The sequence below is a fragment of the Alistipes sp. ZOR0009 genome, assembly GCF_000798815.1.
Classification (GTDB): domain Bacteria; phylum Bacteroidota; class Bacteroidia; order Bacteroidales; family ZOR0009; genus Acetobacteroides.
Genome location: NZ_JTLD01000046.1, coordinates 1 through 57,671 on the forward strand (window position 1 = coordinate 1; position 57,671 = coordinate 57,671).

49 protein-coding genes and 1 riboswitch are annotated in these 57,671 nt (G+C 43.6%); of the genes, 15 read left to right on the forward strand and 34 right to left on the reverse strand.

Annotated features, from left to right (window positions below; translation table 11 throughout):
• Nucleotides 1-97: 97 nt before the first annotated feature.
• A complete protein-coding gene (locus tag L990_RS12955) occupies nt 98-1,039 on the forward strand; it encodes a carboxypeptidase-like regulatory domain-containing protein (protein ID WP_047450079.1) in 942 nt (313 codons plus the stop codon).
• A 184-nt stretch (nt 1,040-1,223) separates the two neighbouring features.
• On the opposite strand, the gene L990_RS12960 is transcribed toward L990_RS12955, so the two are convergent.
• From L990_RS12960 to L990_RS12970, 3 genes are all read right to left on the reverse strand, one after another.
• The gene (locus L990_RS12960; protein ID WP_047450210.1) at nt 1,224-1,517 is read right to left on the reverse strand and encodes a putative quinol monooxygenase; all 294 of its coding nucleotides are present in this window, start codon (nt 1,515-1,517) and stop codon (nt 1,224-1,226) included.
• Nucleotides 1,518-1,653: 136 nt separating this feature from the next.
• Nucleotides 1,654-2,307: a nitroreductase family protein gene (locus L990_RS12965; protein WP_052180999.1), complete on the reverse strand. Its 654-nt coding sequence runs from the start codon at nt 2,305-2,307 to the stop codon at nt 1,654-1,656.
• Between the two features lie 5 nt (nt 2,308-2,312).
• A complete protein-coding gene (locus tag L990_RS12970) occupies nt 2,313-3,494 on the reverse strand; it encodes a 4Fe-4S binding protein (protein ID WP_081981709.1) in 1,182 nt (393 codons plus the stop codon).
• Nucleotides 3,495-3,918: 424 nt separating this feature from the next.
• Here L990_RS12970 and L990_RS12975 point away from each other — a divergent pair, with 424 nt between their 5' ends.
• Nucleotides 3,919-4,167 carry a hypothetical protein gene (locus L990_RS12975; RefSeq protein WP_047450086.1) on the forward strand — a complete coding sequence of 83 codons (249 nt, stop codon included), beginning with the start codon at nt 3,919-3,921 and terminating at the stop codon, nt 4,165-4,167.
• A 231-nt stretch (nt 4,168-4,398) separates the two neighbouring features.
• Here L990_RS12975 and L990_RS12980 read toward each other — a convergent pair whose 3' ends face one another.
• The 7 genes from L990_RS12980 to L990_RS13010 all read right to left on the reverse strand — a co-directional run bounded on the left by L990_RS12980 (nt 4,399) and on the right by L990_RS13010 (nt 14,909).
• Nucleotides 4,399-5,793 (reverse strand): DUF4302 domain-containing protein, encoded by a 1,395-nt coding sequence (locus L990_RS12980; RefSeq protein WP_197057289.1) that lies wholly within the window; start codon nt 5,791-5,793, stop codon nt 4,399-4,401.
• A gap of 122 nt (nt 5,794-5,915) precedes the next feature.
• Nucleotides 5,916-6,959, reverse strand: a complete 1,044-nt coding sequence (locus L990_RS19345; protein WP_052181000.1) for a substrate import-associated zinc metallohydrolase lipoprotein — start codon at nt 6,957-6,959, stop codon at nt 5,916-5,918.
• Between the two features lie 29 nt (nt 6,960-6,988).
• Nucleotides 6,989-8,503 carry a RagB/SusD family nutrient uptake outer membrane protein gene (locus L990_RS12990; RefSeq protein ID WP_047450090.1) on the reverse strand — a complete coding sequence of 505 codons (1,515 nt, stop codon included), beginning with the start codon at nt 8,501-8,503 and terminating at the stop codon, nt 6,989-6,991.
• Between the two features lie 11 nt (nt 8,504-8,514).
• A complete protein-coding gene (locus L990_RS12995) occupies nt 8,515-12,165 on the reverse strand; it encodes a SusC/RagA family TonB-linked outer membrane protein (protein ID WP_231562280.1) in 3,651 nt (1,216 codons plus the stop codon).
• A 93-nt stretch (nt 12,166-12,258) separates the two neighbouring features.
• The gene (locus L990_RS13000) at nt 12,259-13,437 is read right to left on the reverse strand and encodes a FecR family protein (RefSeq protein WP_047450096.1); all 1,179 of its coding nucleotides are present in this window, start codon (nt 13,435-13,437) and stop codon (nt 12,259-12,261) included.
• Nucleotides 13,438-13,718: 281 nt separating this feature from the next.
• On the reverse strand, nt 13,719-14,297 hold the full coding sequence (locus L990_RS13005; RefSeq protein ID WP_047450098.1) for an RNA polymerase sigma factor: 579 nt from the start codon (nt 14,295-14,297) through the stop codon (nt 13,719-13,721).
• A 363-nt stretch (nt 14,298-14,660) separates the two neighbouring features.
• On the reverse strand, nt 14,661-14,909 hold the full coding sequence (locus tag L990_RS13010) for a DNA-binding protein (protein ID WP_047450100.1): 249 nt from the start codon (nt 14,907-14,909) through the stop codon (nt 14,661-14,663).
• A 187-nt stretch (nt 14,910-15,096) separates the two neighbouring features.
• Here L990_RS13010 and L990_RS13015 point away from each other — a divergent pair, with 187 nt between their 5' ends.
• The gene (locus tag L990_RS13015) at nt 15,097-15,981 is read left to right on the forward strand and encodes a pyridoxamine kinase (RefSeq protein WP_047450216.1); all 885 of its coding nucleotides are present in this window, start codon (nt 15,097-15,099) and stop codon (nt 15,979-15,981) included.
• On the opposite strand, the gene L990_RS13020 is transcribed toward L990_RS13015, so the two are convergent.
• The 3 genes from L990_RS13020 to nfo all read right to left on the reverse strand — a co-directional run bounded on the left by L990_RS13020 (nt 15,978) and on the right by nfo (nt 18,827).
• On the reverse strand, nt 15,978-16,820 hold the full coding sequence (locus L990_RS13020; RefSeq protein WP_197057290.1) for a cation diffusion facilitator family transporter: 843 nt from the start codon (nt 16,818-16,820) through the stop codon (nt 15,978-15,980). The genes L990_RS13015 and L990_RS13020 overlap by 4 nt on opposite strands.
• Before the next feature lie 198 nt (nt 16,821-17,018).
• Nucleotides 17,019-17,984 carry a ferrochelatase gene (gene hemH / locus L990_RS13025; RefSeq protein ID WP_047450107.1) on the reverse strand — a complete coding sequence of 322 codons (966 nt, stop codon included), beginning with the start codon at nt 17,982-17,984 and terminating at the stop codon, nt 17,019-17,021.
• A gap of 3 nt (nt 17,985-17,987) precedes the next feature.
• Nucleotides 17,988-18,827 (reverse strand): deoxyribonuclease IV, encoded by an 840-nt coding sequence (nfo, locus tag L990_RS13030; protein ID WP_047450110.1) that lies wholly within the window; start codon nt 18,825-18,827, stop codon nt 17,988-17,990.
• A 111-nt stretch (nt 18,828-18,938) separates the two neighbouring features.
• On the opposite strand from nfo, the gene L990_RS13035 reads away from it, so the two are divergent.
• Complete coding sequence (locus tag L990_RS13035; RefSeq protein WP_047450113.1) at nt 18,939-19,736, forward strand: DUF3298 and DUF4163 domain-containing protein; 798 nt, start codon at nt 18,939-18,941, stop codon at nt 19,734-19,736.
• A gap of 113 nt (nt 19,737-19,849) precedes the next feature.
• Here L990_RS13035 and L990_RS13040 read toward each other — a convergent pair whose 3' ends face one another.
• Both L990_RS13040 and L990_RS13045 read right to left on the reverse strand, forming a co-directional pair.
• The gene (locus tag L990_RS13040; protein ID WP_047450115.1) at nt 19,850-20,629 is read right to left on the reverse strand and encodes a Rossmann-like and DUF2520 domain-containing protein; all 780 of its coding nucleotides are present in this window, start codon (nt 20,627-20,629) and stop codon (nt 19,850-19,852) included.
• Nucleotides 20,630-20,791: 162 nt separating this feature from the next.
• Nucleotides 20,792-22,711 (reverse strand): DUF4914 family protein, encoded by a 1,920-nt coding sequence (locus tag L990_RS13045; protein ID WP_052181001.1) that lies wholly within the window; start codon nt 22,709-22,711, stop codon nt 20,792-20,794.
• Between the two features lie 630 nt (nt 22,712-23,341).
• Here L990_RS13045 and L990_RS13050 point away from each other — a divergent pair.
• Together L990_RS13050 and L990_RS13055 are read left to right on the forward strand one after the other, a co-directional pair.
• On the forward strand, nt 23,342-24,625 hold the full coding sequence (locus L990_RS13050) for a porin (RefSeq protein ID WP_047450118.1): 1,284 nt from the start codon (nt 23,342-23,344) through the stop codon (nt 24,623-24,625).
• A gap of 29 nt (nt 24,626-24,654) precedes the next feature.
• Nucleotides 24,655-25,476 carry a PstS family phosphate ABC transporter substrate-binding protein gene (locus tag L990_RS13055; RefSeq protein ID WP_047450121.1) on the forward strand — a complete coding sequence of 274 codons (822 nt, stop codon included), beginning with the start codon at nt 24,655-24,657 and terminating at the stop codon, nt 25,474-25,476.
• Nucleotides 25,477-25,627: 151 nt separating this feature from the next.
• Here the strand turns inward: L990_RS13055 and L990_RS13060 are convergent, their stop codons facing one another.
• The 6 genes from L990_RS13060 to L990_RS20055 form a co-directional block, all read right to left on the reverse strand.
• Nucleotides 25,628-26,104: a hypothetical protein gene (locus L990_RS13060; protein WP_047450124.1), complete on the reverse strand. Its 477-nt coding sequence runs from the start codon at nt 26,102-26,104 to the stop codon at nt 25,628-25,630.
• A gap of 98 nt (nt 26,105-26,202) precedes the next feature.
• Nucleotides 26,203-26,709, reverse strand: coding sequence for a hypothetical protein (locus L990_RS13065; protein ID WP_047450127.1), 507 nt, complete (start codon nt 26,707-26,709; stop codon nt 26,203-26,205).
• 1,113 nt (nt 26,710-27,822) lie between these two features.
• Entirely contained in the window at nt 27,823-29,931 is a 2,109-nt protein-coding gene (locus tag L990_RS13070) for a hypothetical protein (RefSeq protein ID WP_047450129.1), read from the reverse strand.
• A 1,123-nt stretch (nt 29,932-31,054) separates the two neighbouring features.
• Nucleotides 31,055-31,354 (reverse strand): hypothetical protein, encoded by a 300-nt coding sequence (locus tag L990_RS20045; protein ID WP_156121560.1) that lies wholly within the window; start codon nt 31,352-31,354, stop codon nt 31,055-31,057.
• Nucleotides 31,355-31,383: 29 nt separating this feature from the next.
• Nucleotides 31,384-31,593, reverse strand: coding sequence for a hypothetical protein (locus L990_RS20050; protein ID WP_156121562.1), 210 nt, complete (start codon nt 31,591-31,593; stop codon nt 31,384-31,386).
• Nucleotides 31,580-31,852 (reverse strand): hypothetical protein, encoded by a 273-nt coding sequence (locus L990_RS20055; protein ID WP_156121564.1) that lies wholly within the window; start codon nt 31,850-31,852, stop codon nt 31,580-31,582. The genes L990_RS20050 and L990_RS20055 overlap by 14 nt, the downstream gene beginning before the upstream one ends.
• Nucleotides 31,853-32,021: 169 nt before the next feature.
• Between L990_RS20055 and L990_RS13075 the strand changes: the two genes are divergently transcribed.
• Nucleotides 32,022-32,498, forward strand: a complete 477-nt coding sequence (locus L990_RS13075; protein WP_047450132.1) for a hypothetical protein — start codon at nt 32,022-32,024, stop codon at nt 32,496-32,498.
• Between the two features lie 440 nt (nt 32,499-32,938).
• On the forward strand, nt 32,939-33,382 hold the full coding sequence (locus L990_RS13080) for an Hsp20/alpha crystallin family protein (RefSeq protein ID WP_052181002.1): 444 nt from the start codon (nt 32,939-32,941) through the stop codon (nt 33,380-33,382).
• An 86-nt stretch (nt 33,383-33,468) separates the two neighbouring features.
• Here the strand turns inward: L990_RS13080 and L990_RS13085 are convergent, their stop codons facing one another.
• The 5 genes from L990_RS13085 to L990_RS13105 form a co-directional block, all read right to left on the reverse strand.
• On the reverse strand, nt 33,469-34,140 hold the full coding sequence (locus tag L990_RS13085) for a GNA1162 family protein (protein ID WP_047450135.1): 672 nt from the start codon (nt 34,138-34,140) through the stop codon (nt 33,469-33,471).
• Complete coding sequence (locus L990_RS13090; protein ID WP_047450138.1) at nt 34,137-34,475, reverse strand: DUF4810 domain-containing protein; 339 nt, start codon at nt 34,473-34,475, stop codon at nt 34,137-34,139. Before L990_RS13090 ends, L990_RS13085 begins: the two co-directional genes overlap by 4 nt.
• Nucleotides 34,475-34,807: a hypothetical protein gene (locus tag L990_RS13095; protein ID WP_047450141.1), complete on the reverse strand. Its 333-nt coding sequence runs from the start codon at nt 34,805-34,807 to the stop codon at nt 34,475-34,477. Before L990_RS13095 ends, L990_RS13090 begins: the two co-directional genes overlap by 1 nt.
• 5 nt (nt 34,808-34,812) lie before the next feature.
• Nucleotides 34,813-35,697, reverse strand: coding sequence for a CsgG/HfaB family protein (locus tag L990_RS13100; RefSeq protein ID WP_047450224.1), 885 nt, complete (start codon nt 35,695-35,697; stop codon nt 34,813-34,815).
• Nucleotides 35,698-35,952: 255 nt separating this feature from the next.
• Nucleotides 35,953-37,740: an aminopeptidase P family protein gene (locus tag L990_RS13105; RefSeq protein ID WP_047450144.1), complete on the reverse strand. Its 1,788-nt coding sequence runs from the start codon at nt 37,738-37,740 to the stop codon at nt 35,953-35,955.
• Nucleotides 37,741-38,029: 289 nt separating this feature from the next.
• Here L990_RS13105 and L990_RS13110 point away from each other — a divergent pair, with 289 nt between their 5' ends.
• From L990_RS13110 to L990_RS13120, 3 genes are all read left to right on the forward strand, one after another.
• A complete protein-coding gene (locus tag L990_RS13110; protein ID WP_047450148.1) occupies nt 38,030-39,181 on the forward strand; it encodes an iron-containing alcohol dehydrogenase in 1,152 nt (383 codons plus the stop codon).
• Nucleotides 39,182-39,236: 55 nt separating this feature from the next.
• Nucleotides 39,237-39,662: a bacteriohemerythrin gene (locus L990_RS13115; protein ID WP_047450150.1), complete on the forward strand. Its 426-nt coding sequence runs from the start codon at nt 39,237-39,239 to the stop codon at nt 39,660-39,662.
• 105 nt (nt 39,663-39,767) lie between these two features.
• Nucleotides 39,768-40,193: a bacteriohemerythrin gene (locus L990_RS13120; protein WP_047450153.1), complete on the forward strand. Its 426-nt coding sequence runs from the start codon at nt 39,768-39,770 to the stop codon at nt 40,191-40,193.
• A 66-nt stretch (nt 40,194-40,259) separates the two neighbouring features.
• On the opposite strand, the gene L990_RS13125 is transcribed toward L990_RS13120, so the two are convergent.
• Together L990_RS13125 and L990_RS13130 are read right to left on the reverse strand one after the other, a co-directional pair.
• Nucleotides 40,260-41,288 (reverse strand): 1,9-bis(guanidino)-5-aza-nonane synthase, encoded by a 1,029-nt coding sequence (locus L990_RS13125; RefSeq protein WP_047450155.1) that lies wholly within the window; start codon nt 41,286-41,288, stop codon nt 40,260-40,262.
• Nucleotides 41,289-41,388: 100 nt separating this feature from the next.
• Complete coding sequence (locus L990_RS13130; RefSeq protein WP_052181003.1) at nt 41,389-41,952, reverse strand: pyruvoyl-dependent arginine decarboxylase; 564 nt, start codon at nt 41,950-41,952, stop codon at nt 41,389-41,391.
• Nucleotides 41,953-42,987: 1,035 nt separating this feature from the next.
• Here L990_RS13130 and L990_RS20060 point away from each other — a divergent pair.
• Nucleotides 42,988-43,155, forward strand: coding sequence for an entericidin (locus L990_RS20060; RefSeq protein WP_156121566.1), 168 nt, complete (start codon nt 42,988-42,990; stop codon nt 43,153-43,155).
• Nucleotides 43,156-43,262: 107 nt separating this feature from the next.
• On the opposite strand, the gene L990_RS13135 is transcribed toward L990_RS20060, so the two are convergent.
• Genes L990_RS13135 through L990_RS13145 form a run of 3 tightly spaced genes read right to left on the reverse strand, consistent with a single transcriptional unit; the run spans nt 43,263 to nt 44,734 of the window.
• Nucleotides 43,263-43,712: a Spy/CpxP family protein refolding chaperone gene (locus L990_RS13135; RefSeq protein WP_047450157.1), complete on the reverse strand. Its 450-nt coding sequence runs from the start codon at nt 43,710-43,712 to the stop codon at nt 43,263-43,265.
• A gap of 5 nt (nt 43,713-43,717) precedes the next feature.
• Nucleotides 43,718-44,107, reverse strand: a complete 390-nt coding sequence (locus L990_RS13140) for a hypothetical protein (protein ID WP_047450159.1) — start codon at nt 44,105-44,107, stop codon at nt 43,718-43,720.
• 51 nt (nt 44,108-44,158) lie between these two features.
• The gene (locus tag L990_RS13145; RefSeq protein ID WP_047450162.1) at nt 44,159-44,734 is read right to left on the reverse strand and encodes an RNA polymerase sigma factor; all 576 of its coding nucleotides are present in this window, start codon (nt 44,732-44,734) and stop codon (nt 44,159-44,161) included.
• Nucleotides 44,735-44,867: 133 nt separating this feature from the next.
• Here L990_RS13145 and L990_RS13150 point away from each other — a divergent pair, with 133 nt between their 5' ends.
• From L990_RS13150 to L990_RS13160, 3 genes are read left to right on the forward strand one after another with little or no spacing between them, the layout of a single operon-like run.
• Complete coding sequence (locus L990_RS13150) at nt 44,868-45,629, forward strand: MCP four helix bundle domain-containing protein (protein WP_047450164.1); 762 nt, start codon at nt 44,868-44,870, stop codon at nt 45,627-45,629.
• Nucleotides 45,629-47,071: a TrkH family potassium uptake protein gene (locus L990_RS13155; protein ID WP_052181004.1), complete on the forward strand. Its 1,443-nt coding sequence runs from the start codon at nt 45,629-45,631 to the stop codon at nt 47,069-47,071. The genes L990_RS13150 and L990_RS13155 overlap by 1 nt, the downstream gene beginning before the upstream one ends.
• A gap of 12 nt (nt 47,072-47,083) precedes the next feature.
• Entirely contained in the window at nt 47,084-47,689 is a 606-nt protein-coding gene (locus L990_RS13160; RefSeq protein ID WP_156121568.1) for a hypothetical protein, read from the forward strand.
• A gap of 122 nt (nt 47,690-47,811) precedes the next feature.
• On the opposite strand, the gene L990_RS13165 is transcribed toward L990_RS13160, so the two are convergent.
• The 3 genes from L990_RS13165 to L990_RS13175 form a co-directional block, all read right to left on the reverse strand.
• Nucleotides 47,812-48,408 (reverse strand): MarC family protein, encoded by a 597-nt coding sequence (locus L990_RS13165; protein ID WP_047450235.1) that lies wholly within the window; start codon nt 48,406-48,408, stop codon nt 47,812-47,814.
• Nucleotides 48,409-48,749: 341 nt separating this feature from the next.
• Nucleotides 48,750-49,577 (reverse strand): hypothetical protein, encoded by an 828-nt coding sequence (locus tag L990_RS13170; protein ID WP_156121570.1) that lies wholly within the window; start codon nt 49,575-49,577, stop codon nt 48,750-48,752.
• Between the two features lie 64 nt (nt 49,578-49,641).
• Nucleotides 49,642-57,162, reverse strand: coding sequence for a DUF4465 domain-containing protein (locus L990_RS13175; RefSeq protein ID WP_052181005.1), 7,521 nt, complete (start codon nt 57,160-57,162; stop codon nt 49,642-49,644).
• Between the two features lie 114 nt (nt 57,163-57,276).
• Nucleotides 57,277-57,487: riboswitch (cobalamin riboswitch) on the reverse strand.
• Nucleotides 57,488-57,671 lie beyond the last annotated feature (184 nt).

The following is a 57,671-nucleotide window of genomic DNA, read 5'->3' on the forward strand; positions in this document are numbered from 1 at the left end:
AAAAAAAATAGATGGAGACATAAAAAAAAATAGCTTCCAAATTAAACCTTTTCAAACTGCTTGTTGTTTTTTCTATAACAAATAAAATCTTACCGTTATGACAACAAAGCAGATTCGAAAATTTGTGATGTACATCGGAATGGCCAAATTCTTAAATCGGAATAACGAAATTACCGATCCGCTACCCAATTTTAAGATTTACTTTCCCAAACTTCTAAATAATAACGGGAAGATACAAAGCATATACGGCGAGCAGCAGCACGAAGTTGCCAAGGGAGGTGTTAGTAGGAAGTCGCTGCGTAATCAGCTGGTAACTGCTGGCTACGACATTGCCAATAAGCTCTATTCCTACGCTACTCTTACCGGCGATAGCGTACTTACTCGCGAAATTCACATGGGAATCACGACGATAAACCGTCAGAGTGGCCCTAAGCTAATTAACACCTCGCGCTTTATTCACAAAAAGGCTACCGAACATATCGCTAACCTCGATGCTTACAACATAAGCACAGCCGATCTGGACTCCCTAAAGGAGCTAACCGATCAGTTTATGGAGATCATCCCATCTTATCGCGAAAAGCAAATCACCTCTAAGGCAATTACCAGCCAGCTTGCCACCTTATTTGCCGAAAACGACAGCATCCTCGAAATGATCGACCGAATGGTCGAAATAGTTAGGCTAACAAAGCCCGAATTCTACAATTCGTACCACGATAACCGTAAGGTGATATATAGCTACAGCACCTTATCGCTTACTGGTCGCATTACCTGCGCAGCTAGTGGCGAAGCCCTAAAAGGTGCAAAAATTACCTTCGTTCCATGTGGCGAAGATGGTAATCCTCTAGCAAAGGCATCAAAACCGCTGGTAAAAAAGAGCGCAACGAAGGGAATCTTTAAGGTAAAGCACATGCCCGAAGGTACCTACATCGTCATAATCGAAAAACCCGGGTATGTAACCATTAAGCAAACAATTGTAATTACCAACGGCGAAACAACCGTTTTTGAGGTAGCTCTTACTCAAAGTCAAACTCTTGCCTAGAAAATGCTTCTTTAAATACTCGACTTGTTTAAGTTACCTGTACGTCTTTACATTGTCAGCATGAGGTAAAGACGTACTTTTTTTGCGCAAACACCGTTGTAAGGAACTCCATCACCACAGGGTAGCTTGGGGACAACCATCGTGCTGTTGCCCCCGAGAAAGATGTTCTTCAAAAATATTCGCGCTATACGATTACTTTTTTCATTTTCTCCACGCTCAGCTGCGTTAACAGCTCGGCAGCGCTTGCTTCAAATGCCTTAAAATGGAGGCTTTTTGTATGGAGTTCCAGCGTCGATTCATCAGCCCACTCCTCGCTCATCGTAAAGCACTCGCAGTTATCTATACTCTGTAGTAGCTCATATTGTAGGCATCCTGCCTCTTGGCGTGTTTCTCGTACAAGCTCTTTAAGTAGCATTATCAGCTCTTCCGATTTTCCCTCTTTGGCGGTAATTTGTGCAATAACAGCAATTCTTTTCATTGTCATCTTGTTTTTAGTCTGCATGGGCTCTTCTAGAATCTATGCCCACTGGTTATATTTTTGTGATATATGTTTTCCTTTTTTGATCCTCATTGTGGGTATCTCTACCACGACGCTGAGAAAATATGGCTTCAAGTTAGCTCTCTTTTTTGCTACTTTCCCATTTTTCCCAGTGAAGTTGGGCCGGATTGTACTTATTCTTTGCTTTTTCTACCCCTGTTGGATATCCAATGGGGATAACGCAAAGCGGCATAACGTGTGCTGGCAAACCAAGTACCTCACGGGCATGCTGCATTCTATCCTCTCCGGGGTAAAGGGTGCTCCATACGCCACCAAGTCCCATTGCCTCAATGGCTAAAAGTATGTTCTCAGTGGCTGCCGATGCATCTGTAATCCAAAATTCCTTGTTAATCGGCTTAACCATCGACATATCACCACAAACCACAATTGCTGCCGTCGATCCATCCAAGCCTCTTGCCCACTCAAGCTTCGATCGCAGCCTCTTCATGGTCTCCTTATTTTTGATAATGATGAACTGCCACGGGCGCGCATCATGCCCCGATGGTGCGGCCATTCCTGCCTTTACGAGCGTAACCAGATCGCTGTCAGAAACGGCCTGTGATGTAAACTTACGGACGCTCTTCCGCGAGTGAAGATTCTCCAGCACCGCCGCTCGTTTATCTACGGAGGCTGGTTGCTGCTTCGACGTGTGCTGCAGCTTAACCAGCTCGAAGGTGGTTACTGCTAGGGCTGCAGCCAGTAGTAGAATAGCATAAAATGATCCTTTCATAACCTTTATTTTGATGATGAGGGTTTAACAATAAGCAGCCTTCTAATAAATTCCAAGAGTTGTCCGGTCGGACAAAAGAATCTGCACCAGGCTCTTGGTATAAATATCGAAAGCATCACAAATAGGATGGCCAGCGTCAGTATCGGCCATCCGGCACTCTTATAGGCAAACGCCGAAAATGGCTCTACGTACGTAATATCAAGCGATACGCCCAGCAGCAGTAAAAACAGCAGCACCCCAAATAGCCATTCGCGCAGGTGCATCAAGTACTGCATCACGCGTGGCGTTATCCTGATCTTTCGTTTGCTCAGCTTTCCGGCCAGCTCTTGGGCTGCTCCGTATGGACATAGGTAGGTGCAGTAGAAGGCTTTGTTGGTAAGCAGTGGAATAGCAATGGCTGCCAGCACAGCTGCTACCAAGAATAGCTTTTGGGAAAGCGTTACTCCATAAATTAGCCAGCTGTAAAGCAGCTGCATCGAAAGGCTATCGCCAATCCAAAAGCCAACAACGGCTATCGTGGCAATCTGCAGCGGAATTCGGAATCGTTTTAGCTTCGCAGGATAAATAAGCTGCGCAATCGAGGCTGCAAGCAGCGTAAAAGCAGCGGCTAGGCGTAGTAGCTGGGCAAGCGTTAGCCCTTGTTCGGCATCTAATTCCTTGCTGCTTTGCCTCGAAAGGCTAAATCGGATTGTGCTGATAAGCGCTTGCGAGGTTACTGTTGCTCCGGAAACGCCATCTGTTTTTAGAGCAGCTCCATCATGCACGCTTTTACCTGTCCAACTCTCTAAAAATCTGCTTCGATAAATTTTGGCAACAAAATCAGCCGACTCGTAGTTCTTCAGTAAACGAACTCCCACTATCTTATTGGACATATTTACCCCAATCAGCACCGGAACCGACGAGGCATAACCAGCTATCGAGTCGGCCAGCGGGCTGCTGCTAATGATAGTCCCCAGCTCTATCTGCCCATTAAACACCTTTATCTCATCTGTATCCGTACGCTTATACGTACTGGCCGATGGGAATAGCGCTTTTACATCGGTAAGGGCGAACTCTGCTGCCTTTTTCGTTGAATCTCCATCATCGAAAATGGGAATACCACCAACTTGTCCGCTCCTAAGGCCTATCGTTGCCAGCAGAAGTATTACCAGCAGCATACGCGATACCCGTAAAAAGGAATAAGCCATAAATTCTACTATTATTTAAGTTTTGTAATTTTTCCACACGCCAACATTCAAAAAATATAAGCTGATGAGCTGGGCACATAGCCTCGCCCTTTGGGCATAGCATGGCAAGCCACATCTCTTCAGCACGGGCAAACATTGCCAGCACATGGCCTTTTTGCCGTTTTCAAAGCTACTTTATGATAGGGGGAGAGAAATGTATTTTTTGAGGATCTTATTGTAAAAAGGCAGCAACTCAAATTTAAGCTGCATGGGTGGTGCTATCCGTTGGCAGCTTACGGCATAAACTTCAGATAAATGCGCGCGACGATTTTTAGCATGCGGCAAATTATGCTATACTTGCATGGTATAACGATATAAAAGCTTACCATATATAGCTTTCCCGTTAAAATTAACGTATAACTTAGAGCAAAGACGCAAGTTAAGCATGAAGAACGAAGAGTCTAGCATACAATTCGAAGAGGCCCTGCAGCGCTACCAAAAGAGGGTGGAGGAGAAGCGCCTTTCCAGTTCGCCAGTACAGATGACCTTTAAGTGCTTTGGTCTGATAGACGATCAGCGCATTGAGTTGGGCGTTATACTTGCCAGCAGCAGAAGCGAAGCCATCCAAAAGTCCGAGCAGCTGCTTATCCAGCAGGGCACAAGGGAGGCTTTTACCTCCATCTCTTGCGACTAATTCTTTAAGTATCCTGTTTGCAGGTGAGGCTTAAGGGTATACTTAATCTTCATTTGTTGTTCTAGTTGCACTATTTCAGTTAGCAATTCTGTTGGCCTTTGCTGCGATCTGCTTCGTACAGTATTTCTTTGTAAAAAGCTTGTCATAATCTGATTAAATAAAATATATAAGCCCCCCTGCTCACACAGGGGGGCGTCAAATTCAAACTACTAAACTGACCTAATGAAACGACTAGTACGAAAAGTACTTTCTCATTTTGACCGAGGGATCTTCAATATTGTAGAAGGAGAGAGCGGCAGAGTTACTGCTATATGATATCATATGTATGCTCCATCCTTTTGTCGTAAAGAGCGCATTCAAAAACTTTAGCGCATAAGGATTGGTGGTAAGAATCTCGTTTATATTTGGAATATTGGAAATAACATCTCCATTTCGAACAAATTTCATTTCACTGATCCCCTGCTTTTCTAATTTTGTAGGTATAAAACAGTAACGGGTAGGAGATCCATCTGAGGGGGAATCACCTATAATTGCAAACCCACAACCAACGTCTTCACCCTTAATCTTTGTATGCATATTTAGCTGGCAGTACTTTAGATCTTTTACATTATTTCCAAGTTCGTCTAGGTAGCTACCTATTTTACCGCTTTCGTCATCTCCCGTGTAAAAAGTCCATCCATACCAACGGCCCTCCATTGCTTTTACAAAGAATTCAAAAGCACCAGGTGATGGGAATAGAGGAAGATTAGAACCAATAATATATCCATCAATGCCTTGATTTGCCGCTTCCCATCGGTTACGATCTTTGTTATATACAAATCGGTTTAAAGTATCAGTTCCAACAACTACAGGGTCAGACAAAAGAATCTCGTTATGTGTAAAAACAAAGGACGACTGTTTACTTTGAAAGCCTTTGCCATTCTTGTCGTAGGATAGCCTGTAGAACTGTCCCTTTTTCTCCGGAAGCACGCTCAAGTCTCCAGTGATATAGACCGTTTCAAACTTGGCAAAGAATGGCTTTTCGCTGGTTGCGCCTAGCCCTTTTGTTACCCATATACCAGAGAAATTCATCTCCATGGTGGCCTTTAGGTTTACAAAGTTATTTTTTATGTCGGCCATGTCCCAATCTTTAGCGCTAGCCTTTTCCAAAACCATCTCAGAACCATTAACCTTACCTTTAAAGTAAAGTTTTCCGTTCTCCTCCTTCATAAAAATATACTCAACGTTTGCACCAAACCCAGTGCCGAGCCCTTGAAATTCATATGGTTTTGATAGCCAGTGAAACACTTCGTTGTACGAGGTAAAGTTTAGTACAACTCCTGTTGCATGGTATACGCTAAATTCTGATGTTTTGCTGTTAAATCCATTGGCAATGGTTACATGTCCTGTCGAGGTTCCCTCGGCTGGGGCAAATTTCATCACAAAAAAGTCACCAGCACCAGCTACTTGATCATTATATATAAGGGTTGTCTTCCATCCATTCTCCGAGCTTGCCAAAAGTTTGGTCAAATTCGAGATGGCTTCAGATTTTCGCTCTGTAGGTGTGCTCCCAAAGCTATCTTCAAAGTCGTTCTTACACGAGGTAATGGCAACCATCAGCATAAGAGCATATAGTAATTTTTTCATCTCTTTTGTTTTTATTTGATTATCCAATGAAATGCCCGTAATGCAAGGTTTATGCATCTTTAGCAATTGCAACCTAGCAGCTGGCTAGGCCTTTACTTTATTACGGGCATTCCTAAGTCAACTTATTTTACAAAGCTAGTTATTGCTTTGTCTATACGCTTTTGTAAGCTGTATAAATCAACACCCCACTTTTCCTTGTAGTACGAGGTTACAATGTCAACCTTGTGGAGAAATTTGTGGTAGCCAACTGTAGCCTCTGGAGCTCTGAAGTAAACCATGTTCCATTTTTCATCGAACTTGTAGTCTAGCATATACGAGTAAAGGAAATGCTCCCATTCTGAGCCAGTGATGTTCCCCATTTTGTTGGTAAACTCTCCTTTAGCATCTTTCAGAGGCCATTCTGTAGTGTATGGCACATTGCTATATCTCGATCGATCTATCATTCCTGCAACAATCTCCACAAAATCCTCATTTTCGTTCGATAGGGAGTATGGGGTGATACATCCCTTGGTTTGAGCTTCTGCATCATTTAAATCCATCCAACGTGCAGTGTAGTCTACTTTGCTAATTTCTTTAAACTCGTCGGGGTAAAACTTGGTTTGATGCATAATATGGGCAAACTCGTGGTGTAACACATGGAATGCTCTATACAGTACATTCCTCTTTTTTTGTAAAACTTTATCTGGCGTATCGGTAGGTTTAATATCAGCAAAACCAAAATTGTCAATATCAAAGATGGTTACTTTACGTCCCCCTTCGGCAAGTCCCATGGTCGCAGTTCCATCCTCATTATAGGCTGGTGTTCCTACCAAAACAATTAGCTTAGGCATATACTTGTAAAGGAAGTCGGGGTTGCCGCCAGCCTTCGATTCCTCCTCGTAAGGTTTGATCCATAGATTCAGATATGCCTCCAAAAATTCCTTTGTTTTTTCCATGGAAGGAGGTGTCACCCGAAATTTGTTGGTGATCTCGTTGGCATCCCACTTATACTTAATTTCAACGTTGTATGGCTTGGTCAGATTCTCGTAAATCCACTTGTCCAAATCATTTTGGTAGACCTTCTGAATGGTTACTACCGACTCATCGCGTAGCTTATCCTCTTTTTCGCAAGAGTAAAGGCTGGTAAGTACCGCCGCGATGAGTATTAAAAAATATATTCTTTTCATTTGCTTTTCAATTTATTGGATTGCAAAAATTAGCGTGCATTTGGCGTTAGCCCATTCTGTTGTGCTGCAACAGGTATTTGCAATGTCTTTCTGGCATCATTCTCCAAAAGGGTAACAGGTGCTCCGTCCTTTACATTATGAATAACCTTAAGGTTGAAGCGACGGATGTCAAACCAGCGTAACCCTTCGTAGTAAAACTCACGTCTACGAGTATCGATGATACAGTTTAGGTAGGTGCGCTTTTTAGCTTCTACATCGTACCAAGGTTTTAGTGGCGAGTCCGATTTAGAGTTGTTTTCGTAGGCTGCAGTGATTTTACTTTCCGAAACCTTATTGGCATCGGTATAGTTGGTCATTCGTTTGCTGAAGAACATATCTAGGTCAGACTCAACCGCAGGATAGTTACCAAGCATAGCATTTGCTTCCATGCGGTTAAAGAGCGCCTCTTCGGCTTCAATAACCGGTGTCATTGTGCAGAAGTAGCCGTTATCGGAGTTGGCATCAAACCTCTTAAAGAAGTATCCCCACTTAAAAACGAACTTGTCGATTTCGCTGAAGCTGGCTGTGTTTTGGCACCAAGTGTTGCCCCCTTGCTTGACAAAAATGTTGTTTAAAATTTTATTCTCAATAACCGGAGTGTAGGCATACCTAACCTTTGCTTGAAAGTAGTAGAACCAGTAGCTAACATTGCTGGTTAATAAAAAGTTGGCAGGATCAGTTGCTTTGCTATATTCGGCAAGCTGCTCATTCAATCCTAAGCTTCTGTATCTACCCGAAAGATCACGAAGCTTTACTGCAGGGTTAGTACCTAGTGCCATGGTCGAATAGTCTACTACCTTTTGCCAATCATTACCCTTGTAGAGGTAGTATCTGGAGGCAAATGTGTAAGCTGCAGCCCTATTAAAGTGGTATTTTGCCACGTCGTATGCTCCATCTTGGATGTACTTTAGCCCTTCTACTAAATCTTTTTCGATTTGTTCGTAGTTCTTGGCCACAGTTTCGCGCTTGTACTTTTTAAATACATCCTTTTCAACTTCGGTAACGTAGGGTATTCCCAAATCAGCTCCCGATGTTGTTGGGTTGTAGTGCTTGCCCCAAATGTTTACCAGCATAAAATGGCAGTAAGCTCGAATAACCAATGCTTCGCCATAGTAGGGTTGATATTTCTCAGGAACAACACCTCCAACTTTTTGCTTCTCCATAAACTCAAGCGCAGTGTTGGCGTGCGATATAGCCTTGTAGCAGGCATCCCAGTAAAATGCAGGAGAGTCTTGCCCCACGTCGGTGAAATCTTTCCAGAAGTAGCCTTGCTCGTTGCTAATAAGGCTGTTTTCACTAAACCCTTTGTCATCAGCATCGTCAGACATTGCGTAGGTGAATAGGCCATAAGCACCTTCGGGGTATGCGCTTGTTAGAAGTTCTTTTACTTTAACTTCAGAGTCTAGTACGGTTCTGTTATCGGGTGTGGTATCTAGATAATCGTCGCACGACACAAATCCGAGTGTGGCAACAATCGATAAGATATATAGTATTTTCTTATTCATCTTAGTCTGTTTTAGAAGCCTAGTTTTAGCGAGAACGTGTATTGTTTGGGTACTGGTAAAGCAACTCCTCCTGTTCCGAAGAATTCAGGATCTTGACCATTGAGCTTTTTATCGGAGTATAGAAGGAACATATTTGTACCCTGCGCTTTAATCGATGCGTTGGCAATACCTAACTTCGAAAGCAGACTCTTAGGTAGCTTATATTCAATTGATACCTCCTTTAATCTAATGAAATCACCTTTAGCAACTCGTTGGTCGGAGTAGTTGTAAGCGTTATACACAGATTCTAGCTGATATCCGTATTGCTCTCGGGTTGCTTTGCTGGCAATAACAGGGATGTTTGTTTTTTTCTCATCTCCAGGAACCATCCAGCGATTTAGCATATCCTTCGATACGGCATCCATGTCGCTGTAGGTAGAGTGGAAGGTAGGGTACAGGCGTATTACATTGCCAAACTGGTAGCTGCAGAATATGTTCGCAGTCCAACTTCCGTAGCTAATTGCATTGGACCATCCTCCTGTTATTTTAGGATCGATAGTTCCTTCATACTTCAAATGGCTTATAGCGTCGTCTTGAAAGTATACATCTTTGGTGATCTTGCCATTCTTGTCATAGAATTGAGGTAAACCGAGTTCGTCTAACCCAGCAAACGGAATAGAGTATAGCCCGCGAACAGCACCTCCCTCTTTTGCTCCTCCTTCTGCTTTTACTAAATCGAATATCATTGGGCTATTCTTTAAGTTGGTTAGCTCATTGGTGTTGTACGAGAAGGTAAGGTTGCTATTCCAGTTGAGATCTTTAGTAGATATAGCCTTAACACCTAAGCTAAACTCGATACCTTTCGATTTCATGTCTGCGTAGTTCGCCAGTTTCCATCCTTCGCCACCAATTCCAGAGGTTCTTACGTAGGCTATCAGGTCGAAACCTTTTCGACTGTAGGCATCCACGCTTAAGGAAACTCGGTTGTATAGGCCAAGGTCAAAACCAAAGTTGGCTTCATACTGCTTTTCCCATGTAAGCTTCGAGTTTTCTAATGCCTCAATATACATGGCATTCTGTCTTTCCGATTCGTATGGAGTGGTGGTAAGCGTATTGCGGAAAATGACAGAGGAGTTTTTTGCTGGTCCCATCGATGCTGTTAATCCGTAGGTTCCTCTAAACGATAGGTTCGAAAGCCAATCGATATTGCTCAAGAAATTCTCTTCTTTTGCATTCCATTTACCTGAAAGGTTCCATGTTGGAAGGTAACGTGCGCTACGCGACTGTCCAAGTTGGTTTGATCCATCAACACGAGCTGTTCCATTGAATGTGTACTTGCTTTTATATGAGTAGGCTCCGTTGATAAAAGCCGCTACGAAACGATCGCGATACTCTTGCATCCCAAAGTAGGCATTACCCGACTCATTATTTTGCTTAATAATGTTAGGATTGGTAAATGCGACACCTCCTTTGCTATACATGAATCCATATCCGTTAGAGAAATCGGCGGTTCTATCTACATATTTCAGTTCTTGTCCGAGCATTACACTAACAGAGTGTATTTCTTTGAATACCTTGTTAAAGTTTAGCATATTTCGGAAGTAGAAGTTTACCATCGAGTTGGTTTCCTTGTTGTAAAACCCTCCGTTAGGAAGTACCGAAACTTTTCTTGAGTTGGGGTCGGTTACATCTCTCCATAAATACTTGTTTGCCTCAGAAATCACAGGATCGTCAATACCTGCATTGTAAGCACCCACAACATTCGAGCCTTCCTTTATAAAGTGCGCATTGTCAGACTTAACAGCTCTCATCGATCCTGTAAAGTTGTACACAAGGCTTTTGCTAAACTTGTACTCCAAGTCACTCTGGATGTTAAGGTCAAGCACCTCTAGGTTGATATAGTTATTCTTATACTCGTTTAGTATGTTAAAGGGGGCGTAGTTCATACGAACATACTCGAGATTGCCATTCTCGTCGTAGGGCGATATGGTTCTACTAGTATTCAGAGCATACGAGAAAGGGTTGATATCGAACTCTCGCGAGTAGTTGCCATTTACTACGTCGTTAGAGCGGTTAAAGGTGCCTGGTGTTGTCTGCTGACGGAACGATCCTTTAGTTTGCAGTCCTATCGAAAGTTTTTTTGTTACATCAAAGTCACCACGCATATTAATGGTATAGCGGTCTACCTTATCGGCAATAGTCCACCCTTGATCGTTCAACCACGATGATGATACATAGAATTTGGAGGCTTCAGATCCACCCGAAAAAGATACGGAGTGGTTTTGCTGTAGCGAATTCCTGAACAGTATATCAAACCAGTTGGTGTTCACCCGTTCGTATCGGCGCAGAAAGTTGGCTCTCGCTTCAGGTGTATTTTCTAACCCAAATTTACCGTTTGCGTACGAGTCTATTAATGAGTACATTTTGAAGAATACGCCGCCATCTTTAGAGCGCATCATATCTGCATGGTTTAGCCAGCCTTTATCCTGCATTTCCAAGAACATTTCCATCTGCTCCTGCGAGTTCATGATGTCATAGTTTGCATAGGATGGCTTCCTTTTTACCGTGAATTCGGAGGTTATGTTGATGTAATTTTTACCAACACGTCCTTTTTTAGTAGTAACTACGATAACACCATTCATCGCTCTTGCTCCATACAATGCTGTGGCCGATGCGTCTTTTAGAATCTGGAAGTTATCGATGTCGTCTGCATTTAAGCCCGCAACCGACGAGGATATAAGGGTTGCCGCATCTCCCGAAGAAAGTTGGTCTGGGGTAACATCTACAACATCCTCAAGTACTACACCATCAACAACCCATAGTGGTTTTGTATCTCCGTAAATTGACGAAGATCCACGGACGCGAATTTTTGGTGCAGCACCAAATGTGCTCGATACGTTTTGAACCGATACACCCGCAACTTTCCCTTCCAGCATGCGGCTAACATCAGACTCCCCTGCAGTTTTAGCATCCTCGCTTTTTAGTAAAGTTGCCGATCCTGTAAATAGCTTACGGCTTACCTTTTGGTAGCCAGTAACTACTACCTCGTCAATTTGCGCGGCTGCGCTAGTCATGACAACATTCAGGTTTTGCTGGTCAGTAACGACTACCTCTTGGTTGTTCATCCCTATGAAAGAAAAAACTAAGGTGACTTTCCCGTTTGCCGGAATTCTCATCGAAAACTTTCCATCCATATTGGTTGAAGTTCCATTGGTAGACATTCCTTTCTGGATGATGGTTACTCCCGGTAAGGTTTTTTTTCCTTCATCGAACACGGTTCCTGTAATGGTTCGCTTTTCTTGTTGTGTTGAGGTTGGCTTGTGCGATGCCTTAATAAGGATAGTTTTGTTCTCAATTTCAAATTCTAATCCCGTATTGTCTAAGGCTTTACTCAGAATGTTTTCTACCGTTTCATTTTTGGCGTTAATTGTAATCGGTTTCACATTCTTCAGTTCAGAAGCGTTAAATAGAAATCCTAAATCGGTTTGCGATTCAATGGCTTTAATTAACTCCTCAATACGTGCGTTTTTTAACGTTACGTTAATTCTACTCTGCAGCAAGGATGCGGCTGAAGCTTGTAATCCAGCCAGTATCAGCATGAGAGTTACAATTCCAACAGAACACATTTTCCTCATCCACCTAATATAAAAGATGAATGTGTTCTGAAAAAAGATTTTTTTCATACATTTGTTTTAGTAATTAGACTTCGAATACCAGTTGGTATTCATTTCAAACTCTAATCGGGAAATGTTGGCGCATTTTCCGATTTTTTTTGATCACCCTTTTTCTTTTATGGTGATGGTATTATTTCTTTTTACAATTTCAACCCCTGATATCTTTTCTAGCAAGTTGGTAATTACCGAAAAATTCTCAAAGCGGTAGAGCTTTCCTGTTAGTCGTCGATTTTTTAAATCAGGCTCTTGGTAGTAAACTTCAACGCCATACCACCGAGATATGGTTCGCATCATGTCTTCCATTCGTTGATCTTCAAATCTAAAATACCCGTTGATCCAGCTTGTGTACAGCTCTGTGTCAACTTCTTTTTTATCAAGAATTCCGTTACTTTTTGCCAAACTGGCTTGCTGCCCAGGCGATAGTAAAAGTTCCTTTGTGAATGAATTTCCATCCTTAACTTTTACCTTAACCTTACCACTTACAAGGGTCGTTTTTATTGCGGATTCATCACCATATGCCATTACGTTAAAGCGAGTTCCCATAACTTCTACAGCCATCTTGTCTACGTCAACAATAAATGGTTGTCCATTTTTTCTTACGTCAAAGTAGGCTTCTCCTTTAAGCTGTACTTTTCTGTCTCCAGCTCCAAATGCAACAGGGTACCTTAACTCAGAGTTACAGTTTAGATACACAATGGTTCCGTCCGCAAGTTCAACTTGAAAGTCTCCGCTCTTAGCCGTTTTCAACGTATTGTACACTGGTGTTTTATTGTTGGATGTTGGTTGTTTTTCGTACTTTAATCCCGACTTTAGGTATTTTTGTATTTTAACCCCACGTTCTTCTTCAATTGGGAGTTCTGTTCCCGATTCAAGTTCGTAAGCTTTACCCGATGAGGTTATCAAAACGACCTTATCACCATCTAACTTTTTGTCTGTTTTTTTAGAAGTTTTCGTAATTGATATATCTGTTTTTGGCTTGAAAATGAATAAACTCCCAATAACTAAAGGAATGAATATGAGGGCTGCGTATTGCAAAGTTTTGTGTAGTCGAATTGTCTTGTTTCTTCTATCCAACTTTTCCATAAGCTCTACACTTGGATTTACACTCCTCTCAATGGATAGGTCTGCAGCCTCTCTTTTTTTGTAGTATCTAATTGCTTTGTCATAAAATTCTTTATGGCGCGAAGAAGCATCCAGCCATTGCCGAAAATCCTCTTCTTCTGAAGCAGAAAGGCCTCCATGAATTTTTCTATAAATGATTTCCCAGTCGATACTTTTCATAAAAATGTTCCTGTGTCGTTCCTTTTGTTGGAATTTTCCTTAAGACGATGAATAATTAAGTTGGTTAACAGAATTTGTTGGAAATTTTCAAAAAAAAATAATGATTGACGGATGTTTGCCTGTTGTTGGTGTTTGTTTAGAAGCAACTTGTAGTGGTTAGTGTGTTGGAAGTGGTTGTTAAAATTATTAATAAGTGCAGTTATGGGGGGGACTTATCAATGTTCTGGACGCAAAGAATGGTGTGTTGTTCCGTAGAAAATTGTTGCTTGATATTTAGTGAGCTAGCAAAAAAGTAAAAAGAAGAGAATGATAAGGGAAATGAGATAGCTGCGAAGATGAAAAAGTTCAACCTGCAAGTACTTTTTGGCTCTAAAGATTTGAACTTTGACAGAACTTTCTGAAATCCCTAACTCTTCTGCTATTTCATGATTTCTTAAGCCTTCAAAAACAGATAGTTTATACACTTGGCGACATTGATCTGGCAATTCCTCAATCGCGGTCTTTATTAAAGAAATCGCTTGTTCATCAAGCTCAATATCTACGGAGTCAGAGATCAGCTGAGCTTCCATCAGCTTCATCCGCTTTTTATCTTCTACTTTTACGGACCTTAGATAGTCGACGCAGCGGTTTTTTACCATGAAAAACAGGTAGGCTCGTAAAGATTTGGTAATATTACCAATAGGGTTTTCCCATAATTTTATAAATACTTCTTGAATAATGTCTTCAGCAAGCCCTGGGCAGCATACGTAGGATTCCGCAAAAGAGAATAAGGAGTCATAGTACTCCTTGTAAAGACTCTCAAACGATTTGCGGTCTTTGTTGACTATTCCTAACAGCAGTATTTCTTCTTGTATTTCCATAGTAGAAGCGTGATATCTTCCAGACTAGGGGGCGAATATAAAAACAAAATGTAATAATCGAAACGAGAACTGGTTTTTGTTTACATTTTTTCTTGAGATGCAGCCTAATTGTCAGTGATGTAGTAGTGTCCCTCTTTTCATCCTGACATTGTATCCCATTCAGTGTTATGGTGTGTTTTCGATATGATGGTAAAATAAGCTGCAATGATAGAATGGTAACCCTTTTGAAATATCGTTTTTTAGATATACTGAGAAACTTTAATATTAAAAGAGGTGTTGTTGAATTGAAATGATCTAACCATATAAAAAAGAGGCTGCCTTCTAAGACAGCCTCTTTTCTATAATGAGAACTTTTTCTTTTTACTACGATTTTTCGTTAATAATATTCAGCGCCATGTCGAGAATTGTTTCATCGTCTAGCTCAACGACACCGCCGCTAGGCCCTTTTTCAAGATGAATACCAACAGTTTGTCCGAAGTTGTAGTTAGCACCGCCAAAGTAATTACGAACAGTTTCGTCTGAAACATTCAAAGACTCGGCGATGCGATGTATGCTTCCCTCAGGAAGGCTGTCTTTGATCATTCTGAGTTCGTTAAAAGTCATCGTTCTCATAACCCTTATTGTTTAGTTTGGGAATTGGGGTTCTTAACAGCAGTCAATTTATAAATTTTTTTTCATGAAAAGAAATCTTTAAGAGGATATTAAATTAATTTTAATAGGAATTAATCATCTAGTTTTTATTCAACTAGTTATAATGGTAGAAACAGTTGATTATATTTGGAGAAAATTTCAAAAAATTATGTTTTCAAATCCGGTTAAGCGAGTTGCTGCGGTTCACGACATGTCTGGCTTCGGGCGGGTGTCGTTAACAGTTATAATACCAATACTTTCCTCGATGGGGGTACAGGTTTGTCCCCTGCCTACAGCCATATTGTCTACCCATAGCCAGTACGAAGGCTTCGAGTTTGTCGATCTCACGGCAAATATGCAGCCAATTATCGACCACTGGAAGCGCCTTAAGCTCCGCTTCGATGCCATTTATAGCGGCTTTCTAGGTTCCGCGGCACAAATAGACATTGTGGCAAGGTTTATTGATGATTTTAGGGACGAGAATATGCTCGTGGTGGTCGATCCGGTGATGGGGGATAATGGGAAGCGCTATACCTCTATTAGCCCCGAAATGGTTTCGGAAATGCAGATGCTTGTTCGCAAGGCCGACATCATTACTCCAAACCTTACGGAAGTTTTTTTGCTGTTAAATGAGCCCTACCGTACCAACGTATCGGACGAGGAGATTCGCCAATACCTGCTTCGTTTGGTCGACATGGGACCTAAAATTGTTGCAATAACCAGTATTCCCACCTCCGATAATCTTAACACCTCTGTAATTGCCTACAATAGCGAGGATGGACGCTTCTGGAAGGTCTCTTGTAGCTATCTTCCCGCAGCTTTTCCAGGTACGGGAGATACGTTTGCAAGCGTTATTGTGGGTTCAATACTCCAAGGCGATAGCTTACCTATAGCGTTAGATAGGGCTGTAAACTTTGCTTCGTTGGGAGTCCGAGCAACTTTCGGATATCCTGGAAAACCGCTCGAAGGTATTATGCTCGAACGGATACTGCCCTCGCTAAGCCAAGCTGTGCAGCCAACAAGCTACGAGATCTTGAATTGGGAAAATCACTAGTCACATTTTTCGCAGGTCTCGTTCTCGAACTCAATCTCGGTAGTCAGGTGGTTAACTTCTAGCGCCTCCGTAATCTCTACGATTTGGCGCTTTAGGATCACCTGCTGTGCCGCTGTAAACTGATGCGAAACCACAACATGTATGGTTGCAATGTGGTAGTTTCCATCCATCGACCATACGTGAATGTCATGCACATCCTTCACGTGCTCTAGCTCCATGATCCGTGCTTTTATCTCGTCAGCGTCAACGTCATCAGGAGCCGTTTGCATGAATATTTTAAAAATGGAAGATAGATTTCTGAAAACATTGTAAAGGATGTATATCGTTATTCCCAGCGACATTATAGGATCGATGATAGTCCAGCCTGTTAGCTTTATCAGTACGCTTCCAACCAGCACGGCAGCCCATCCTAGCAAATCCTCCATAAGGTGAAGCATGATAGCGCGCTTTGATAGCGTCGACGATTCGGATTTTAGGCGAAATACGGCAACCCCGTTAAAGAGGATTCCAAGAACCGCAAGCAGAAGCATTCCGTTGGTGTTTAGCGGTTCTGGAGCAAGCAGCCGGGGGATGGCTTGGTAAAGCACCACCGTCGATCCGGTAAGAAGTATTATGGTGTTGATTAAGGCAGCAAGCGGGGAGTAGCGTTTGTACCCGTACGAATATTTTTTATCGCGCCCCTTTTTGGCAACCTTTTCAAGGTAGATGGAGGCACCAATCGCTGCGGCATCCCCCATATCATGTATGGCATCCGAAAGAATAGCCGTTGAGTTGGTGTAAATTCCACCAATAAACTCTATGATGGCAAATCCCCCGTTAAGAAAAAACGCTGTTTTCATTCCTTTTCCAGAATGACTATGGTCGTGGTGCCCATGGTTGTGGGCATGTGTATGTTCGTGCATGTGCTTTTTCTTGGGAAGTTACAAAAATGTGGAATGCTACAGCTACGGATGATCCATTTATAGGCTATTTCCGATCTTACTCCTCAATGGGTTGACTGAAAAAAGGTAAGCCCGAGATGGAAGTTTAGAAAACGCTTATAATTCGCGACACATTTCGGCTAGCGCTGCCGCCCAGTCGTCGCGATCGTTCAGGCAGGGGGTGTACTTAAAGGTTTCTCCACCCGATTTCATGAAGATATCACGCGCCTCAACGTCTATATCCTTTATTGTTTCAAGATTGTCGGCAACAAAAGCAGGGCTAATAATAAGCAGCTTCTTGATTCCTTCCGAAGGAAGCTTCTTAAGGATGTCGTCGGTTGATGGTCCTAACCAACTTTTACCAATAGCCGATTGGTAGGAGACTCCATATTGAGTAGCCATTCCGATCTTCTCTGCTACTAGTCGTGCGGTTTCCTTTGTTTGAAACTCGTAGTCAACATCCAGCCGCCTTTCATTTGTCACTTTCCCAATTGATTTGCGAAGATGCCTAAGCGGGATGCTGTGGTACGAGAACTGAACCCAATCGTACTGGCTTAAATCAATTCTCTCGAAAAGGTTGGTAAGCGCGTTGATGTATCGATCCTCCTTAAAGAAGGGTGGTAGCGTTCTGTATTTTAGCTGTTTTGCTTCAAGTATCTTCTGGGCATGTACCATTGCACTTTCGTACGACGACATCGCGTAGTGTGGGAAAAGCGGTACAAGCAATATCTCTGAGAGGTTCCCCTGTTTGGTTGTCAGCCTATCAATGGCCGCCTCAACGGTTAGGGAACCATACCGCATAGCAACTTCGCAGGGCATATTTAAATGCTGTTCTACCTTGCAGGCTAGCTTATGCGAGTATACGATTAGCGGCGATCCCTCGTTGGTCCAAATTGTTTGGTAGGCTTTGGACGATTTATACTTTCTGAATGGGATAATTATTCCTTTTACGAGAAGCGTTCGCTGGATTATTGGTAGGTCTATAATCCTTTCGTCCATTAGAAACTGGGAAAGGTAGTGCCCCACATCGTTTGGCGAAAACGAATCAGGGCTACCTGTATTAATAAGTATGACTCCTTTCATTGGTTAGATGAAGCTGTAAAGAAGTTTTATCTCTTCGGCCCAACGCTCTTCGTTAGGTGTTTCGAGAATTAGAGGGATGTTGTCGAAGCGTGCATCCTGCGCAATAAACTTGAAGGTATTTTTACCAAGAAAACCATCCCCAATGCTTTCGTGCCTATCCACCTTGCTTGCGAGCGGTTTTTTTGTGTCGTTGAGGTGCATTCCTTTTAAGTAGCCGAAGCCCACAACGGCGTCAAACTCCGCAAATGTTTTAGTAAAAGCCTCCTCTGTTGCTAAGTCGTAGCCAGCACTAAAGGCGTGGCAGGTATCTATGCATACTCCAACTCTCGATTTATCCTCTACCAAATCAATGATATATCGAAGTTGCTCAAACTTAAAGCCTAGGTTGCTTCCTTGACCAGCCGTATTTTCAATAACAGCAGTAACTCCAGCTGTCTTTGCTAGTGCTAGGTTTATCGATTCGGCAATGGTGCGGAGGCATGTCTCCTCATCAACTTTGCCCAAATGGCTTCCTGGGTGAAAGTTGAGGCGATCTAAGCCCAGCTGTTCGCAGCGCATCATCTCGTCCAAAAAAGCTTCACGCGATTTCGCTAGCGCCTCCTCCTCTGGATGCCCTAGGTTGATGAGGTAGCTATCGTGAGGGAGTATTTGAGCCGCAGTGTAGCCAAACTTGCTGCAATTCTCCTTAAATGCGTCTATCGATTTCTGCGAAAGAGGTGCCGATTTCCACTGCCTTTGGTTCTTGGTAAATAAGGCGAATGCTTTTGCGCCAATGCTATGCGCGTTAACTGGTGCATTCTCAACACCTCCCGATGCGCTGACGTGAGCCCCAAAATACTTCATGCTGTTTTTATTTCGAAATTACTACTTAAAGCGTTAGAAAACTATAAAATGGGAAAAATAGCGATCTCCCAATAGCCCTTTATGCTATATTTGATTAACTAAAACCCCTATATGAGACTAATTGTTTTGGCTTCGGCCCTGTATACATCAATTTTAACGCTGTTTTCTTGCAGTAATGTAAGCGGCGGAGATGGCGAATCAGCGAAGGATACGTTAAGTTACTCCTACAAAACAGCCTCTTTTGTGCAGGCTGATAGTAAGATTACGGACTCCTCGTTGCTTTTCCGTTCAAAAATTATTTACCCCGAGTTTGACTTTAAGTCGAATGTGGCGCTTAAAGATAGCGTTGGTCACTTTATCTCCTTTTCGGTGTTTAGAGGATTTGCTTCGGCGTCCGAGGCTACCAAGGCTTTTGTTGACGAGAGCATCGAGCAAACGAAGGGTATGGAAGGTATGTCTATGATGGGGTGGGAGAGCAACGATAGCGTTTCGGTGGTTACTAATTCCTCCAAGCTGCTTTGCTTAAAGGTTTCTCACTACTCTTTTACGGGAGGTGCACATGGAAATCCGTCAGAAACGTATGCCAACTTTAGCACAAGCACCGGTAAGCGGCTGACCTTTCAGAGTATTGTGGAAGATGGGAAAATCTCCGCGCTCAAGGATGTTAATGTTGCATATCTTAAGAAGTTAAGAAACGTAAGTGCCGATAGCACTCTCGAGGATGCCGGGCTATTTGTGAAGGGAGACGACCTGACAATTCCTTCATCCTTTGCGCTTACCCAAAAGGGACTTCTGATATCGTATAACTACTACGAGATAGCACCATATGTGGATGGGGTAATTGCCTATACCATCCCTTTCGATTTATTAAAGGGGATTCTGAAGGCCGACTATATTCTAGAAAAGTAGATAAGCTATTGTCATAACGAAAGGGCTGTTCAAATTTTTGGACAGCCCTTTCTTATTTTTTAGCCATTGTTTAAGACGGCTTTATTCTAATTATTCAGGGTAGACTTTGTTGGCTACTCGAATTTTCTCATGATCTTCTGGGAAATAGAGGCGTACAGATCCTTTAAGTCGGGACGGTTTTTAAGATACTGCTCATGAAGGAATATGGTGCGATTATCGCTTCGGCGAGCAGGTCCTGTTTGTACGCTTATGGGGTTGTCCGACTCTATGGCTTTGGTTACGGTTTCCTCTATTAGCGGCTTTAGCTCGGCAATGTTTAGCCCCTCGTGCTCGAGAATCTCGTTGGCGCAGGCTAGCATAAAGTTGGTAAAGTTGCAGGCAAACACGGCTGCAACGTGTATTGCCTTTCTCTTTTCAGAGTCGAGCCAGTCCCAGTTGGCTTCCAACTCTTCCACCAGCTTAATAAGCGTGCGTTTTAGGTGCTCATCTTCGGCTTCGAGGTAGAATGGAATTTCGCGGAGATCGATTATGCGGTTACGCGAAAAGGTTTGTAGTGGATACAGAACACCCACCATGCGCGCATTTTCGCCAAAAACATCCACCGAAGTGGAGCCCGATGTGTGTACGATAGGAGCTTCGGGCGAGATTCTCTTTAAAAGCTCCTTGTAAACCTCCTCGATTGCCTTATCGGTTACGGCAATAATATATAGGTCTGCATTTTTATCGCACTTATTGATGGCGACAACCTTCACCTTTAGCTCTAATCCATCCGCAATATCTTTTGCCTTTTGAGGATTACGAGCTGCAATTTCCACCTGGTACCTTGTGGTGGTAGTTATTCCGTAAGCAAGATTGGTGGCTACAGCTCCAGAGCCAACTATGACGATTTTCATAACGGTTTTAAATGATTATCAGAAAAAGCAAAGATAGAAAAGTATGCGAGAACTCACCTTTTATGGTTGATGTTTTGACCTCGATCGACCACAATTGATCGCTTTTAGTTTTGAAAAAAAAAGGCTGCCCTCTCGGACAGCCATCACCTATTAGAAGTTGCTCTACTTCTGTGGCACCGGGCTGTGATTTGCCATCGGTAGGATTGAATTGTACTCTTCAACTGTTGCATCGTTTAGGCATGCCTCAATAATCTTACGTCCTAGCGGTGATAGTCCCGGACGTAGGTACTTCTTAACCTCCTTCTTAAAGAATTCGTTAAGGATGGCATGACCTTTATCGTAACCTTCAAAGCCAATTTCAGGTTGCTTGTACACCTTCAAGAAGCGAGAAGGAATCTTTGAACCTTCGATGGTTAGGTAGTTTAGCTCGTAGCCAAGCAGCGACGAGCGTGCGGGTTGATACTGGTCGCTACGTAAGCTTACATTTCCGCGGCGGGTTAGGTATTCGCGCATGAATAGCTGTGGCTTAAAGCCAACCTTCCACGCCCCAATATGCTGGTTAGGCGCTAGCGTATACTCTACCTTTGGTGTGCTAACAATTTGATCTAGGAGCATGTTGGCATGCTGAACCATTTCGCCTGTTGCGAAAGGCCAGTACGAGCCAACACCTTCAGACTCCATGGCCGCATTCGACGAGCTCGAAATGCTCGGGTTGGCATATCCTCTTGGTGCCACCAAGCGCCATAGCCACGCTAATGCTGGTGGAAGGATATGGAATATTCCGATAATTCCGTACGAAGGATCTTCGGCAGTACATGGAGGAGTGCGCACGCCAAAGCTACGTACGTCGATGCTTACTGCTTGGTCTATGGTATTTGGAACGATAGTACGTGGAACAACAACGCGAGGGTTTGGACATCGCTTGCCGGGCTCATCTTCGATGTGATCCCAAACTAGCGCAGTGCATCCTGGCTTCGATTCCACATTCAGGAATAGCAGCGGTGTCGATGGCTTGATGGTTAGCTTCTCGAGGAATGGATCGTCGCCATACTCCTTAATGCTATCCACACGAATAAACCAAGAGTTCTCTGCGTCAACCAGCGTTAGCTTGCCGTTACCTTTATTTAATGAGGGGTGGCAAAGCGCCATATCGTCGGTTACTGGGCGGAACTGGCAGAACATAGGAATCGTAATCATACGTTTTTCCTTGGTTAGCAGGTTCTCTCCAATTAGGATTTGTCCGTCTGGCTCGCGTAGTATGTGCTGGTGCATTTCGCTCTTACCTCCACCGCTTGCACCTTCGTGCATAAAGGTGGTTACGTTGTCGTAGGGGCTAATGGCCAGTACGGTGGAGCAGTGGGTGGTAATCCAGTTTTCCTTTTCACCTTTATCTAGCAGAACACTGTAAAGCCCCTTCTTGGCGCTTGGCCCTGGGTAAAGGTTGAATGAGAATATTTCGTGAAGGTTATCGACCCTATTGTGAACCACCACCTGCTTGCCCTCGAAGTGGGTGTGGCGGAAGGGTGGTGCAACGTAGATTACCGAATCGAGGCTAAATGAGGCGTCAACCTTATCGACTGGAACAATTTGCTGAAGCATGGCCAACCCCATTGCAAAGAAGGCTGCGTTGGTTGGGCATATGGCAATGCCGCCTGCTCCAATGTTTTCGTAGCCTGCAAAGTAAAAGAATACGGCTAGCTCTTGGTCTTTCAGCCACTCCTCGGTTTCCGCTCTAAGTACAGAGAAATCGTATCCGTACTTATCCTTAAATCTAACTTTATCGGTAGGCTTGTCGTCAGCAATTGCCATGGTGTTAGGGTCGCGGCGGCGCATGTACGCCTCGGTGTAGTTGGCCGAAATACCGTTGGTAACCCGGTTTACTACCGCTTCTGTATATAAACCCTTTCCCGGAACCTCATACTTTACTTCAAAAGTATCGTTTTCGATTCCTCCTGTTGATGCCGCAGCTAACTCCTCTACAGTATTAAAAACTTTAATACCCTTGCAGTTGCTTATGACATCGATTAGGCTCGCTGAGAGTCGTACGCCTTTACTCTCCAAAGTTTCTAACAGATTTGTCATCCTATTTTGATTTAATTCAACCAAGCTAACGAGCAATGTGGCTTACAATATATCCTTTTACATCCTTGTCGAATACATAAATTTCTCTAAAACGTCTTAAACAAAATTGCCAATTGCCTCTTCAAAAAATATCGAGTAGTACAAACTACCCCAAGTTAGTTTCGACGAAAGTATCAAAAAAAGGTATTCACAACAAGTTAATAAGCTTCCATTATGCATACTATTGTTAAAAGATTAACAAGGCGCTATGCCATATACCTTTAGGATGCATAAAATCTGTAGTTGCCGATAAATCTCTGATATTCTTGCCGTATGTTAATACAAACGGCCTACCTGTAGGCTCCAAAAGGAAGGTTTGGTGGTCGACTTGTTGTGTTGGGCGAGGGGAGTTGCGGCCCGATATGGCTATGAATGAAAAGGAAGCAGGTGCGATGCCTTTTTATGCAAATCCGCCTGGCCGTATTGGTGGAGTAGGGGGCTTTTTTCAAAGCTAAGTAAATATTACCACCTCTTAATGCACAATACACAAAACTCGGTTGTTGTTTAATGTAAACTTAATTGGCATGTTAGAGCAAGTTAACACGCTACCCCGAAATTTGCCAATGAAGATAACTCGCAATAACTCATATTATGAAGACATTGAAACCTGCTATAGCTGTAGCTTTAGGTTTACTGGGTAACGCCGCTTTAGCGCAGGATCATCAGATCTCCCAAAAGCTTGATTCCCTCTCGAAGGAGGTCTCCCTGCTAAAGAAGCAGACCTCCATCCTCTCCAACCTAAAGGTGAGCGGATACATCCAAGCCCAATACCAAAAGGCCGATACCTTAGGCGCTCAATCCTTCAACGGCGGGAATTTTGGCAAAACGTTAGACAACCGCTTTGCTGTTCGTAGGGCACGAATCAAATTTGCTTACGATCTAGGGTTTGGCTCGGCCACCCTGCAGCTCGATGCCACAGAAAAGGGTGTTGGGGTTAAGAATGCCTACATCACGCTTGTGGCTCCATTCGATAAGGCGCTATCGCTAACAGGTGGTATCTTCGATAGGCCCTTTGGCTATGCCATCGAGTACTCTTCGAGCGCCATGGAGGTGGTGGAACGTCCCATTGTTTACCAAATGCTATTTCCTGGCGAGCAAGATTTAGGCGCCATGCTCGCATACGCCCCCTCTTCCGACTCGCCCCTTAAAGGGCTGGTGCTAAAGGCGGGTCTTTTTAATGGTAACGGTATAAATACCGATGTCGACAAGTATAAGGATCTTATTGCCAAGATATCGTACAGCGGCTTTAACCTCGGCAAGTCCGTAAACCTGAATGTGGGTGCTTCGGCCTACCTGGGGAACGTCTACAACCCCACCGCATCGTTCTACGAAATGGTAGAGGAAAGCGGTGTGAAAGGGTTTAAGAAGGAAACAAAGGAGGTAGGGGCAAAGAATACCCGTAGGTACCTAGGCTTTGATGCCCAGCTATCGGTAAAAACGCCAATAGGAAAGACCCAGCTTGTATCGGAATACCTCTTTGGCAAGCAGCCCGGGAGCGCAACCTCCTCAAAAAGCCCCGACTACTCGGTGCTACCTGCTGCCGACGGCTACCTCCGCGAGTTCTCCGGATTCTACGCCACCCTTATCCAGCAGATATATAAGGTATCGGTATTTGGCCGATACGAGGTGTACGACCCCAACACAAAAATAGAGGGCAACCAAATTGGGATGTCTGGCTCTGGACTAAAGGAGGCCAATGCGGCCGACCTTAAGCTGCATACCACCAGCTTGGGCTCCTTCTACGAGCCTACCCGAAACATCCGCATAACCGCCCAGTACGACTTTAACAGGGCCGAGAAGACCGATAACGGCAAGTTCTCGGTGGCTGGGTTGAGGTGCAACGTTTTTACGCTGCGACTTCAGTATAAATTTTAAGAGACTAAAAACTTTATAAAAACACAACAATGAAAAAATCACTTTTTGTACTTGCAGGAGTTTTGTTGATTTCTCAGGTAAGCTTCGGACAAAAGATTTCGGCAAAGGGTAGCGATACGGTTCTTCCGTTAGCACAGAAGGAGGCCGAGCTGTACATGAACACTACAAAAGGAACAAACGTATCGGTAACCGGTGGCGGTTCTGGTGTTGGAATTGCCGCGCTAATGGACGGATCAACCGACATCGCCATGTCTTCTCGTGCGCTTAAGATGGACGAAAAGATGAAGTTTAAATCGGCTGGAAAGGATTACACCGAAACGCTGATTGGTTGGGATGCGCTGGCCGTAATCGTTAACCCCTCGAATAAGGTTGCAAAGCTAACCCGCCAGCAGCTCGAAGATATCTTTACCGGAAAAATCACCAACTGGAAAGATGTGGGCGGTGCCAACCTTAAGATTGTGGTTTACTCGCGCGAGTCGAGTTCTGGAACCTACGAGTTTTTTAAGGAGCATGTTATGAGCAAGAAGAACTTTGCCAACAACGTGCTTAGCATGCCTGCAACTGGCGCAATCATCCAGTCGGTTAGCCAAACAAAGGGAGCCATTGGCTACGTTGGGTTGGCCTACCTAGAGCGTAAGGTAAAGGCCGTTGCGGTGGCTTTCGACGACAACAAGTTTGTAACCCCCAGCTTTGCCAATGCCCACAACGGAACCTACCCCATTGTACGCCCGCTGTACTTCTTTAACCTAAAGCAGGCCGATGCCAAGGTGGCCCCATTTATTAAGTTCATTAAATCGGGCAAGGGCCAAGCCGTAGTAAAGGAGGTTGGCTATATTCCAATTAAAAAGTAGCACCTACCATAGCAAAGGCCATCGCAGGGTGGCCTTTTTATTTTGTTGGCTATTGGTTGCTAAGCCTAAACGGTATCTTCTAAGTTGGGCGTTCTCCCCGTCAGTGCGTACTGGCTGGGCTACCTACTCGATTGGAGGTATATTGCTTTTATTAATCACTAATTTCAAATATTCTATAAAAGTCTTTTAGTAGCTTGTTTCTCTTTCTAATCGTAAATAAAATTGGAGTAAACATAAACAATAAGAATGTATTGACGAGAAAATAGACTTCTGGCTCAATATTTTTGCCATTATCAATCAGTATTAGATTGATAAAAATCAATCCAAGAGCAGGCATAATTCTGATCCATAAGTATCCAAACCAAATAGGTTTAATATTTAATGAAACCTCAGTAGTTGTTTTTTCTTTCGATTTCAGGGTTCCTTCAAATATGTATGGAATAGGAAGTAGAATTGCATTTTTAGTCAATCGAAAAGCGGAGTTGGTATACTCTCCGTAAAACTTCTTTCTTGTCTTTCCGAACATTGTAAATACGGCAATAGGAGTTCCTTTTATTTTAGGGTCACCAACTTTAGTGTTTTGTTCTAATCGTTTTATGAAATCTGATTTGTTTAGTTTTGAAATCATTTCTGTTGTTTACTATTTATTTTTTAAGTTGGTTATGCTGTCCGTTAGGGGTTGCTGGCGGGGCAGCCTACTCGATTGGTGGCAGTAATTTCTCGTCGTCATTTCGTCAAAATTTCTTTTGTTATTAAAATAGAAAAAACAACCGACAAGAGTATCCAAAATATTATGGCATATTTACTAAACAGTCTCATCACATACCTAGCAGATTTTTTGTTTACTTTTTTTGCGTACTCATCAGAGTCAGCTCGAAGAAATGAACAAAGTTCAAAGTCAAATTTCAATTGCTTTTCTATCTTTTTAATTGCATTTTCATAATATTGAATTCTCAACAAAGTACTATTTTGGATGTGATTCCAAACCCAAGAAATTGAAATTCCAATTATAGAAATAAGGAGTCCAACATAAATTGTTCGTTCCTTGTCTGCCGAAATAATACTAACAAACAAAACTGAATTTGTAGTCCAAAATGCACCAGTTATACTCCATAGAACTTGATCTTGTCCTGTCCGTAAATTTGAAAAGTTCTGCAATAGTGTTATTAATTCCGTCCTGTCAAATTTTGATTCTTTAACTTTGTTAGTTGCTAGATTAGAATTATCTGTCATATAGCTTTTGTTTATGTAAAAGTCAAATTTGTAATTCTCGATTAGTTATTTTGCTGTCCCGATATTATTGCCGCCAACATCTCAGTAATCGCACCTACCTGCAATTATCCCGCATACCTGCAACTCCTACTAAGTAGGATGCCGCTCCCAATGTAGCCAAAATCTCGCAACGTTATGCCGTACCGTTCCCTTTTTGCGTAGGAATTGCGCGCTTATTGGTTGGTTTACTACTGTGCTGCGCTAAGCTACCTAAGCGTTGGGGGTGTGTAGCCTCCGCTCGCTGTAACCCGCCCAACGAAGCAGGGTAGGGGTAAGCCTATACCCCCCCAGCTTTGCCAATGCCCACAACGGAACCTACCCCATTGTACGCCCGCTGTACTTCTTTAACCTAAAGCAGGCCGATGCCAAGGTAGCCCCATTTATTAAGTTCATTAAATCGGGCAAGGGCCAAGCCGTTGTAAAGGAGGTTGGCTATATTCCAATTAAAAAGTAGCACCTACCATAGCAAAGGCCACCGCAGGGTGGCCTTTTTATTTTGTTGGCTATTGGTTGCATCTGAACGTGCTAGCATCATATCCGTAATCGCTCTTATTCTACGCAAAATATGCGTAGAATACGGTTGGTAATCACCGCACGACTCTCTTTAAATGCCGTACCGCTCCCTTTTTGCGTAGGAATTGCGCGCTTATTGGTTGGTTTACCACTGTGGTGCGCTAAGCTACCTAAGCGTTGGGGTGTGCAACCACCGCTCGCCGCAACCATCCCAGCTAAGCAGGGTAGGGCTTAGCCTATAACCCCCAGCTTTGCCAATGCCCACAACGGAACCTAGCCCATTATACGCCTGCTGTACTTCTTTAACCTAAAGCAGGCGGATGCCAAGGTGGCCCCATTTATTAGGCTCATTAAATCGGGCAAGGGCCAAGCCGTTGTAAAGGAGGTTGGCTATATTCCAATTAAAAAGTAACACCTACCATAGCAAAGGCCACCGTAGGGTGGCCTTTTTATTTTGTTGGCTATAGGTTGCTATGGCTAAACGGCATCTGGTAAGCAGGGTGCGCTGCCCGTTAGTGCTTACAAGTGGGATGGCTTGCTGGATTAGTCGCAGTAATTTGTTTAATTCTCAATAGTTTTTAAGAATTCAATAGTTTTTTCATTTATTACTCGTAATCTGATTTCATTATATGAGACGCCAAGTTGCTCATGTATCTTAGTAGGATCAATAAAATATTGAGTGCCTTCCAAATACAATACTTTACTTTTTATTAGTGCAGCCAGCACTTTTTTACCAACAGAGTATCCAGTCACTCTTTCATCCTCTATTTTCTCTTTAAAACGCCCCATTCGTCCTTTACTATGGGATCTAAATAATACAATTATTTTTCTAAGTTTTAAATATTTTTCCTTCAACATAGGATCTAACTTTGTTAAAGTATCACTATTCAAAAAATTATCGGAGAAAGGAAATTCAGGACGTTCTAACGAAATGATTTGAAATTTTTGATTTTCGTTAAGATGATTTAATACAGTTGGATTTTGCCCTTTAGAATAATCAATTTTACATTCGTCACATTCGAAAATTACACCAACAGAATCTTTAATACCTTTTTCTATAATAAATTCGCTTGAATTAATTATTATTCTATGACAATTGATAGTTACAGGTGATATTAATTCACAGCGGTTACCATCAAGTAATATGTTTATTGGTGAGTTTATGGAGGCATTTGATATAGAATTACCGAGATACAAATCAGTGTTTTTATCTACAAACATTTCGAAATTGTATTGATCTTCTCTATCACTTAACTCAAACTCAACATCGCAAATTACGTGTTCATCTGAACAACTTTTTTCTTCAATATTAATTGATGAATATGCAAATTTATCATCTAGTGATTTTAATGAACTATACAGATAAGGGAAAAAACTACTTTCAATATTTTTTGCACTATCAAGTTTATGGTAAATAAAGAATAACATAAATGCGTCTTTGTACTTTAGTTTCAAATACTCGTAAACTGATTCTTTGTAAATTGGATTTAATATTAATCTTGCAATGATGTAACTTTCAAAAACTGCATTTTGAATTTTAGAACCTTCTAAAAATGGATGTTCTTTTATCCAATCTGCAATTTTTTCTTCATATTGGCCGTTAAATTGAGCATCTTCTGTTAAGCTAATAGAGAAAGATTTGGTTAATTGCAAATGAAGAAGTCTTGCACATTGTTCGTCAATAGAATATGCTTTATCATTTACCAATTCGCAAAACATTTCATCTCTATGTTTTAATAAATTTGGCAAAAGTTGCTGCTTTATTTTTTCTTCTTTATCCCTTTGCAAAATGTATTCAACAATCGAAATTATTAAATCAATACCCTTATCTTCCTTTTGAGATAATTCTTCAAAAAGTCCTTTGTAATTAGATTCTTTTTGCAATAATTTTGTGATTGACAACAGAACTGGGGCATAACCAATAAAGGATTTATATTGCTTTTTATTTACCTCTGATTGACTTTGAAAAAAACCTTCAACTGATTGAATGATAAAATCTCTTAAATCTTTATATTGCTGAATATACCTTTGTTCATTTATTTGCTTATCAATAAATTCTTTTGCTTGATCAACTGTAAATGGTTCAATACTTAAAAGTTTGGCGTCAATATTTTTATCGTCAAAATAAAACATGCAATGTTCCATTACCTGAGTTCTACCAAGCAAAATAAAAGGAGTTCCTTTTGAATCTGAACTTATCTCAACTATTCCGTCCAAAAAAGAATTAAAACCTTGAACAGTTGTTTTAATATATCCCTCGTCTAATGCATCTATTATCAGTGTAGATTGGCCTGTTTTTAATTTCTCAACAAATTTTCCAAGTTCTATATGACCTAAACAATCGAAAAACAAGCCAGTCAAAGAATTACTTGCAACTGGATTGTGATTGCTTAAATTAAAAATTGGCATTTTTAAACTTGCTGATAAGTAATTTGTCAATTCACTTTTTCCTGTTGCTCCAGCCGCGGATATGAGTATTACTTTTGGCTGATTTCCTTGTGGTACATTGCTAATTAATTCACTAAATAATGGTTGTACATATTTAGTATTTAATGTTTCATTTATGGAAAATGAAGGGATATTTTTCTTTATTGTTTTTGCATCAAAGGGAACAAATTCACTTTTTATAGAATTTTCCAATCTAAAAAGGCTAAGAGATTCATTACTCATTTCAATCTGTATTTTGTTTGTTTTATGTTAATATTAATCACAGTGGGCGTTTTTTATTATTGCAACTAACATATGTATCTGCACTTAACCACGATTACCTACACACTACCTGCAGCTCCCGCTAAGTACAATTAGGCTTCGAAAGTAGCTAAAATCTGGTAACGTTAAACAGTGTTACGGTTTTTTTGTCTAGTCATTAGGTATCCTTCAGCTGCAGTGGTCTATCGGTATGCTTCGTTATGTAGTTTTACCCCTGTGGTGCGTCAACCTACTAAAACGTTGTGGTTGTATAACCCAAACGTCGGCATATTTTGACGAAACGACGCCTTAAGTTGACGAACGGATGGGGTTATGTAACCCCTCGGTTGTGGTTGTTTGACGGAACGATGGGGTAGATTGACGGAACGATGGCTATCGGAACCCCAACAATGCGTCAATTAACCACATCGTTTGGGTTAGGTAACCGCATCGTTGTGGTTGTATAACCCCGTCGTTGTGGTTGTATAACCCCGTCGTTGGGGTTGGGTAACCGCATCGTTTGGGTTGGGTAACCGCATCGTTGGGGTTGGGTAACCCCGTCGTTGGGGTTGGTGAACCCCAACGTTGCGTCGAATTATATAAAACGTTCGGTTAGGTAACCCCAACGTTGTGGTTGTATAACCCCAACGTCGGCATGTTTTGACGAAACGTTGCCTTAATTTGACGAACCGATGGGGTTGTATAACCCCTCGGTTGTGGTTGTTTGACGGAACGATGGGGTAGATTGACGGAACGATGGCTATCGGAACCCCAACGATGCGTCAATTAACCACATCGTTTGGGTTAGGTAACCGTATCGTTTGGGTTGAGTAACCGCATCGTTGGGGTTGGGTAACCGCATCGTTGGGGTTGGTGAACCCCGTCGTTGGGGTTGGTGAACCCCAACGTTGCGTCGAATTATATAAAACGTTCGGTTAGGTAACCCCAACGTTGTGGTTGTATAGCCCCAACGTCGGCATATTTTGACGAAACGTTGCCTTAATTTGACGAACCGATGGGGTTATGTAACCCCTCGGTTGTGGTTGTTTGACGGAACGATGGGGTAGATTGACGGAACAATGGCTATCGGAACCCCAACGATGCGTCAATTAACCACATCGTTTGGGTTAGGTAACCACATCGTTGGGGTTGAGTAACCACATCGTTGGGGTTGGGTAACCACATCGTTGGGGTTGAGTAACCACATCGTTTGGGTTGGGTAACCACATCGTTTGGGTTGGGTAACCACATCGTTGGGGTTGAGTAACCACATCGTTTGGGTTAGGTAACCACATCGTTTGGGTTGGGTAACCACATCGTTTGGGTTGGGTAACCGCATCGTTGGGGTTGGGTAACCGCATCGTTGGGGTTGTATAACCCCGTCGTTGGGGTTGGTGAACCCCAACGTTGCGTCGAATTATATAAAACGTTCGGTTAGGTAACCCCAACGTTGTGGTTGTATAGCCCCAACGTCGGCATGTTTTGATGAAACGTTGCCTTAATTTGACGAACCGATGGGGTTAGGTAACCACATCGTTGGGGTTGAGTAACCACATCGTTGGGGTTGGGTAACCACATCGTTGGGGTTGGGTAACCACATCGTTTGGGTTGGGTAACCACATCGCTTGGGTTAGGTAACCACATCGTTTGGGTTGAGTAACCACATCGTTTGGGTTGGGTAACCACAACGTTTGGGTTGGGTAACCGCATCGTTTGGGTTGGGTAACCGCATCGTTGTGGTTGAGTAACCGCATCGTTGGGGTTGTATAACCCCAACTTTGGGGCCCAGAACGTGTCCCGAGGAGGCGCTTACCGTTTTGGAGGGGTGATGGTGGGTGTTGGCGCGGTGCGGTGGCGTTGGGATGCCCCGCATTTTCCCTAAAATACCAACACTAGCTAACATACGCCATTTAATGGCATCTGGCCGTGCTTTGCGAATATCATCGTATAACTACTATAGGACTAGACGTATAATGAGCCTATCGGTAAATAAAAAGATGTAAAAATATTTTGTATGTATGTGAATAATTGCTAATATTGAAATTATTTGTGTCAACTAATATTTTACTGCAATGGAACAAAATGTAATTACAGATCTTTTGACCGAAGAGGAAAAGAAGACCATTCAAAAAGCCTTAAACGATATTATAGGTATTGTAGACAGTAAGCTACCCGATTTAAAGGGGAGTGATCGTCGCTACTATGGGTCGATTAACGAGCAGAATAAGCTGTTAGTTAACAAGGCTAGAGAGGTGGTAAAGCTTAATCCGCAGCTGGCTCCGGCCGAGGTAGATTGGGTGGAGTTCGAAAAGGATTACCTGGCACGTCACTTTTACGAGGATGTGCTGCTGCTGCTGACCAACATCACCAGTAGAGTAGAGAGCGCTAAAATGATGCACGACTACGATAACTACAACGATTCGTTGGTTCTGTACAACTATATTGATTTTAAGCGTCGTTCGGCAACGCCCGGCGCAGAGTCTAGCTACAATGCTCTTCGCGAGTTTTTTTCACGTTCACGTAAAACCGATAAACCAGATAACAACTAATGTATATTTAACCCAAGACACAAATATAGATCCCCTAGCCGCAACGCTAGGGGATTTTTCGTGCGGTAAACCTAGGTTTATGGACATCGTTCCGATAATCACCAATCGCGGGTAGAGGCGCATTGCATCGTTCGGCGAAGGCTCCTGCCTTCGTCGATTCTATCCTTGCAGGCTGTAGCCTGCAGTAATATATTCTGTAGAGGCACAGCCTCTACAGAACGGTGCGTCTCCCTTAACCGCCGTCTCCCTTAACGGCATCTCAGGTCTATCCTTGCATGCCTCAGCCTTCCCTTTTGCACCATCCATATAGTTCCATCCATCTTTAGTAATGCCATATTGACATGGTGGCGTTTGTTGTTTTGACAAAATGGCGTAAAAATAGCGATGGCATCCGATTTGAAACGATAGGGGTATAAAACAAATATAAAAAGGAGGTAATTATGTTACTTAGAAGAATAGATGGAGCGGATGCTTTTCCACGATTCATTAAGGAGGTGCTAGATGGCGGTGCTGCCCGCTGCAACGAGGCTTCGTGCCAACCAGCCGGTGCTGTAAGGCCTGCGGCCAACATCGTAGAGGGCGCCAGCGCCTTTAGGGTAGAGCTGGCTGTTCCGGGCTTTGCGAAGGAGGACTTTAAGATCGACTTGAACGAGGAGGTGCTGGTTGTTACCGCCAGCAGGGAGGCCAAGGAGGAGGCTAAGGACGAGAAGCTGGTGCGCCGCGAGTTTAGCGTTGGCGCCATAGAGCGCAGGTTTATGCTTCCGAAGGATTTGGTTGATAAGGATGCCATCTCGGCCAAGTACGACAACGGGATACTAACCATCGCCATCCCTAAAAAGGAGGAGGTAAAGAGCGCCGAACCTCGGTTAATTGCGGTGGAGTAGGGTACGCTGCTGATGGCTGGGGCTGCCAGCCGTAAAGCATAAGGGGCTGTCTCGGATTCGAGACAGCCCCTTTCTGTTCTATGCTGCTAGTAGCTGTTTTGTAGGTTGATGGTAAACTCCTTTTGTAGGGCCGGCGTATCGGCATCCTTGTCGAAGTTGGGGCTGTACTTGCCTGTGGGCATATCGCCAAAGGTATAGTAGTTGCAGCTTCGTCCCACCGAAATCTCCTTGGTTAGCGCGGTGGCAATCATGCTTCCCACAATATTACCTAGGGCGTTGCCGGTGTTAACGTTGTTCGATAGGGTGATGTTGCCCTTACGGTTAAAGAGGATCTCGTCGGTTTTGGCGCTCTTTAGGATGTACTCGATGCTTACGGTAACCTGTCCGGCAATGGTGGTCTTTCGCCAGTCGTGGATGATGGTAAAGAGCACGGCATCGACCCCAAAGGCGTCGCCAACGCGCTTCATGGAGTTGTTAAGCAGCAGCTCCGAGTCGTACACGCTCTCCTCCTTCATGATTTCCATGGAGAGGAGCGGAGGCATAACGTAGTATCCCTTTTCGGCAATAGGTACGGTAAGCGAGCTGTAAAAAAGCTCCTTGGCCTCCACCTTGGTGCTCTTGTTGATGGGCGGAAGGGCTAGTATGGTTATCGGTCTCTCGCGGTACAGCTGGCTGTAGGTCTCCCTTTTGGGGGTTAGCGTAGACGAGCAGCTCGCAAGCAGTAGGCCCATTAGGGCCGCTATAAGTATCTTTCTCATTGTTCTGCTCGTTTTATGATTCTACCAACAAATACGGCCGACTCGGGGTAGTAGGCAATCTCCTGCTTTAGCAGGGCAATTCCCTTTTCCTTTTCGCCCTTTTTGAGGAGCAGGTAGCCGTAGTCGGCGCAGATGCCCGGCGCGGGGCGGTTGCTGGTGCCGGGGTGCTTAATTATTTTTTCGTACACCTTAATGAGTTCGGCTAGGCTTTTTTCGTCGCTGGTTTTGGTGTAGCTGTACACGGCGTCGTCGTACCCGCTCCAGTTGTAGAGCTGCGACGATGTGCACGAGCCGAGCAGTAGGGCTAGGAAGCCAAGTAGTAGGGTAGGTTTCATTATAGCACTATCTTTTTAGTCTCCTGTAATCCTAAGAATACGGCCTGCTCGTAAATGGTTTGGCCATTCTTTAGCACCTTAATGGTGTGCTTTCCGGGGGTGATGGTAATTGGCTTTGCCTGCAGCTGCTTCTTTGTTTTGAATACCTTCTCCACCAAGATGGGCGTGCCGTTGTCTACCACCACCGCAATGTTTTCGCGGTACTCGTCCTTATCGGTGGTAATGAGTATGAACGATTCGTTTTCCTTACCTGCCGATAGCGTTTGGTAGGTGTTGCGGCAGCCTACCATGGTGGCTGCTGCCAGTACAAGCAGAATGATATATTTTTTCATGGTTCCTATTTTTTCTGGGTTACATAGTAGCTGTCGAGCTTGGCGGCGTCTACGCTACCTTCGGTAAGCGTGGCGATGGATATTTGCTCTTCGGGTAGGTTGCCGGTAGTTTGGATAACCTTTAGCTTACCGATGGCCTTTCCGGGCAGCTCTATCAGCAGCCCTGTTTGTGGGTTTTTCACCTTTTTACCCTTCTCCATAACCACAAATTCGTCGCCCGCTGCAATGCCTTGGGCTTCTCCGCCCGATACGATGTACGAGCCATCCTCTACGCTAAGGATGTAGGCCTTCCAGGGGTTGTTGGTACATTTGGTGATGATGTTTTCTACGAGCTTGGTTATGGCTGCCGAGATGGCCTTATCGGAAAGGGTGGCGTCAAAGTCGGCGCTCTTGCCAAAGCCCATCACCTGCTTGTCGGTGGTTTCGGCCTCGCCTTTAGCCTCGCCGCTGTATATTACTAGCCCGGTCGATACGTCAACCAAGCGGATGCTTACGCCGGCCTCTACAACCTGCTTCTTGCTGCTCGAGAATAGCTTCTGCTCTCCGATGTTCTTGCGTCCATACTCGGTTATCGATCCGATAATAAGGAAGTCGGCTCCGATCTTTTGGCTAACGCCGCCGCCGGTGTTTAGCTCGTTCACAATCTTATCGTAGTCCTGGCGCTCTATTAGCAGAAACTTATCGGTGCTGGCCAACCTTGTCGAGAGGATGTCGGAGGCCTGCTTGCCCATTGGGTCGTTGGTTTTGTCGTAGAATACGCTTTTGGAGTACTGCGTTTCGTTGGAAAAACGTCCGATGGCAACCTTTCTTTTCAGGCTTTTTTCTTGAGAGAATACCTGAAAACTTACGGCAACCATTAGGAGCATTAGGGTGATAGATCTGATTTTCATGGTACTATTTTTGTGTTTTAACATTATTACTGGCTTCAATGTTCTACGGATTTAGCTTTCGAAACTCACTTTATAAGTTATGAATAAATCTCGTTTAATATGTAGAGGCCGAATATCTTTTTTGTACTTGTTTTTTTAGCCTAAAAGATGGCGGTTACATGCAATAAGTTGCATGCAAAAATAGAAAAAGAGGATAAGACGCTTGGTCTTATCCTCTTGCAATATGGGTGGTTTACCCTATTTTTTCTACACTTCTTAAATCTTTTGTGTTTTAGCTTCGAGCCAAGCTAGCTCCTTGCCAGCTAGATGCGGCGATAGCGCGTCGAATACCATCTCGTGGTAGCTGTTTAGCCACTCTATTTCGGAAGGGGTTAGCAGTTCCTTCTCGATAGGGGTGGTATCGATGGGGCATATCGTAAGCGTTTCGAATCGCTCGAAGGTGCCAAACTCGTTGCTGTGGAATGGAACGCAAAGGATGAGGTTCTCCGTTCTGATGCCGTACTGCCCGGTGCGGTACATGGCTGGCTCGTTGGATGTCACCATACCAACCTTTAGCGTTACGGGGTTTTCCTGCATTCTGATGCTTTGAGGGCCCTCGTGTACGTTAAGGAAGTGGCCTACGCCGTGCCCTGTTCCGTGCCCGTAGTTGATGCAGTGCTGAAGCAGCGGTCCACGGGCAAGAATGTCGAGCTGCGAACCGCGTGTGCCTGCTGGGTAAACGGCCATCGATAGGTCTATGGTACCCTTAAGCACTAGGGTGTAGTCTACCTTCTCCTGCTGGGTAGGCTTGCTTAGGTGGATGGTGCGGGTGATGTCGGTGGTGCCAGTTCTGTACTGTCCGCCCGAGTCGATAAGCAGGAAGCCCTCTCTGCGAATCTCCACATCCGTTTCGGGGGTGGGGAAGTAGTGCACAATGGCGCCGTGCTCCTTGTAGCCCACAATGCTTCCAAAGCTTTCGCCCATAAAGTCGGCCGATTGAGCTCTGAATTCGCACAGCTTCTTGGCTATAACGCATTCGGTAACCTTTCCGCTATCCAGATTCTCGTCTAACCAGCTAAAGAACTTCGCTAGGGCAACGCCATCTGCCACCATTGCCTTTCTAAACCCTTCTATCTCCACCTCGTTCTTAACCCCCTTTAGCGAGGTTACCACGCCGTTGACATCGGCATCGTCTATTATGTTGATGCTGTTTGCCTGCAGCTTTTTGCGGATAAGGATGTTGGTTTTGCGGGGATTGAGGATAATGTTATGGGTAATTTCTACCTGGTCGATAAACTTCTCGAAGTTGTCGTAGGCGCTTATCCGCACTCCGTTTGCCTCAAGCGTTTGAAGATCCTCGTTGCTCAGCTTTTCCTTGTCGACAAAAAGGGAGGTGCTGTTCTTGTTTACGGCAGCATAGGCCAACGCTAGCGGGTTGTACTCTATGTCGGCACCTCGGAGGTTGAAGAGCCAGGCCACCTCGTCGAGGGCGGTTACCAGAAAGATATCCTCCTTCTTTAGCTTGGCGGTTCGAACCACCTGCTCTATCTTCTCGGAGATGGTGAATCCGGCTACGCTTTGAGGTAGTATAAAGGCCTTCTTTTGTGGGAAGGCTGGGCGGTCGGCCCATACGTGGTCGAAAATATCCTCTACTATTTTAAGGCCTATTGGCTTTATGCTTTGGCTTATGCGGTGGTATTCTGTAACCGAAAATAGCCGTCCATCTAGCCCCACGCAGCCATCGGGTGCCACCATTTCGATAAGGTACTCCTCGATGGAGGGCACGTTGGGTAGCCCCATTCGCATCAGCTCGATGCCTGTGCCGCTAAGCTGCTGCTCGCCTTGAAGGAAGTAGCGGGAGTCGGTCCACAGGGCAGCCGATGTTTTGGTTACCACCAAGGTGCCTGCCGAGCCGGTAAATCCGCTAAGCCATTCGCGGCACTTCCATCTGTCGGCCACATACTCGCTGAAGTGGGGGTCGTTGCTAGGAACGATAAGCGCCTCTATCTTATGGTCGGAAAACCTGCGGCGAACTTCGGCTAGACGTTCTACTATTTGTTTCATACGGATACATTTTTTACGTGGATGTATATGCTTCGAGGTTTACTTATTAACGTTTAAACCTCTGTATCATGCCATTTTATTGGGTCGAAGATGGTGCTTCAACAGCTACTAAATGTAGTAATTATTGCGAATTTAAGGTGCATTTATTCCGATTTATCCCTTTTAAAAAGTTAACTTAAAAGGAGGGGGCAAGTGCCAAAACCTGATAAAACCTTATTTTTCGCAAAATGCACATTAAATAAGTTGCCGAATTGATATCTTAGCCTACCATAAATAACAATTGCAAGCAATGAACAACTTCGAATTTTATAATCCTGTAAAGATTGAATTTGGGAAGGGTGCTGTCGAAAAACTTCGCGAGCTAATTCCTGCAGGTAGCAAGGTGATGATAACCTACGGAGGAGGAAGCATCAAAAGCAATGGCGTGTATAGCGATGTATGTAAGGCTTTAGAGGGCTTCTCGTATACCGAATTTGGCGGCATAGAGCCTAATCCAACCTACGAAACGTTGATGCAAGCTGTAGAAAAAGCACGTGCTTTTGGGGTGACTTTTTTGCTTGCAGTTGGTGGTGGATCTGTACTCGATGGCACCAAGTTTATTGCCGCAGCTATTCCTTTCGAGGGCGATCCTTGGACCATTCTTAAGCGTGCAGCCGTTAAAACGGCTATTCCAATGGGAACGGTGCTTACGCTTCCTGCTACCGGGTCTGAAATGAATTCGGGTGCGGTAATCTCGCGTAAGGAAACCAAGGAGAAGTTTGCGTTTAGCACACCGCTTACCTTCCCCGTATTCTCAATTCTCGATCCAGAGTATACCTACTCGTTGCCAACCAATCAAATTGTAAATGGTACGGTAGATGCCTTCATTCACGTAATGGAGCAGTACTTAACCTATCCCAGCGCTGCGCTTGTGCAGGACTACTGGGCCGAGGGGCTGCTTAAGGCGCTTGTCGATTTAGGTCCAAAGGCGTTGGCAAACCCTACCGATTACGATGTTCGGTCTAACTTGATGTGGGCTGCCACCATGGCCTTAAACGGTATAATTGCGGTTGGCGTTCCTCAAGATTGGGCAACCCACATGATTGGCCACGAGCTTACCGCATTGCACGGCCTTGCGCACGGAGAAACTCTTGCTATTGTATATCCCGCCATGATGGAGGTGATGTTCGAGCAGAAGAAGGAGAAGATGGCGCAGTATGCCGAGCGCGTTTGGGGAATCACTGAAGGCGGTGCCGACGAAAGAGCGCGTAAGTCGATTGCCAAGACCGAGGAGTTCTTTAAATCTCTTGGGATTAAAACTCACCTAAAGGAGTATGGCATTGGAAATGAAAGTTTCGAAACGATTTGCACCCGTTTTACGGAGCGCCGTTGGGTTAAGATGGGAGAGCGAGGCGAGCTAACTCCAGAGCTAGTTCTAGAAGTGTTGAAAAAAAGTTTATAAGCATAAAGGGGAGCATAGCCGCTCCCCAATCTTAATTCGGTTTAACGAGGGAATTATGGCTAATTTAGATACCTATATCTTCATAAAATGGTCCGATAGCGACTATTCGACTGGTATTAAAACAATAGATGACCAGCACAAGCAGCTGCTTTCGCTGATCAACGAAATCTACCAATCCTTCTTGGATTATAAGCATTTGGAGGTTACCTCAAATGTTCTTGAGCGGTTGGAGGAGTATGCAACCTACCACTTCGCATTTGAGGAGAAGATCTTTAAGCAGCTCGACTACGAGGATATGGATAGCCATATCGAGTCTCACCGGGCATTCTTTGAGAAGATACAGGAGTTTAAGAGGCAGATGGCTGCGGGGAATGACGTTACGTTTGGAATTACCAACTACCTACGCGAGTGGCTCCGTACGCATATCCAAAAGGAGGATAGAGCCTACGCTCCTTTATTTCTAAAGTCAGGTATAAACTAAAACCAATTTGGGTTTAGGTATGGATCGGTTTGATTTTTTGAACCGATAGTTAGTGTATTGCCCTAAGGCAGCCGATTAACCTTATCAAAAATCTTTTATAACAATATGGAAAAAGCAAACCGCTATGTTTTTATCAAATGGGATGATGCCAGCTACTCCGTTGACATAAAAACCATTGATGATCACCACAAGGTGCTGTTGGATTTAATAAATGATATTTATGGCTCCTTTATGGAGAAGAAGCATGCCTCTGCCACATCCGAGATCTTGGCAAAGCTGGAGGATTATGCTCGTTACCATTTTGCCTTCGAGGAGCGTATTTTTGCCCAAATAGGCTATGCCCTTCGTGCCGATCATATAAAGGAGCACCGGGCATTTACCGATCAGATTAAGCTTTTCAAGGAGCAGATGGCCTCTGGTTTTGATGCCACCTTTGGCATTAGCAACTACCTGCGCGACTGGCTTCGCAACCACATTCACAAGGAGGATAGGAAGTACGCGCCGCTATTTAAGCAGGCGGGTATCGTATAGCGATAAAAAAAGAAAAGAGCTAACCTCACGGTTGGCTCTTTCTCTATTATTATTGTGCGATGATGATTACTTTTTGAAGATGTTCGCCCAATTCTTAGGCTCACGATTCTTCCAATCACCTTTATGAAATACGTAGCTGGCAATAAGAGGTAGCACGGTAGTTGCTTCGGCGTATACCATTTGTTCGTAAACGGTATCAACCTTACCCCACGACGATGCTTCCTTAAGGGTTGATGAAGAGCAAGCTCCATCGCGAACGTCGGCAACGGTAATTTGTACGGCATACTTATGCATAGGAGCATCGATGCCAAGGCACTCGGCGCAAACAACGGTGTCCTGAGTGAAGTTCTTAGGAACACCACCACCAATCATGAATAGTCCAGTTGTATGTGCTGCGATTTTAACGTCTGTCAGCTCGCGGAAGTCAGCAACTGAATCGATGGTCATGTATGGCTTACCTTCCTTCATGCGCTCAACCTGGTGCATTACTAGTCCAAAACCAGCAGAGCAGTCAGAGAAGGCAGGAACGAAAATAGGCACGTTGTGCTCGTAGCAGGTTTGGATAAGCGAATCCTTCTTTACTGAGTTCTCAGAAAGGTATTTTCCCATTTCCCAAATGAATTCGCGAGAAGAGTAGGGGCGAGCCTCTAGGCTATCAGCAATAGCTTTGATGGTAGAGTCGCAAGCTTGTAGCTCTTCCTCGTCGATATAGGTATCGTAGATACGGTCTACGTAGTTGTCGCGAAGGAACTTGTCGTCGATGAATTGGGTTCCGCGGTAGTGCTTGTATCCCAACGCCTCGAAAAAGTCCATGTCTACGATTGAAGCACCAGTCGAAACTACTACGTCAACCATGTTGTTCTTTACCAAATCAACGTACACCTGCATGCAACCTGCTGCTGAGGTTGACCCTGCAAGGGTAAGAATGTTGGTACATTCCTTTTCCGCAATCATCATGTTGTAGATGTCGGCTGCATTGGCAGTTTCTCTCGAAGAGAATGACATTTCTCTCATGGAGTTGATGATTGGGCTAGCATCAAAAGATTTTATATCGATGTGCTTAACTACTTGCTTAAGAAGATCTTTCTTTTCCATTTTACCTTATCCGAAAAAAAGTGAATTTTAAAAAGTGTAGGGAAAAGCAACCATCCGAAGATGGCTGCTTTTATTTCAGACTTTTAGTGTCGTCAGTGGATTAACCCTTAATAATAGGGTAGTAGTAGGAGGTAAAGCAAATTGCAACTAGTGCAGTTCCGTACTTTTTTTCAGGAACAAAGCTTTCCATGTGAATGGTAATGTCTTCTAAACGGAAATCCTCAGAAAACCCGTTGAAGTAAAGTTCGTCTAGGCTAAGTCTAAGTAGCTTTTCTATTTCTTCTTCTTCATAGTTGCCGTTGTGTTCACACACTAAGCCACCAAATCGTTCGTTTGTTTTGCGGTCGTATAACCAACCGTAGATGATACCGGCAGACGCACGTTCGCCCTTACCTGTAGTGGCAACAGCCATGATTGACTCAACTACCGAACCATGAACAATCTCTGCTGGTTGAGGTATTTGGTTGGCTATAGATGGCATAATAGAAGAGTAGGTCATGATGTTGAACTTCTCTATGTTTGCCTGTTTTAACGCTAAGTGGTAAGAACCAGCGTGAACGGTGATGTCACTCTCTCCGTGACCTTTTGTTACAAAGTAGTCTTTTGGAATCCGGTTTCCAACTACGATTCCTTGCATGTCTTGATTAAAGCTAAGGTTTGTCATCGTCGCACATAAAAAGATAATTGGTTAATACTAAAAGTTCTCTGACTCGTTATAGAGTGGGAATTCCCAAAGTATTTACAAACGAATGTAATTCTCACTGTCAAATAAGGGAATTACCTAAATTATGCGGGGGTGTTTGTCAGATGTCCGCCGTGGAATCAAATTTGGCGGACGCAAAGACTTCGAAGAAGATCACTAAGGATTACATACCTAAAAACCACCGCTTGGGTGCTCGAAAATAAGTTTTTAGTTTGTAGGGTACTCTTCATTTCCTTTTTAAAAGTTTACAGTTGACCTGTCTTCGATTAATGTTATGTTTTAAACTGTAAGCTGTGTTTCTCAAGCCTTAATCGGCTATCTGAAAAACAGTGCAATATTAGGAAAAAAATGAATTAAAAAGGGACTTTTAGGTTCTAAAACGTAATTTTTTTATGAAATTCTTCTAACTGTTTTGTTTTCAGTGGTGTTTTTTTGTAGTTCTGATGTGTTTTGGCGGTTCTTAGGTGCTGATTTTTGCGAATATATTCTGGCTGCTGTTATATATAGGTATGCTCGCTATTTTTCATTATAAGCAATTGGCTGGGTAATTCCTTCAATTATTAACCTTAGAGCGCAAAAACTGTGAGGTAAAGCTCGTGCTGCTTGTTACAATAAGGTTTCTTGTTTTTGGCTTTTGTTACTCTTAATAAAAGAGTGCAAAATGGACAACGGCTACATATACTTGACATGGTGCTGCCGATTTTATGCATTTACGGTGCCGTTTTTAGGAGAAAACAGATGAGTAAAGCGAGGAAATATTCACGAAAAGCCCACAATAGGGTATGTATAGTAACTTTTGGATGTAAAATAAATGTTAAACAATGGTGGGTGTTTGGTGTGTTTATTTGCTGATAGCTAGTGTTTTGTTGGTGTTTGGGGTGTGGGTGTTGAAAAAAAAATGATTTTTTTTTGAAAAGAAGAGACAACATTAAGTAAGAGCCACTATATTTGCATTGCAATTGAATTTAATCGTTTCACAAAACAAAAAACTGTACAATGAAGAAGTTATTCGCTATCGTTGCTGTTGCTGCTATGTTCGCAGCTTGCGGTGGAAACAAGCCAGCTGAAACTACTGACACTCCAGTTGTTGATTCTCCAGCTGTAGTTGATTCTCCTGTTGCTGTTGATTCTCCAGCTGCTGATTCTGCTGCTGTTGTAAAGTAATCTTGCAACGAAAGTAAGAAATGATGGAGCTGCCCTAGTAGGGTGGCTCTTTTCTTTTATGGCAAAAATAAAAAAGGACGATCAATCGATCATCCTTTTTTTATGCTTTATCGGCCCATTTTCGAGCGTAGGTGCTCTAGGGTTACAATGTCGTACTTTTTTTGCTGTTCTGGGGTAAGGCATTTGCGAACCTCGATGGAGTACTTTATCCAGTTTTTGCGTATCTGAGCGTTTAGCCGTCCAAGGCTATCGGCGTAGTGATTGATTGTTGCCGTGTCTATGGGAGTTTTGGACACTTGGCTCTGAAGCTTTATCATCAGGGTGTCGTACCTGTTGTATAGCGGAAAGTTTTTGTTTTGAAAGCGCTCTCGCGTTGTAACAAAGGTTTTTCTTTGGTTATCGGTTAGACCTAACTTTTTAAATATCTTTTCGCGCTGCTCTTCCTTACTCTCTTTGTGGTCGTGGGCAAAGAAGACGCCTAAAAATGTTCCAATATTTACCAAGATGAGTATAACGATAACCCAAAGAAGAAATTTAGGTTTTAGTAAAAAGTTCATAGGTTTTATTCTTTGTCAAGTACAATTGGCGACTGCGGAAAATCGTTGAGACTAAGCAGGTCGTATTGTTGTGCCTGATGGTGGTTACTTTCAAATGCAATGTATACGGTTAGGCCTCCTATTATAATGGCCAGCATTACTGTAAACGATAGGGCATAGCGAAGCCTTGTATTTTCGGGGCGAGCCTGCTTACGGCTAATGGCCGCCATTACTTTTTCGGGAAAGTAGGGGTTAAAAGATGGAATTTCGATACTATCCAACTTTTTTAGTGCGCCGACGGCTAAGGATACTACTTTGGCACATTTAGAGCACGAGTGGAGATGCGACAACTCCTCTTCCGAGAGCTGCTCGAGCCCCCGTTCGTTGAATCCTGCTTTGAAATCCTTACATCTCATGATCTGTATCTTTTTATACTATTGACAATTTTAGTGTGTAAAACTTGCGGCTTACTCTACGCTTTTGACGTTATCTACCATAATTTTACGTAAGTTTTTCTTTGCTCTGAAAATTAGAGATTCCACAGATGCGAGAGAAATACTCATGACCTCGGCGATTTGTTTGTAGCTAAGGTTTTGGTAGGTGTATAGCGTAAGTGCCGTCTTTTGCGTATCGGGAAGCTGCTTCAAGGCTTCCTTAAGGCGCTTTACATCCTCGTCGGGATCGGTAAAGTCGTCGGGTTGGCGCGAACTGTCGGCGTAATCCTTACCTTGAGCCGACTTCCCTGTAAAGAGCTCCTCTATGCTGCTAAAAATCGAACTTCGTTTCTTTTTTCGAAGAAAGTTTAGCGATTTATTGACCGCAATCCGGTAAATCCATGTGCTAAATTTGGCCTCGTGCCTAAATGAGTAAAGCGATTCGTAGATCTCAATAAATACCTCTTGGGCAACATCTTCAGCATCCGATTGCGACTGGGTAAACCCATAGCAGGTACGTAAAACCTGATCCTGATACTTGTTTATCAAGTGCCGGAGCTGGGTTTCGTTGCCATTCAGTATTTCTGCTATTATTTCGCTATCGGTCATGTGTTTTAAAGAGAGCCGCTAAGATATTAAAAAATGGAAGGATTTAATTTAGGCTGTTCGGAATATATTAGGCGTTTTTTTCCCTTTTCTTGACTATTTTCGTTTATTAATTTAGTTGTAAATTAAAGAAGCTATGGGGATTAAAACCAAGATATTTGCCGGCTTTATAGTTGTTGGTACGTTGCTATTCCTTTCGGGGATTATTGCAATATACGAGCTGACTAGTATCGAGAACTCGATGCAGGGACTTCTTAAGGATAACTTAAAGTCGATAGAGGTGTCGAAGCAGATGCTTAAAGCCTCGCACCAGATAAACCAGGGGGTACTTAAGGCGATAAATGGGCAAGGTGAGGATGCTTCTAGGCTTATTGTAAGCGGCGAGCGCTACTTTAAAAGCTCGTACACTGTTGCGCTTAATAACATTACCGTAAAGGGTGAAGATCGCCTCGTACGGTCTATTGATAGCTGCTACCGTAGCTTTAGGGTGCTGGCTGATAGCGCCACATTGAGTACTGCACCTAGAACTCCTGAGTGGTATTTTGGCCAGTTTGTGGTGGTACATGATAGCCTGAATGAGGCTATTGACGAACTGATATCCATCAACCAAAAATCGCTTTACGAAAATGCGAAGATGATGGAGGTGGGGGCCAACCGGGCAATAATGCCAGGGCTGATTGCCATTGGTGTCGGTATCATTTTTATTGTGCTGTTTAACTATTTTGTGAACCTTTACTTTATTCAGCCAATTGTAAAGATAACACAAGGGGTAGAGAATTACGTGAAGCACTCCATTCCCTTTAAGGTAAAGGTGGATACTCAAGACGAGGTAGGGCTGCTTAGATCGTCAATTGAGAAACTGATTGCCCAAAATAAAACTAATAAGATAGAAGAGTAATGCGACCCTACGTTATTGTTCGGTATATATCGATGGCGCTACTGCTGAATGCCGTTTTTATGCTTATTGCAACAACGGTTTCAATTCTGAACGACTTTGATGCTGGCTTTTTCCCGTTGCTGCTTAGCTTTTTGGTGACATCGCTAATGGGGGCGTTTCCTTTCATTTTTGTGCCGTCGTATAAGGATATTTCGTTAAAGGAAAGCTACATGATTGTGGCCTTGTCGTGGCTTGTAAGTTGTGGGGTGGGCATGCTACCTTACGTTTTTTGGGGTGGAGAATTTTCGTTAACCAAGGCGTGGTTCGAGAGCGTGTCGGGCTTTACCACCACAGGGGCAACTACCTTAGCCAACGTGGAAAGTCTCCCTATGAGCATCCTATTTTGGAGGGCATCGACCCAATGGATTGGCGGTGGCGGCGTGGTTCTTTTTGCGTTGGTAGTGTTACCTTCATTGGGTAAGGCTCGTGCCAACCTTTCTAAAATAGAGATGTCGTCGCTTTCGAAGCACAATTTTTCGCAGGGGGTAAATAACTCGTTGCGCATGATATTGGTGGTGTACGTGGCTCTAACGCTTATTCAGAGCTTTATCCTGTACTTCTCGGGGATGACGGTGGTGGATGCCATTGCCTACTCCTTTAGCACCATATCTACTGGCGGTTTTGCCATGACCAACAGCAACGTGGCTGGATTGGGTAATCCGTTTGCTGAACTTATCATTATGATATTTATGGTGGTATCAGGACTTAACTTTAGCCTTATTTACGCTTCGGTGATGCATCGGCAGGTGTCGGTGTTTAAATCGGGGGTCGCAAGATACTACCTGCTTACGGTGCTTATTGGTGCGCTGGTACTTTCGTTGGGATTAAGGCTTAGCGTAAGCTCATCATGGCTCGATTCTTTTAGGCACGGTTTCTTTCAGGTGGCATCTATGGCATCGTCTACCGGATTCTTTAATGCAGATACTTCCATGTGGCCATCGTTTGCCATCATGATCCTTACCCTATTCATGCTGCAGGCAGCCTGTGCTGGCTCTACAACTGGCGGCATTAAGGTAGATCGGATCGTCCTTTTTGGAAACACTATCAGAACCCAGATAAAGCGTCTACAGCATCCAAATGCCGTTATCCCTGTACGAATTGGGAAAACGGTTATTGCTGATGAGGTAGTTAGCGCATCGTTGTTGTATATTGTATTTTACGTTTGCATTGTATTTATCTCTACGGTGGTAATGGGGGTATTTGGGCTCGATATTCTGAGCGCGTTCTCCTCTTCGGCTGCATGTTTAGGTAACGTAGGCCCCGGCTTTGGTCTTGTAGGAACCTTAGGTAACTATGGTAACCTACCCAATGCGGCGATGTGGTGGCTCACGTTGCTGATGCTACTAGGGCGCCTAGAAATTTATGGTTTGCTGATGGTGCTATTTATTCGTTCGTGGAAGTAATAAAATTTTGAAATGATGATAAAAGAATTTCAGGTGGTGGAGTGTCCAAACTGCGGTGCACATCACAAAATGAGAAAGCCAAAGACCAAGCTAAAGAGCTACGAAATCTATTCTGATGGAAAGACATTTTCGCCAGAGTTGGACGAGGCTCTAGAGGTGGCCGCTTGTGCTGCCTGTGGCGAATGTTTTTGGATAGAGGATGCCAGCTTGCCAAAGGTGGAGGTAACAGAGGAGATGCCTTCGCTGAAGCCGCTAACCATTGCTCAGTATGCAGGAATGCTTGATGCCGAGGTGATAACCACCGACGAGGAGGAAATTTTACGCATGGAGCTGTTATGGGCCTTTAACGACCGCGTAAGGGCCGATAAACCGATGTTTGAAAACGAGGGCGATGAGGAACTTTGGGCGCAGAATATGACAATTCTGTACAACCTTCTCGATAGCGCTGACGTGTACTCGCGCCTTTTAAAAGCCGAGATTGACCGTGAACGTGGCGAGTTTGATCGTGCCGAGGAAATTTTGTCAAAAATTAAGGAGGGACAGCTGGCTGGAATTAAAAATCAGCTGATGAACGCAATCAAATACAAGGAGCGCGAGGTTGTTAAGTTTAACGAATAGAAAATAGGGTGGTTTTATAACCACCCTATTCTTTTTTTTAAGGTAACTCGAGCTTCATTGAGCACCACTTTTATGAAGCGGCTTAGGATACCCTAGATCTTTATTATTGCTAATGGCTTACGCTATAGATGCAGGAGTATATTTAGGTTCGAGAAAAAGAGCTTGACGGACATCGAAAGTAGTATAATCCCGAAGATCTTGCGGAGGATGTAGATTCCTGATTCGCCTAAGAATTTCTCGACTAAATGAATGTTTTTAAGCACGAGGTAAACAATTCCCATGTTTACCAATATTGCGGCAATGATGTTGCTTTCGTGGTATTGCGAGCGGAGAGACAGGGTGGTGGTTAGGGTTCCAGCACCTGCTATCAGCGGAAATACAACAGGTACGATGGTGGCAAAGCCTTTTGGTCCATCGTTACGGAAAATCTCGATATTGAGAATCATTTCTAGCGCAAGTGCAAAAAGGACAAGCGAGCCGGCTACGGCAAACGAGGCAATGTCGGTGTTGAAAAGCTTAAGCATGGCGTTCCCTGCAAAAAGGAATACAATAAGAATCCCTAGGGAGATAAGGGCTGCTTTTCCTGCATGAACATGCTTCCCCTGGTTGTTGAGGGTTGCAATAATGGGTATTGAGCCGGTGATATCTATCACGGCAAAAAGCACCATAAAAGCGGTGATGAACTCTTTCAGGTTCAGCTGTAATTCTAATCCAAGCATGTTATAATGTATTACGATTACTTTACTAGTGCGATTGCGAGGCAGCAGAGCTGCTTTAAAGAGGAATCGAGTTGCTACAGGTACAAAGGTAGCTAAATTTTTTATATTGCTGGTTTGTGGTAATATAGCCTTGTTAGGGCTGCTTAAAAGCCGCATACCTGCGAATGTATGCGGCTGGCGATGGGTAGCGAAAACAAACAGCGTAGAACTATATCAAGCGATGCTACCCACCGCATGTTGATAGAAAGGTAAGTTTTTTCTTATAGGCATTTGGTTTTACTATTCGATAAAGTACGGTTGCTGCAAATAGTATCTCGAAGATATTTCATAAAACAGACAGGCTATTTTTTAACGCAGAATTGGCTCCATGTCACTCCAATCTTAAGTCCTACAGAAAGGATGTTAATCTTAGACGCCCTGTCGGATTTTAGCATGCTTTGGTATTCGCCATTTTTGTTGAGAATGGTTTGGCTATCGGTTTTAAGCAAATTGTTAAAGCCGTAGGTTCCGTAGGCTCCAACGTATAAACTTAGCTTTTCGGAAAGCGAATAGTTAGTCCCAAAATCGGCAAATAGACCTAACGAAGGGCGGAGCGAGAAGTTACCCGAAGGCCGCTCGTTGTAGGTTCTAAAGCCCTGTTCTGGGATATTAAACAACTCAACATTCCATTTGCTGTAGTAGCCCGAGGTAATAATACCACCATCGTTAACCTTATAGTAAGTTTTGATAGGCAGTTGCAAAATACCTCCAAAAGTGTAGCTCATCCTGATTTTTGGAGAGAGCGTACTTCTGTAGGTTATTCCTAGCGGAATATCGAATGTAACAACCGAATGTTTCTCTTCCCATTGGTTGTAGCTAGTTCTGAGTTCATAGCTGTCGCCTTCGGAGTCAACGCTAGGTGTTGCACTCTTAACGTTTAGGGTAACCGACGATTTATAGGAGCTAACTCCCAGTCCTGCGCTAGCTCCCCATTGTGAATTGAAGAAAATAGAGTATCGGGTGTTGATGTTGTAGCCTAACCCTCCCTTCTTATCTCCATCGTTAAATTTATAAAAAAGCTGATGCTGACCTCCTCCAACTGCAACCAAAAGATTACGTTCGGTGGTTTGGCAAGCTGCCGATGCCGCTATAGTGAGCGCAGAAAGCGCGACAAAAAAACGTTTCATCATTAATTTTTAGTTGGTGAAGAGGTTGCCTGTTAGAGTGCACTCTATAACGGGCAACCTCTTTAATTTAATTTGCTAGGATAATCTTAAATGTTAGCTTTTCTCCATTCGATAAAACTACACGGCCTAGGTAAATGCCATTACTCCCTGAAAGTAGTATTTTGTTATTCTCTTCTACCTTGTGTAGAGAGCATACCGTAATGCCTTGAGCGTTGGTAATATCCAACACAGCCCCATGTAGTAAAGAAATGTCTATTCCTTTTAACATAACTGTAAAAGGAACTCCGGTTTGTACCGGATTTGGATACACGCTTATGCTGCTGCTTTCAGTCTTTTTTATTGCTAACGATTTGGAGCAGGTGTTTACAATATGTCCTGTGGTGGTGGTTAAACGGACGTGGTATGTTCCGTTAAGTCCATTCGGATCTTTGTAGTATTGTTGTGTGGCACCTGTAATTGCGCTTCCATCCTTAAACCACTGGTATCCGTTGTAGCGGTTACTGCTGTTGTCTACCAGAACAACGTTACCAAACTTGGTAACAATCGCATCTGCCGATACGTTGATGGTAAACTCGAACGGAATAGAGTTGCTTTCAAATCCATTTATATCACGAAACTGTAAAAATGCATGAAAAGTACCATCGGTGGCTTTTTCTGGAATTGGAAGATAAACATGATTTGCTTCTACTAACTGATACTCTAAATCTTTAAAACCAGCTATATGAGCATCCTCTGCGTATCGTATTTTGTATTCGTAAGGAGTTCCGCTGGTAAGCGAGTAGTGGATGGCAATCTGATTTCCTTCACAACCAGCCATATTTACTTCAGTTCCTTTACTTATCACAATTGGATTTGAAATGGATGCTCCTGTAATTATGTCATTGAGCGGTGCAATGTAGTTTGCAGAAGCACTACCTGCAATGGTGTAACTTATGGTAATGGTTTTATTGGAACCTATATTCGCATCATCAAAAAATGCATTAGCCGTAACAGTTACATTTTCGTTATCCATGGAAATAACCCCATTCAATTTCCCTAAACTATTGATAATGGCTTTATTGTTTCCATCAATAAGTTTGGCTGTAACTATGTTGGGCTTACTAATGGTAAGTTGAACTTTTTCTACAGTAATGAGTATTTCTTGGGTTGCAAATTCCACACTTTCTGGATCTTTTGGTGTAAATATGGCTTTAATAACATGCTTTCCTACAGGAAGAAGTGAGCCTATGGTAGGAAGATAGGTGATTGATCCTGCTACATTCGTAGATGCATTGAGGTGTTCGTTATTTAAAGTTGTTCCATAAGTAATGGAAGAAGGCGCTACCCATTTGATTTCTGGGATTATCTTAGATGTGATTGCTTTTTCCACATCAAAAGTATGCAAAACACCACACTCCTCGCTCGTGGCTTTTATCGTTATGGTGCCAGTTCCTTCTTCTAGATCCTTAAAAGAAATGCTTAGCCTTCCGTCTTGTATTTGAGAAGAACATAGTGCTTCATTACTGTTTTTCACAAGTTCGTACGATATGATGTTATCTTCAGGGGCATCATCATCTGCAAATACAGTTTTTAAATCAAAGTATAGAACTTGGTTCTTTTTAAATACTTTTTGATTAGGAATAGGATTTGTAACGTAAGGAGCCTCATCCAATCTTTCGATGACAAAGGTGTGCTCTACCGATTTCCCTTCGCTAGTTGCCTTGAGCGTGATGGTGGCCGCTCCTTTTTTCTTTGAAGTAAGATTTACCGTTAGCATCTTCTCTGCAATAGAAGCTTGCGCTAGCTCTACATTACTGTTCGAGATCACTTCAAGGGTAATGGTACTACCTGCAGGGGCATCATCGTCGGCAAAAACGTTGCTAAGATCTAATGTCAGGACTTTATCTTTAGCCTTTGGTTGCTGCTTAACAATAGGATTGGCCACGTAGGGTGCCTTGTCTGGGCCGTTAAAGTTATCGATGCAGAAGTAGGCTGGAATGGTAAGTCCGTAGCTGTTGCTGCGCGATCCTTCAACCTTAAAACCAATAGTTTTAACTTTACCCAATGCTGATAAATCCCACCAAGTCCAGTCGGTAAATAGCTTGTGATCTTTGGCGTCTGGCGAGCGGTAGTCTGCAAGATAAAATTCAGAAGTCGAAGTTTGAGCACCTGTAGCATCATAGCCGGTGGCAACCACTTTAAACCAATCGCCTGCTTTAAACGGTTCGCCAGTCATACTATCGCCGTTGCGGATAACGCTAGCCACCCAAGCGGTGTTGGTAACGTAAGTTCCGGATATGATGTCGCCATCAGGTTTGTTGGTGGCTTCGATACGGGTAGAAAAACCAAAAGGATAAACCACTCCGTAGGTTTTAGAGTTCTTGGCTCCGTGACCTGCCGCAGAGCGGAACTGCTCTAGCATAAAATTACCGGTGAATTCGGTAGAGGTAAAGTTAGAATAGCCAAAACCAGACCACGTAGACCACTCCTTTTTAAGGAAATTATTAAACTTGTACGAGCCGCTGTAGAAGTAGTCCGATATTTCGCTGGCATTATCGTAGCCCCACCACCTCGATTCTGGCGCTAGGTTGAGGTCTTCGAAGGTGGCCACGTCTGCTATTCCCTCAACTGTAAGGATTATCTCGGCCGAAGAGGTTTGTCCAAAGGCGTCAGTTGCTGATACAGTAAATTTACCAGTTGCTTGGGGGATGATGTCAAGAACATCTCCAGTGTACTTTTTCTGGTTCTTAGTATCGAACCAAGTTACTGCGATAGGATTTGCTCCTCCTGCGAAATCGGCTTTTAGCGTAAACCTTTCGTTTTGTAGAGCCGAATATTCGTACTTCCCATTGTAGTAAAGCGCTTCGGGCTTATCGCTGAAGTTATCTATGTCAAATGCAGCTGCTGCATCAAACTCAACGCTTGATATTTCGCCAAGATCGAAAAGACAGGCGTAGGTCCACTTTTCGGAGCTGATGGTTTTGCTGGGTGTTTTAGACCCATCGGCTTTTATGCCCCAGTATGTAATGGGCAAAGCGCTACGGATAAAGAAACCATTTACGGCAATACCCTTATCTGTATTCAAAATGGTAATTGAAGCAGATGCTTTGCTGTCGTAACGAGCAAATGTGCTTGAGCCTTTGGCTCCATCACCCTTTACTACCTTAAATCCAACAAACCTAGAGGTTCCGTCTGTAACATCAGCTGCATTTTCCTCTTGCTTTTCGAATGTAGATATTTCGGTAGGGCGGAATAGGGTCTTGAAGGGAAGTTTTTGAACGTCCGAAATATTTCCAAATACATCCTCTAGTACGAATGCTAGAAGGTATTCCTTATTCTCGTCTAGTTCGTCTAGCTTGATATCTAATTCCTGCTTTGCCGTTAATGTAGCCGCAGATCCTTTTTCTTTTAGAACGAGCTGTGCAGGTATTTCTGCTTTCCCATCTGTAAGTAGGTAAAAGCACTTTCCGCTTTCGTTGGATTTTATCAGCGCATTTGCTTTGATGTGGGTAAGATTTTTAATCTTGGGGTAGCCCTCCAGTAGTGCGGGTGCCATTTGATCTGGGGCATTATATTCGTCGGCTCCAACAAATGGCTTGTCGTTACTTCTGGTATCTCCGTCAAAATCGGTCTTAACAACATCTATTGGGATGGCTATACTGAATCCATCGGCTGATTTTAGGTGAAGATCCTCCTCGGAGTAAAACTCAGCCTTCTTTTCTATAGATTTTGTATCTGCCGCTTTGCTACTCCAGTCATTGTAGGATGTAACAGCTACACTTCCAACTTTTGCAAGGGTAGAGGCGGAGGAGTAGTAGGCGTTGTTTTCGAATACGATCCCATTTTGATATCCGTCTTTAAGAATATAGATAGAGGAGCCTCCTGCGCTATTTTGGAAAAGGTTGTTGGCTATGCGGACGTTGTTGATTAGCGATTGGCTGCGTCCTTCCACCGAGAATGATCTGGAATCTGCTGCTTTTCCTGATATAGAGATGGTATTGTATAGAAGTCCAACTCCGTAGCAATCCGAATTTAGAAGAATTCCTGTTTCGTTGCTGTTGTTGCCAACAATGGAAATTAGGTTGTTACAAATTAGCGCCTGCCCTCTGTCGTTTTGAATAGGACGGCATTCTATCCCTTTTGCCCCAGGTGCTTTGGCTATATTGATGGCATTTTTAGAGATAAGGCTGCTCCCCACCAACCTGTAGAAGTCCATTCCTTGGAATCCGCTTTTGGTTGTACTGTAGTTCTTGATGATGTTTCCTTCGATAGTTGCTCCCTCTTCGTCGGTTATATATATCGATTTGGAGCCTTGGTCTGTAAGCCTGTTGTTTCGAATGGTCGCTCCTTTTTCTTTTGTTAGACCGACGTATCCCGTCCCTCCAACATAAAAACCAATGTATCCTCCTGTGAGATTATTATTCTCAAGGGTTAGGTTGTCGTTATTTTGTCCTTCGAGGTTGTTTGCCTTTGTTTTTACAAGGGCAATGTCTTCGGAAAAGGAAGTCGTCATTTTTGCAGATATGCTACAGCCCTTGATGGTGACATTCTTGCTGATGTTGGAAATGTAGGCGACCGCTTCAAACTTAGGATCTTCAGTTGAGATACTAATATTTTCGATGCTGATAAAATCGGCACCTGCAATGTTGAATACCCCGTATGGATCTTTCCCATACTCTGGTTCTTTGTAGCTGTCGAACTTAACCTTTACATCGCTGGCATTATCTGTTTGACTTTTAAACGTAATCCGTGCATTTTCTGTAGCACCATTGATGTGGGGTACTGTTACAATCTCATTGTACTCTCCTGGTTCTACCGTAAAAGTAACGTCGCCTTCAACTCCATCTTTAATGGAGTTAACCGCATCTGTAAATGTTTTAAAGTTGGCATTGCTGCTAGAACCAATGGTAAAGGAGCCTTTGGCGCCTCCAACTATTTTACGATCGCCTTCTGGGTTGCCATCTTTAACCGTAAGATTCCCTTCGCTTCCTGTTGCTGCCGTTAATGAGGCATCTATAGCGCTATTCGGAGCTGCAGTAACTTTTGTATCGGCAACAATCCAGTAGTAGTAGCTTTCTGCTTTCCCAATTTTTTGTCCAATATGGATATCTACCTTATCTCCATTTACAGGGACAGCGCTACTAAGTTGATTTGTAGTTGCAAAAAAGTCGTTGTTATTGGTGTAGTAGACTTTTATGCTCTCTATCGCTGCGCTATTGGTAAGGTTTAACGAAAGCTGATCTAAGGAAATTACTCCTTTATCTCCATCGGCAGTGGCAACAACTTTTAGGAGAAGTTCATCTTTACTTCCTCTTACAATTGTATTGGTATTGGGTTGGCTTGCGCTAACTTGTGTTATTTTTAGGGGTTGTGGAATGGTCGTTGATACGGAGGCTTCCCAACCTGGTTTGTTTACGCTTTTATCCGATTTGAAGTGAATGGTTAGCGCTCCGTCGTCCGAGGTGGATACGATGGCACGGGGAGGTTTGTCGCCAAATAGTACAGATATTAGCTTTTCCGAGTTTACCTCTTTACCGGCAAATACTTCAAACTTATCTCCCTTCTCCAAATTAAAGGAGGTGAAGTCGATCTTTATGCTTTTCGTAGGATCGGCAGGTACAAAGGTTACGGTTCCATCAAACGAGTTGCTATGATTCTTATCCTTTCCGCCATCGTCGTAGAATAGAAGAAAATCATCAATCGTTTTAGTTGGATTTACGCCAGCTGCAAGAAGGTATTCGTTAACAACTCGGCGGCTGCCATCTGGATCGCCAGCCGTGGCCTCTATTTTTTTACCACCATACGCAAGGCTTATGATGGATGCGTCTATCTCTGTTCCATTTTTTGCATTTTCGGCAACATCTATGGCTACCCAAAAGTAGTTTTTCCCTTCGGCTAACTCCGAATTGGCGCTTAAGGTCAGGGCATCTTCTATTTTATCCGCGTTAGCCCAAAGGTTTGTCGTGCTGAATTCGGGGGATGGGCCAGTGCTGTAAACCTTCAACTTGGAGACTGCGTTAGCGCTTCCTTTTAGGTTGATGTTTAGCGACTCTAGCTTAATAGGAGATAGGTTGCCTACCGTTTCTGCGCAGATTCGTAGTAGCGGCATGTCTGTAGCGCCAGGCTTTACGGCTTCGGTCGTTGGTTGATCTGCCGTAAGGCTGTTTATCTTCATTTCTACGGGGAGATACTCCTTTACGCGAGCTTCCCAACCTGCCGCTGTATAGTAGGAAGCCGACTCTTTTGCATTAAAAAGAATGGTGATGGCTCCGTTTGCATCGTTAGAACGTAATGTTTTGCCAGGACCAACCTTTGCTTTGCTGGCGTTATCAAGCTTCCAAAGAAGAGCGGAGGTTTTTACTTCGGTTCCGCTATATACTTCGAATTGGGCTTTAGCTCCGTAGCTCGAGGAGGAGTAGTAGAGGTCAAACTTGTCAAAATCGAGCTGAATTACGTGTCCAGCAGCGGTAGGAGTAAAGGTAACCACCTGGTTTTTGGTGCTACCGTTATACTTTCCTCCCGAACCTTTGTTGTCGTCGGAAAAGCCCCATTCTCCGCTAATTTTTTGAGTAAAAGTGCCCTCTTTCATTCTATAAATGTTGCTTACGGTATGATTTCCGAAGGGATCGGATGAGGTTGTAGCAACTGCTTGGCCGCTTAGGAGAACTTGGTCGCAGGTGGCGTCAATTTTGTGACCGTTGGTGGCTTTTTCCGATAGGTTGTAGGTAAGCCAAAAGTAGTTGTCGCCTTCCTTTAGCGTCTGAGCTGAGGTAAGCGTAAATTCGCCGCTGGGGTTAACAGCGCTGTTTCCAACCTTTGTTGCCTTGCTAAAATCGTTGGCTAAACCCGAGTACCACAAGTCGGCCATTGCAATATCTTCGGTGGCATTATCGCTTCCCTTTGTGGTAAAGCGGGCCGATTGGAGTACTAGCGGATCTTTAGTGTTTTTGGTGGTAATACGCAGCTTTAGAATGTTGATGTTTTGCGTCCCGGCAGGAGCTTCGTATTTTACCTCCTGCGAGCAATCCGCCGCATCAACGGTCATTGGTTCGGGTGTAAACTCTTTGACAACGATGTGCCAACCATCTCTGGGAATTCCTGTTTTAACTTCGAATGTGATGGTTAGGGAGCCGTCCGCCGCCCACGATTTAAGTATGTAGGGGTTGGTTAGGTATTCACCCTGTAGTTCGCTCTCCGAAGCCACCTTCCCGTTGTATACCCTAAAAATATCGTTGTAGCCAACCGAGGAGGTGTTGAAGATATCAAATGTTTTGAACTCCATCATCACCTTTTTACCTGGTGTAGATGGGCTAAAGGTGATAGACCCTTTAAATCCTGCGCTGCATTTTGCAGAAGGGCCTCCATCATCGTAAAAGTTTATTTCCTTGTCTACAACAATGGTTTGATGGGTTTGAGAGATTTTGATATCCTGCCCATCTTCGGGTGGTACTTGGCTAAATGCTTCGATTGTGCCATGCCGATAGCCGAAGCGGTTAGAGATGCCAAACTCTTTATTGGCCAGCGGTGGCCCATAGAGTGTCCGTGCTGAAATATCTATGCTGCCTAAAAGGGTAAGCACAAATAGGTAAAGAACTCTTTTCTGGTACATATTAAAAGATATAGTTAATATCAATACAGCCAGAAATATATGCGCGAAGGGAGCAATAGAAAGGAGTAAATACAGCAAGACCTTTCTACTTTGCCCTAACTCCCGAAGGCAAAATATTTCGAAATATGCATTGGCAGGTCTTCTGACTTATCTCAACCTTAGGCGCCTTCCCATCCGACAGGCGTTAACCTTTTTCGGACAGTGGCATGGATGCCTTGGTTTGCGAGAATTACAGCAGCGGGTACTGTTCAGGATTTACACCTGATTCCCTTTTCATCGCTCTTTACTTGTAGGTAAAGAGGACACCAATAGGGCGGCAAATCTAGCAATTCAAATTTTAAAAGACGGGCTTTTTTGTATGTTATTAAGCAAAATTGCCTTCTGCAAGCTGCTGCTTGCCGGTATTAGGCTAGTTCTTTGCTCAATAAAAGTGCGCTGCCACTTCGCAATGGCAACGCACTCGTCACATTATATAAGGGCATAAACAACCTGAAAACAGATGCTCTACT

Coding starts and splice junctions, on each gene's coding strand:
- L990_RS12980 (WP_197057289.1), bottom strand. CDS start 5,793: ATGAAAAAATTACTATATGCTCTTATGCTGATGGTTGCCATTACCTCG.
- L990_RS12965 (WP_052180999.1), bottom strand. CDS start 2,307: ATGAAAGGATCATTTTATGCTATTCTACTACTGGCTGCAGCCCTAGCA.
- hemH (WP_047450107.1), bottom strand. CDS start 17,984: ATGAAAGGAGTCATACTTATTAATACAGGTAGCCCTGATTCGTTTTCG.
- L990_RS13115 (WP_047450150.1), top strand. CDS start 39,237: ATGGCTAATTTAGATACCTATATCTTCATAAAATGGTCCGATAGCGAC.
- L990_RS20050 (WP_156121562.1), bottom strand. CDS start 31,593: ATGTGGTTACCTAACCCAAGCGATGTGGTTACCCAACCCAAACGATGT.
- nfo (WP_047450110.1), bottom strand. CDS start 18,827: ATGAAGTATTTTGGGGCTCACGTCAGCGCATCGGGAGGTGTTGAGAAT.
- L990_RS13175 (WP_052181005.1), bottom strand. CDS start 57,162: ATGTACCAGAAAAGAGTTCTTTACCTATTTGTGCTTACCCTTTTAGGC.
- L990_RS13165 (WP_047450235.1), bottom strand. CDS start 48,408: ATGCTTGGATTAGAATTACAGCTGAACCTGAAAGAGTTCATCACCGCT.
- L990_RS13120 (WP_047450153.1), top strand. CDS start 39,768: ATGGAAAAAGCAAACCGCTATGTTTTTATCAAATGGGATGATGCCAGC.
- L990_RS12970 (WP_081981709.1), bottom strand. CDS start 3,494: ATGGCTTATTCCTTTTTACGGGTATCGCGTATGCTGCTGGTAATACTT.
- L990_RS13010 (WP_047450100.1), bottom strand. CDS start 14,909: ATGAGAACGATGACTTTTAACGAACTCAGAATGATCAAAGACAGCCTT.
- L990_RS12955 (WP_047450079.1), top strand. CDS start 98: ATGACAACAAAGCAGATTCGAAAATTTGTGATGTACATCGGAATGGCC.
- L990_RS13050 (WP_047450118.1), top strand. CDS start 23,342: ATGAAGACATTGAAACCTGCTATAGCTGTAGCTTTAGGTTTACTGGGT.
- L990_RS13110 (WP_047450148.1), top strand. CDS start 38,030: ATGAACAACTTCGAATTTTATAATCCTGTAAAGATTGAATTTGGGAAG.
- L990_RS13070 (WP_047450129.1), bottom strand. CDS start 29,931: ATGAGTAATGAATCTCTTAGCCTTTTTAGATTGGAAAATTCTATAAAA.
- L990_RS13105 (WP_047450144.1), bottom strand. CDS start 37,740: ATGAAACAAATAGTAGAACGTCTAGCCGAAGTTCGCCGCAGGTTTTCC.
- L990_RS13155 (WP_052181004.1), top strand. CDS start 45,629: ATGCGACCCTACGTTATTGTTCGGTATATATCGATGGCGCTACTGCTG.
- L990_RS13135 (WP_047450157.1), bottom strand. CDS start 43,712: ATGAACTTTTTACTAAAACCTAAATTTCTTCTTTGGGTTATCGTTATA.
- L990_RS13020 (WP_197057290.1), bottom strand. CDS start 16,820: ATGAAAACAGCGTTTTTTCTTAACGGGGGATTTGCCATCATAGAGTTT.
- L990_RS20060 (WP_156121566.1), top strand. CDS start 42,988: ATGAAGAAGTTATTCGCTATCGTTGCTGTTGCTGCTATGTTCGCAGCT.
- L990_RS13040 (WP_047450115.1), bottom strand. CDS start 20,629: ATGAAAATCGTCATAGTTGGCTCTGGAGCTGTAGCCACCAATCTTGCT.
- L990_RS13005 (WP_047450098.1), bottom strand. CDS start 14,297: ATGGAAATACAAGAAGAAATACTGCTGTTAGGAATAGTCAACAAAGAC.
- L990_RS13060 (WP_047450124.1), bottom strand. CDS start 26,104: ATGATTTCAAAACTAAACAAATCAGATTTCATAAAACGATTAGAACAA.
- L990_RS13170 (WP_156121570.1), bottom strand. CDS start 49,577: ATGATGAAACGTTTTTTTGTCGCGCTTTCTGCGCTCACTATAGCGGCA.
- L990_RS12990 (WP_047450090.1), bottom strand. CDS start 8,503: ATGAATAAGAAAATACTATATATCTTATCGATTGTTGCCACACTCGGA.
- L990_RS13045 (WP_052181001.1), bottom strand. CDS start 22,711: ATGACAAATCTGTTAGAAACTTTGGAGAGTAAAGGCGTACGACTCTCA.
- L990_RS12995 (WP_231562280.1), bottom strand. CDS start 12,165: ATGAAAAAAATCTTTTTTCAGAACACATTCATCTTTTATATTAGGTGG.
- L990_RS13055 (WP_047450121.1), top strand. CDS start 24,655: ATGAAAAAATCACTTTTTGTACTTGCAGGAGTTTTGTTGATTTCTCAG.
- L990_RS13075 (WP_047450132.1), top strand. CDS start 32,022: ATGGAACAAAATGTAATTACAGATCTTTTGACCGAAGAGGAAAAGAAG.
- L990_RS13080 (WP_052181002.1), top strand. CDS start 32,939: ATGTTACTTAGAAGAATAGATGGAGCGGATGCTTTTCCACGATTCATT.
- L990_RS13140 (WP_047450159.1), bottom strand. CDS start 44,107: ATGAGATGTAAGGATTTCAAAGCAGGATTCAACGAACGGGGGCTCGAG.
- L990_RS12960 (WP_047450210.1), bottom strand. CDS start 1,517: ATGAAAAGAATTGCTGTTATTGCACAAATTACCGCCAAAGAGGGAAAA.
- L990_RS12975 (WP_047450086.1), top strand. CDS start 3,919: ATGAAGAACGAAGAGTCTAGCATACAATTCGAAGAGGCCCTGCAGCGC.
- L990_RS13095 (WP_047450141.1), bottom strand. CDS start 34,807: ATGAAAAAATATATCATTCTGCTTGTACTGGCAGCAGCCACCATGGTA.
- L990_RS13100 (WP_047450224.1), bottom strand. CDS start 35,697: ATGAAAATCAGATCTATCACCCTAATGCTCCTAATGGTTGCCGTAAGT.
- L990_RS13035 (WP_047450113.1), top strand. CDS start 18,939: ATGAGACTAATTGTTTTGGCTTCGGCCCTGTATACATCAATTTTAACG.
- L990_RS13145 (WP_047450162.1), bottom strand. CDS start 44,734: ATGACCGATAGCGAAATAATAGCAGAAATACTGAATGGCAACGAAACC.
- L990_RS13085 (WP_047450135.1), bottom strand. CDS start 34,140: ATGAGAAAGATACTTATAGCGGCCCTAATGGGCCTACTGCTTGCGAGC.
- L990_RS13015 (WP_047450216.1), top strand. CDS start 15,097: ATGTTTTCAAATCCGGTTAAGCGAGTTGCTGCGGTTCACGACATGTCT.
- L990_RS13000 (WP_047450096.1), bottom strand. CDS start 13,437: ATGAAAAGTATCGACTGGGAAATCATTTATAGAAAAATTCATGGAGGC.
- L990_RS13065 (WP_047450127.1), bottom strand. CDS start 26,709: ATGACAGATAATTCTAATCTAGCAACTAACAAAGTTAAAGAATCAAAA.
- L990_RS13090 (WP_047450138.1), bottom strand. CDS start 34,475: ATGAAACCTACCCTACTACTTGGCTTCCTAGCCCTACTGCTCGGCTCG.
- L990_RS13150 (WP_047450164.1), top strand. CDS start 44,868: ATGGGGATTAAAACCAAGATATTTGCCGGCTTTATAGTTGTTGGTACG.
- L990_RS19345 (WP_052181000.1), bottom strand. CDS start 6,959: ATGAAAAGAATATATTTTTTAATACTCATCGCGGCGGTACTTACCAGC.
- L990_RS20055 (WP_156121564.1), bottom strand. CDS start 31,852: ATGTTAGCTAGTGTTGGTATTTTAGGGAAAATGCGGGGCATCCCAACG.
- L990_RS13160 (WP_156121568.1), top strand. CDS start 47,084: ATGATGATAAAAGAATTTCAGGTGGTGGAGTGTCCAAACTGCGGTGCA.
- L990_RS13130 (WP_052181003.1), bottom strand. CDS start 41,952: ATGACAAACCTTAGCTTTAATCAAGACATGCAAGGAATCGTAGTTGGA.
- L990_RS13125 (WP_047450155.1), bottom strand. CDS start 41,288: ATGGAAAAGAAAGATCTTCTTAAGCAAGTAGTTAAGCACATCGATATA.